At 72.3% G+C, this 54,809-nt stretch carries 57 protein-coding genes, 1 tRNA gene and 1 other RNA gene (1 of these 59 cut by a window edge); 24 read left to right on the forward strand and 35 right to left on the reverse strand.

Features of this window, described 5'->3' with window-relative positions; genetic code table 11:
• Window positions 1–478: 478 nt before the first annotated feature.
• On the forward strand, window positions 479–1,375 hold the full coding sequence (locus tag D1648_RS11340; protein ID WP_122941894.1) for an NAD(P)-dependent oxidoreductase: 897 nt from the start codon (window positions 479–481) through the stop codon (window positions 1,373–1,375).
• Window positions 1,376–1,399: 24 nt separating this feature from the next.
• Here D1648_RS11340 and D1648_RS11345 read toward each other — a convergent pair whose 3' ends face one another.
• Window positions 1,400–1,984, reverse strand: a complete 585-nt coding sequence (locus tag D1648_RS11345) for a sugar O-acetyltransferase (RefSeq protein WP_122941896.1) — start codon at window positions 1,982–1,984, stop codon at window positions 1,400–1,402.
• Window positions 1,985–2,096: 112 nt separating this feature from the next.
• A complete protein-coding gene (locus tag D1648_RS11350) occupies window positions 2,097–2,537 on the reverse strand; it encodes a GNAT family N-acetyltransferase (RefSeq protein WP_122941898.1) in 441 nt (146 codons plus the stop codon).
• A 112-nt stretch (window positions 2,538–2,649) separates the two neighbouring features.
• Between D1648_RS11350 and D1648_RS11355 the strand changes: the two genes are divergently transcribed.
• Window positions 2,650–3,069, forward strand: coding sequence for a YchJ family protein (locus tag D1648_RS11355; RefSeq protein ID WP_122941900.1), 420 nt, complete (start codon window positions 2,650–2,652; stop codon window positions 3,067–3,069).
• Between the two features lie 90 nt (window positions 3,070–3,159).
• Here the strand turns inward: D1648_RS11355 and D1648_RS11360 are convergent, their stop codons facing one another.
• Window positions 3,160–3,636, reverse strand: coding sequence for a hypothetical protein (locus tag D1648_RS11360; protein WP_122941902.1), 477 nt, complete (start codon window positions 3,634–3,636; stop codon window positions 3,160–3,162).
• Window positions 3,637–3,704: 68 nt separating this feature from the next.
• Window positions 3,705–4,460, reverse strand: a complete 756-nt coding sequence (locus D1648_RS11365; RefSeq protein WP_122941904.1) for an SDR family oxidoreductase — start codon at window positions 4,458–4,460, stop codon at window positions 3,705–3,707.
• A gap of 136 nt (window positions 4,461–4,596) precedes the next feature.
• Between D1648_RS11365 and D1648_RS11370 the strand changes: the two genes are divergently transcribed.
• From D1648_RS11370 to D1648_RS11385, 4 genes are all read left to right on the forward strand, one after another.
• Window positions 4,597–4,678, forward strand: a tRNA-Leu gene (locus D1648_RS11370).
• Between the two features lie 67 nt (window positions 4,679–4,745).
• The gene (locus D1648_RS11375; protein ID WP_122941906.1) at window positions 4,746–4,964 is read left to right on the forward strand and encodes a hypothetical protein; all 219 of its coding nucleotides are present in this window, start codon (window positions 4,746–4,748) and stop codon (window positions 4,962–4,964) included.
• A 148-nt stretch (window positions 4,965–5,112) separates the two neighbouring features.
• Window positions 5,113–5,805: a histidine phosphatase family protein gene (locus D1648_RS11380; protein WP_122941908.1), complete on the forward strand. Its 693-nt coding sequence runs from the start codon at window positions 5,113–5,115 to the stop codon at window positions 5,803–5,805.
• A complete protein-coding gene (locus tag D1648_RS11385; protein WP_122941910.1) occupies window positions 5,802–6,344 on the forward strand; it encodes a DUF4916 domain-containing protein in 543 nt (180 codons plus the stop codon). Before D1648_RS11380 ends, D1648_RS11385 begins: the two co-directional genes overlap by 4 nt.
• Before the next feature lie 45 nt (window positions 6,345–6,389).
• Here the strand turns inward: D1648_RS11385 and rdgB are convergent, their stop codons facing one another.
• From rdgB to clpS, 6 genes are all read right to left on the reverse strand, one after another.
• Window positions 6,390–7,088: an RdgB/HAM1 family non-canonical purine NTP pyrophosphatase gene (gene rdgB, locus D1648_RS11390; RefSeq protein ID WP_122941912.1), complete on the reverse strand. Its 699-nt coding sequence runs from the start codon at window positions 7,086–7,088 to the stop codon at window positions 6,390–6,392.
• Window positions 7,085–7,843, reverse strand: a complete 759-nt coding sequence (rph, locus tag D1648_RS11395; protein ID WP_122941915.1) for a ribonuclease PH — start codon at window positions 7,841–7,843, stop codon at window positions 7,085–7,087. Before rph ends, rdgB begins: the two co-directional genes overlap by 4 nt.
• A gap of 24 nt (window positions 7,844–7,867) precedes the next feature.
• Window positions 7,868–8,650, reverse strand: a complete 783-nt coding sequence (locus tag D1648_RS11400; protein WP_122941917.1) for an MBL fold metallo-hydrolase — start codon at window positions 8,648–8,650, stop codon at window positions 7,868–7,870.
• Window positions 8,647–9,459 (reverse strand): glutamate racemase, encoded by an 813-nt coding sequence (gene murI, locus D1648_RS11405; protein WP_122941919.1) that lies wholly within the window; start codon window positions 9,457–9,459, stop codon window positions 8,647–8,649. Before murI ends, D1648_RS11400 begins: the two co-directional genes overlap by 4 nt.
• 99 nt (window positions 9,460–9,558) lie before the next feature.
• Window positions 9,559–10,194, reverse strand: a complete 636-nt coding sequence (locus D1648_RS11410) for a DUF2017 domain-containing protein (RefSeq protein ID WP_122941922.1) — start codon at window positions 10,192–10,194, stop codon at window positions 9,559–9,561.
• Complete coding sequence (clpS, locus tag D1648_RS11415) at window positions 10,194–10,517, reverse strand: ATP-dependent Clp protease adapter ClpS (RefSeq protein ID WP_122941924.1); 324 nt, start codon at window positions 10,515–10,517, stop codon at window positions 10,194–10,196. Before clpS ends, D1648_RS11410 begins: the two co-directional genes overlap by 1 nt.
• A 111-nt stretch (window positions 10,518–10,628) precedes the next feature.
• On the opposite strand from clpS, the gene D1648_RS11420 reads away from it, so the two are divergent.
• Window positions 10,629–12,008, forward strand: a complete 1,380-nt coding sequence (locus tag D1648_RS11420; protein ID WP_164518693.1) for a nicotinate phosphoribosyltransferase — start codon at window positions 10,629–10,631, stop codon at window positions 12,006–12,008.
• A 193-nt stretch (window positions 12,009–12,201) separates the two neighbouring features.
• Here the strand turns inward: D1648_RS11420 and D1648_RS11425 are convergent, their stop codons facing one another.
• Together D1648_RS11425 and D1648_RS11430 are read right to left on the reverse strand one after the other, a co-directional pair.
• Window positions 12,202–14,010 (reverse strand): DEAD/DEAH box helicase, encoded by a 1,809-nt coding sequence (locus D1648_RS11425; protein ID WP_241155465.1) that lies wholly within the window; start codon window positions 14,008–14,010, stop codon window positions 12,202–12,204.
• 200 nt (window positions 14,011–14,210) lie between these two features.
• Entirely contained in the window at window positions 14,211–14,573 is a 363-nt protein-coding gene (locus tag D1648_RS11430; RefSeq protein WP_122941930.1) for a DUF3039 domain-containing protein, read from the reverse strand.
• A gap of 101 nt (window positions 14,574–14,674) precedes the next feature.
• On the opposite strand from D1648_RS11430, the gene D1648_RS11435 reads away from it, so the two are divergent.
• A complete protein-coding gene (locus tag D1648_RS11435) occupies window positions 14,675–15,139 on the forward strand; it encodes a VanZ family protein (RefSeq protein ID WP_122941933.1) in 465 nt (154 codons plus the stop codon).
• 284 nt (window positions 15,140–15,423) lie between these two features.
• On the opposite strand, the gene D1648_RS11440 is transcribed toward D1648_RS11435, so the two are convergent.
• Window positions 15,424–16,881, reverse strand: a complete 1,458-nt coding sequence (locus D1648_RS11440) for an NAD-dependent malic enzyme (RefSeq protein WP_122941935.1) — start codon at window positions 16,879–16,881, stop codon at window positions 15,424–15,426.
• 147 nt (window positions 16,882–17,028) lie between these two features.
• Between D1648_RS11440 and D1648_RS11445 the strand changes: the two genes are divergently transcribed.
• Window positions 17,029–17,217, forward strand: a complete 189-nt coding sequence (locus D1648_RS11445) for a hypothetical protein (RefSeq protein ID WP_126281991.1) — start codon at window positions 17,029–17,031, stop codon at window positions 17,215–17,217.
• Window positions 17,218–17,320: 103 nt separating this feature from the next.
• Window positions 17,321–17,635 carry a hypothetical protein gene (locus D1648_RS11450; protein ID WP_126281992.1) on the forward strand — a complete coding sequence of 105 codons (315 nt, stop codon included), beginning with the start codon at window positions 17,321–17,323 and terminating at the stop codon, window positions 17,633–17,635.
• 64 nt (window positions 17,636–17,699) lie between these two features.
• Here D1648_RS11450 and D1648_RS11455 read toward each other — a convergent pair whose 3' ends face one another.
• The 3 genes from D1648_RS11455 to hrpA all read right to left on the reverse strand — a co-directional run bounded on the left by D1648_RS11455 (window position 17,700) and on the right by hrpA (window position 23,151).
• Complete coding sequence (locus tag D1648_RS11455) at window positions 17,700–18,191, reverse strand: hypothetical protein (protein WP_122941941.1); 492 nt, start codon at window positions 18,189–18,191, stop codon at window positions 17,700–17,702.
• A gap of 83 nt (window positions 18,192–18,274) precedes the next feature.
• Entirely contained in the window at window positions 18,275–18,877 is a 603-nt protein-coding gene (locus D1648_RS11460; RefSeq protein WP_122941943.1) for a hypothetical protein, read from the reverse strand.
• A 359-nt stretch (window positions 18,878–19,236) separates the two neighbouring features.
• Window positions 19,237–23,151: an ATP-dependent RNA helicase HrpA gene (gene hrpA, locus D1648_RS11465; protein ID WP_122941946.1), complete on the reverse strand. Its 3,915-nt coding sequence runs from the start codon at window positions 23,149–23,151 to the stop codon at window positions 19,237–19,239.
• A gap of 230 nt (window positions 23,152–23,381) precedes the next feature.
• On the opposite strand from hrpA, the gene D1648_RS11470 reads away from it, so the two are divergent.
• Window positions 23,382–23,909, forward strand: a complete 528-nt coding sequence (locus D1648_RS11470; protein WP_122941948.1) for a hypothetical protein — start codon at window positions 23,382–23,384, stop codon at window positions 23,907–23,909.
• A 57-nt stretch (window positions 23,910–23,966) separates the two neighbouring features.
• Here the strand turns inward: D1648_RS11470 and D1648_RS11475 are convergent, their stop codons facing one another.
• Complete coding sequence (locus D1648_RS11475) at window positions 23,967–24,929, reverse strand: phosphotransferase (protein ID WP_122941950.1); 963 nt, start codon at window positions 24,927–24,929, stop codon at window positions 23,967–23,969.
• A gap of 195 nt (window positions 24,930–25,124) precedes the next feature.
• Between D1648_RS11475 and D1648_RS11480 the strand changes: the two genes are divergently transcribed.
• From D1648_RS11480 to D1648_RS11495, 4 genes are all read left to right on the forward strand, one after another.
• Entirely contained in the window at window positions 25,125–27,152 is a 2,028-nt protein-coding gene (locus tag D1648_RS11480) for a glycoside hydrolase family 3 N-terminal domain-containing protein (RefSeq protein ID WP_122941952.1), read from the forward strand.
• Between the two features lie 226 nt (window positions 27,153–27,378).
• Window positions 27,379–28,266, forward strand: coding sequence for an ABC transporter permease (locus tag D1648_RS11485; protein ID WP_164518694.1), 888 nt, complete (start codon window positions 27,379–27,381; stop codon window positions 28,264–28,266).
• Window positions 28,267–28,283: 17 nt separating this feature from the next.
• A complete protein-coding gene (locus D1648_RS11490) occupies window positions 28,284–29,312 on the forward strand; it encodes an ABC transporter substrate-binding protein (protein WP_122942035.1) in 1,029 nt (342 codons plus the stop codon).
• A 47-nt stretch (window positions 29,313–29,359) separates the two neighbouring features.
• Complete coding sequence (locus tag D1648_RS11495) at window positions 29,360–30,178, forward strand: ABC transporter ATP-binding protein (RefSeq protein WP_122941954.1); 819 nt, start codon at window positions 29,360–29,362, stop codon at window positions 30,176–30,178.
• Between the two features lie 82 nt (window positions 30,179–30,260).
• On the opposite strand, the gene ssrA is transcribed toward D1648_RS11495, so the two are convergent.
• Window positions 30,261–30,631, reverse strand: a transfer-messenger RNA (tmRNA) gene (gene ssrA / locus D1648_RS11500).
• A 210-nt stretch (window positions 30,632–30,841) separates the two neighbouring features.
• Here ssrA and D1648_RS11505 point away from each other — a divergent pair.
• A complete protein-coding gene (locus D1648_RS11505; RefSeq protein ID WP_164518695.1) occupies window positions 30,842–31,414 on the forward strand; it encodes a hypothetical protein in 573 nt (190 codons plus the stop codon).
• A gap of 16 nt (window positions 31,415–31,430) precedes the next feature.
• Here D1648_RS11505 and smpB read toward each other — a convergent pair whose 3' ends face one another.
• From smpB to D1648_RS11570, 13 genes are all read right to left on the reverse strand, one after another.
• Entirely contained in the window at window positions 31,431–31,937 is a 507-nt protein-coding gene (gene smpB, locus D1648_RS11510; protein WP_122941956.1) for an SsrA-binding protein SmpB, read from the reverse strand.
• Between the two features lie 131 nt (window positions 31,938–32,068).
• Window positions 32,069–33,394, reverse strand: a complete 1,326-nt coding sequence (locus D1648_RS11515) for a murein hydrolase activator EnvC (protein WP_122941958.1) — start codon at window positions 33,392–33,394, stop codon at window positions 32,069–32,071.
• 2 nt (window positions 33,395–33,396) lie between these two features.
• Window positions 33,397–34,314, reverse strand: a complete 918-nt coding sequence (gene ftsX, locus D1648_RS11520) for a permease-like cell division protein FtsX (RefSeq protein WP_122941960.1) — start codon at window positions 34,312–34,314, stop codon at window positions 33,397–33,399.
• Entirely contained in the window at window positions 34,311–35,339 is a 1,029-nt protein-coding gene (gene ftsE / locus D1648_RS11525) for a cell division ATP-binding protein FtsE (protein ID WP_122941962.1), read from the reverse strand. The genes ftsX and ftsE overlap by 4 nt, the downstream gene beginning before the upstream one ends.
• 196 nt (window positions 35,340–35,535) lie before the next feature.
• Window positions 35,536–36,651, reverse strand: a complete 1,116-nt coding sequence (prfB, locus tag D1648_RS11530; RefSeq protein ID WP_122941964.1) for a peptide chain release factor 2 — start codon at window positions 36,649–36,651, stop codon at window positions 35,536–35,538.
• 11 nt (window positions 36,652–36,662) lie between these two features.
• The gene (locus D1648_RS11535; protein WP_122941965.1) at window positions 36,663–37,814 is read right to left on the reverse strand and encodes a glycerate kinase; all 1,152 of its coding nucleotides are present in this window, start codon (window positions 37,812–37,814) and stop codon (window positions 36,663–36,665) included.
• 64 nt (window positions 37,815–37,878) lie between these two features.
• Window positions 37,879–38,286, reverse strand: coding sequence for a pilus assembly protein TadG-related protein (locus D1648_RS11540; RefSeq protein ID WP_241155466.1), 408 nt, complete (start codon window positions 38,284–38,286; stop codon window positions 37,879–37,881).
• A 143-nt stretch (window positions 38,287–38,429) separates the two neighbouring features.
• Window positions 38,430–38,909, reverse strand: coding sequence for a hypothetical protein (locus D1648_RS11545; RefSeq protein WP_241155467.1), 480 nt, complete (start codon window positions 38,907–38,909; stop codon window positions 38,430–38,432).
• Window positions 38,906–39,310, reverse strand: coding sequence for a TadE/TadG family type IV pilus assembly protein (locus D1648_RS11550; protein WP_241155468.1), 405 nt, complete (start codon window positions 39,308–39,310; stop codon window positions 38,906–38,908). Before D1648_RS11550 ends, D1648_RS11545 begins: the two co-directional genes overlap by 4 nt.
• Before the next feature lie 206 nt (window positions 39,311–39,516).
• Entirely contained in the window at window positions 39,517–39,792 is a 276-nt protein-coding gene (locus D1648_RS11555; protein WP_122941968.1) for a hypothetical protein, read from the reverse strand.
• 149 nt (window positions 39,793–39,941) lie between these two features.
• The gene (locus D1648_RS11560; protein ID WP_122941970.1) at window positions 39,942–40,880 is read right to left on the reverse strand and encodes a type II secretion system F family protein; all 939 of its coding nucleotides are present in this window, start codon (window positions 40,878–40,880) and stop codon (window positions 39,942–39,944) included.
• The gene (locus D1648_RS11565) at window positions 40,877–41,749 is read right to left on the reverse strand and encodes a type II secretion system F family protein (protein ID WP_122941972.1); all 873 of its coding nucleotides are present in this window, start codon (window positions 41,747–41,749) and stop codon (window positions 40,877–40,879) included. Before D1648_RS11565 ends, D1648_RS11560 begins: the two co-directional genes overlap by 4 nt.
• Window positions 41,746–42,972, reverse strand: coding sequence for a CpaF family protein (locus tag D1648_RS11570; RefSeq protein WP_122941974.1), 1,227 nt, complete (start codon window positions 42,970–42,972; stop codon window positions 41,746–41,748). The genes D1648_RS11565 and D1648_RS11570 overlap by 4 nt, the downstream gene beginning before the upstream one ends.
• A gap of 194 nt (window positions 42,973–43,166) precedes the next feature.
• Here D1648_RS11570 and D1648_RS11575 point away from each other — a divergent pair, with 194 nt between their 5' ends.
• The 6 genes from D1648_RS11575 to D1648_RS11600 all read left to right on the forward strand — a co-directional run bounded on the left by D1648_RS11575 (window position 43,167) and on the right by D1648_RS11600 (window position 50,770).
• A complete protein-coding gene (locus D1648_RS11575) occupies window positions 43,167–44,363 on the forward strand; it encodes a YihY/virulence factor BrkB family protein (RefSeq protein ID WP_241155469.1) in 1,197 nt (398 codons plus the stop codon).
• A 1-nt stretch (window position 44,364) separates the two neighbouring features.
• Window positions 44,365–45,111 carry an SOS response-associated peptidase gene (locus D1648_RS11580; RefSeq protein ID WP_122941976.1) on the forward strand — a complete coding sequence of 249 codons (747 nt, stop codon included), beginning with the start codon at window positions 44,365–44,367 and terminating at the stop codon, window positions 45,109–45,111.
• Window positions 45,112–45,203: 92 nt separating this feature from the next.
• The gene (locus tag D1648_RS11585; protein WP_122941978.1) at window positions 45,204–46,544 is read left to right on the forward strand and encodes a sensor histidine kinase; all 1,341 of its coding nucleotides are present in this window, start codon (window positions 45,204–45,206) and stop codon (window positions 46,542–46,544) included.
• Window positions 46,541–47,230: a response regulator transcription factor gene (locus D1648_RS11590; protein ID WP_122941981.1), complete on the forward strand. Its 690-nt coding sequence runs from the start codon at window positions 46,541–46,543 to the stop codon at window positions 47,228–47,230. The genes D1648_RS11585 and D1648_RS11590 overlap by 4 nt, the downstream gene beginning before the upstream one ends.
• Before the next feature lie 223 nt (window positions 47,231–47,453).
• Window positions 47,454–48,242 carry an ABC transporter ATP-binding protein gene (locus D1648_RS11595; RefSeq protein ID WP_122941983.1) on the forward strand — a complete coding sequence of 263 codons (789 nt, stop codon included), beginning with the start codon at window positions 47,454–47,456 and terminating at the stop codon, window positions 48,240–48,242.
• Window positions 48,242–50,770 (forward strand): ABC transporter permease, encoded by a 2,529-nt coding sequence (locus tag D1648_RS11600; RefSeq protein WP_122941986.1) that lies wholly within the window; start codon window positions 48,242–48,244, stop codon window positions 50,768–50,770. Before D1648_RS11595 ends, D1648_RS11600 begins: the two co-directional genes overlap by 1 nt.
• Window positions 50,771–50,828: 58 nt before the next feature.
• On the opposite strand, the gene D1648_RS11605 is transcribed toward D1648_RS11600, so the two are convergent.
• Window positions 50,829–51,248, reverse strand: a complete 420-nt coding sequence (locus D1648_RS11605; protein WP_122941988.1) for a hypothetical protein — start codon at window positions 51,246–51,248, stop codon at window positions 50,829–50,831.
• Window positions 51,249–51,589: 341 nt separating this feature from the next.
• Here D1648_RS11605 and D1648_RS11610 point away from each other — a divergent pair, with 341 nt between their 5' ends.
• Window positions 51,590–51,838, forward strand: a complete 249-nt coding sequence (locus D1648_RS11610; protein WP_102235098.1) for a WhiB family transcriptional regulator — start codon at window positions 51,590–51,592, stop codon at window positions 51,836–51,838.
• A gap of 37 nt (window positions 51,839–51,875) precedes the next feature.
• Here D1648_RS11610 and D1648_RS11615 read toward each other — a convergent pair whose 3' ends face one another.
• Window positions 51,876–53,387 (reverse strand): sensor histidine kinase, encoded by a 1,512-nt coding sequence (locus tag D1648_RS11615; protein ID WP_122941990.1) that lies wholly within the window; start codon window positions 53,385–53,387, stop codon window positions 51,876–51,878.
• Window positions 53,388–53,522: 135 nt separating this feature from the next.
• Here D1648_RS11615 and D1648_RS11620 point away from each other — a divergent pair, with 135 nt between their 5' ends.
• Window positions 53,523–54,029 (forward strand): DUF2505 domain-containing protein, encoded by a 507-nt coding sequence (locus tag D1648_RS11620; protein WP_122941992.1) that lies wholly within the window; start codon window positions 53,523–53,525, stop codon window positions 54,027–54,029.
• Between the two features lie 13 nt (window positions 54,030–54,042).
• Here D1648_RS11620 and D1648_RS11625 read toward each other — a convergent pair whose 3' ends face one another.
• Both D1648_RS11625 and D1648_RS11630 read right to left on the reverse strand, forming a co-directional pair.
• Window positions 54,043–54,489, reverse strand: coding sequence for a hypothetical protein (locus D1648_RS11625; RefSeq protein WP_122941994.1), 447 nt, complete (start codon window positions 54,487–54,489; stop codon window positions 54,043–54,045).
• A 12-nt stretch (window positions 54,490–54,501) separates the two neighbouring features.
• Window positions 54,502–54,809, reverse strand: partial view of a P-loop NTPase gene (locus D1648_RS11630; RefSeq protein ID WP_122941996.1) — the 3' end only. 931 nt of this gene lie beyond the right edge of the window; 308 of the gene's 1,239 nt are visible here — the last part of the coding sequence; its start codon lies off the right edge, out of view; the stop codon is at window positions 54,502–54,504.

The raw sequence follows: 54,809 nt of genomic DNA on the forward strand, positions 1-54,809 counted from the left end.
ACTGCCGGATCGAGGTCCTGCACCGCGAGAGACATACCCCGATCCTCCCCACACACACCCACAAAAGAAAGACTCGATGGCATTTTGTGGATAACTCCGAGCGGGGAGGAAACGTCACCGACGGCGCAGCGCACTCCCAGCACAGAACCTGCATCACCACAGGTCGCAACGCTTCACCGCACTACGACTCCCGGCGGATCGGAATCACCTCACCCCCCGCCGCAAGCACCCCCTCGAAAATGTGGACAACCACCCCCTGTGGAGGAAAGAACACCCTCACCGCACCCCGCGAAGGACTGCCACGATGGCGTCTCCTGGCGCCGCCGCCGGACTCTCCGCCCCCTCCGGATCTTCACGGTTCCTGCGCGTCCATCGGGACGCTCGCCGACGCGCGGACCTGCACGGGTCCCCTAGACTCGTGCCTCCCAGGGAAGTCGGTGCGAGGGTCCGGGGAGGCTGCTCGCAGGAGGAGGTCAGCGTGAGGATCGCGGTCACCGGTGCCACCGGAGTGCTCGGCCAGGAGGCTGTGGAGGCGCTCGTCGCCGCCGGGCACGAGGTCACAGGCATCACGCGCCGCGACTCCGGTGTCCCCATCGTCGAGGGCCGCGGCGGCGCCGCGATCGTCGCCGACGTCTTCGACCCGAGCGACCTGGCCCGTGCCTTCCGCGGCCACGACACCGTGATCAACACCCTCGCCCATGTGCCCGTCGGCATGGCGGGGCTGCGCCCCCTGGCCTGGCGCGAGGACGACCGCCTCCATCTCGAGGCCTCCGTCGCGATCGCGAAGGCCGCCGCCGATGCCGGGGTGCGCAAGCTGATCCAGGAGTCCTCCGTCTTCCTCTATCCGGACAACGGCACGGACTGGATCACCGAGGACCTGTCCCTGTCCGTGCGGAACCAGGCGTTCCGACCGCGGGTGCGCGAGATGCGGGCGGCCGTGGACTTCGCGACCGCCGGCCGCAGCGCCGTGGTGCTGCGGCTCGGCCAGCTGTTCGGCCGCGACCCTCAGTCCACCCATGCGCTGAAGGCCACCCGCGAGGGCGACCCGATCCTGCTGGGCAAGCCGGAGAACTACATCACCCTGCTGCACCACAGCGATGCGGGCCGCGCCTTCGTCGCCGCGCTGCGGGCGGGCAGCGGCTTCTACAACGTCGGCGGCGAGCCGATCACCCGGGGGCGTTGGGCGAAGGACCTCGCGATGGAGGCCGGAGTCGAGACGCCCGCGAAGTTCTACCCCGAGATCACCCAGGCGATCGTCGGCACCCGGCTCGAGGTGCAGCGTCGTTCGCTGCGGGTCTCCTCGGTGCGGTTCATGTCCGAGACCGGATGGCGGCCGACGGTGGGTCCGTCCACGAAGGGCTGGTCGCGCCGCTGAGCAGAGCGTGCGGAGCAGCTTCGATCAGAGCGTGCGGAGCACCTTCGCGGGGCTGCCGACGGCGAGGCTGCGCGGCGGCACGTCGCGGGTGACCACGGAGCCGGCACCGATCACGGAATCGTCCCCGATGCTCACCCCCGGCATGATGCTCGCTCCTCCGCCGATCCAGACGTTGTCCCCGATCGTGATCGGCTCCGCCGCCTCCCAGCCCTCCCGGCGAGGCCCCGGCTCGAGGGGGTGGATCGGGGTCAGCAGCTGGATGTTCGGGCCCAGCTGGCAGTCGCCGCCGATGCGGATGTCCACCACATCCAGCGCCGTCAGGGAGAAGTTCACGAAGGTGCCCGCGCCGATGTGGAGGCGGGAGCCGTAGTCCACGTGCAGCGGGGCGCGCACGTGCGCCCCCTCCCCGAAGGTTCCCAGCAGGTCGCGGAGGATCTCCTGGGCGGCGTCGGGATCCTGCGCGTACTCGCGCCCGAAGCGGTCCGTCTCGCGCAGCGCATGGCGGAAGGCGGACTGGATCTCGGGGTCGTCGGCGCGATACCAGTCCCCTGCCCGCATCCGCTCGAGCGGGCTGCGGGTATCGTCCTCGTCGAGGGTGAAGGGCTTCATCACCCCAGGGTATGGCCCCGGACGAGCGCGGGCGGCAGACGGCGCGACGGCCGCCCCGGCAAGAGCGGCGTTCATCTCCGACGCGGCATCCCGCGCCGGCGCGGGCCGACGCTCAGCGCGGCAGGCGCATCCCGAGGCTCGGTGCGGAGTCGACGAAGCCCAGCGAGCGGTAGAGCCGCTGCCCGGGCGGATCGGCGAGCAGGGTGATGTAGGGATGCGGGGGCGCGGCCCGCTCGATCCGGGCCAGGAGATCCTCCATCACGGCGCGTCCCAGACCTCGGCGCTGATGCTCCGGGTCGGTCGCGATGTCGGCGAGATGGAAGTACCAGGTGCCGTCGCCGAGGGTGCGGCCCATCGCCGCGAGGTCCCCGCTCGAGGCGCGGACGGTGGTCCAGGCCCAGCTGTTCGCGAGCGCGCCGGCTGCCTGCTCCGGGGTGCGGGGGCTGAGGCCGGCGATCGCGCGCAGGCGCACGTACTCCTGGCTCCTCGGCGCGGAGTGCTCGAGACGGTATCCGTCCGGGAGCTGGGTGTCGGCGGGGTCGTCGTCGGTCATGGGACGATCCTGCCAGGATCCGCCCACGGCCGACGCGCCGCACCTGGCGGAGCGCTCCACTCCCGACCGCGCCGCGAGCTCCCGGCCGGGTCCGGGCCGGGATACTGGGACGATGACCGCGACTCCTGCTCCCCTGCCCGACGACGCCCGCTGCCCCTGCGGCAGCGGCGATGTGCTCGGCGCCTGCTGCGGGCCCGTCCTGCGCGGCGAACGGCGCGCCCCCACGGCGGAGGCGCTCATGCGCTCGCGCTACACCGCCTTCGCGGTGCGGGACCTCGAGCACCTGCTGCGCAGCTGGCATCCCTCGACCGCGCCGACGAGGCAGGAGCTCGCCGCCTCTCTCGCCGAGGAGGTGCGCTGGCTGCGCCTGGAGATCCTCGCGACCGCCGACGGGGGGCCCTTCGACGACGTCGGCACCGTCGAGTTCCTCGCCCGCTCGACGGGGCCGCACGGCCGGTCCCGTCAGCACGAGCGGTCGCGGTTCGTGCGCGAGGGCGGGGCGTGGCTCTACGTCGACGGGGACGTCGGCTGAGCAGACGGGCGCCGTGAGCACATGACGACGCCCCGGATCCGTCGGGATCCGGGGCGTCGCACAGGGACGTCAGGAACGTCGCACGGGAGGTCAGCTGCCGGCGGAGGCGACCTTCTTCTCGGCTCGCTTCGCCGCGTCCTGGAGGATCGCGCCGAGCTCCGCGGCGTGCTTCTCCGCTTCCTTCGAGCGCGGCAGCGAGGACTTCTTCACGGACTTCGCGGCCTTCTTCGCGGAACGCTCGGTGCTGCGCCGCGCGTCCTTCATCACGGCGGCGACCTTCTGGCCGCGCGTCGGCTCCCGCCGGGACAGGGCGACCGCGGTCGCGATGCCCGCACCGATCAGGACCACGCCGATGACGCCGCCCACGACCACCGGGAGGGTCGAGGCGGACTTCCCGTCACCGGCGTCCGAAAAACCCTTCACGGACCCGACCAGCTCGTTCTTCCACCGGGTCACGGCGTTCTTCGGGTTCACGCGGTCGATCAGCTCGTCGATGTCGGACGCGAGGTTGTCCTGACGCCGATAGGCCTCGTCGCGCATGTCGTCCAGGCTCTTCTTGTCTGCCACCACTGCCTCCGGTGTGCTCTGGGTCTGCTGTGCAGATCGTATCGTGGTCGGGTCCGTGCGCGGGGCGGTCAGCCCTGGGTCCGGGCCAGGAAGTCCTCCGCGCCGCCGACGAGCTCGACGTGCCCGGTCTCCACGTCGGCCGTGGCCATCTTCGCGACCTCGGCGGCGAACTCCTCGACCGAGTACAGCTTGCCGGCCGCCTCGCGACGCTGCTCGAGCGCCCCCGGGCGGGCCCGGTTGAGCAGGGTCGCGGTGACGGTCCCCTCGATCATGTCGCCCGAGACGATCACGAAGGAGACGCCCTGCTCGCGCATCTCCGGGATCCGCTCGGTCAGCGCCGTCTCGCCCGCACGCTTGGAGCGCGCGACCTGCTCGTACTCCGGCATCGTCTCGACCTCGTCGATGAAGTGCGCCTGGTGGCTGGTCACGAAGACCACGCGGCCGCCGGTGGAGAGGTGCTCGAGCCCGGCGGTGAGCGCATCGGACTGCGCGTCGCGGTTCAGGCGCATCGCGTAGTCCTCGCCCAGATCGGTCTCCATCCCGCCCGAGGCGTTCAGGACCAGCAGGTCCAGGCCGCCGAAGGTGTCCACGGCGGTGCGCATCAGGGTGCGCACGCCCTCGGCGTCGGTGAGATCCGCGCCGACGGCGACGGCCTTGCCGCCGGCGGCCTCGATCTCGGCGACCACCTTGTTCGCGCGCGGCGCCTTCTGGCGGTAGTTGATGACGACGTTCGCGCCCTCGGCGGCGAGCAGCTTCGCGGTGGCCGCACCGACCCCGCGCGAGGATCCGGTGACGACGGCGGTCTTGCCTGCGAGGGCGCTCATGGGGAACTCCTGAGGTATCGGGGATCGAGGTCCGTGACGGTGACCGCGCGCGCCGGGCCGGGACCGGCCGGGTCGTGCACCGTCGACCGCCCGAGCCTACCGGAGCACGCAGGTGCGCCCGCTAGGCTGGTCCGGCGCGCGAGTGGCGGAATTGGCAGACGCGCTGGATTTAGGTTCCAGTGCCCTAGGGCGTGGGGGTTCGAGTCCCCTCTCGCGCACGCAGTGCCTGGGCGGTGACCAGCGGTGACGTCGAGGCGGGAGACATCCGACGTCGAAGGGCACGAGATGGTCACCGACGAGTCCGAGTTCATCGTCATGCTGCCCGACGGCGAGGTCGAGTTCGCCTCCACGGGTCCCGCGGCGAGCTTTCTCCTCGAGGAGGGGCATGCGAACGCGGAGCGGGAGCCGCACTGGCACCTGCGATGGTGCCTGGACCGGATGGCGATCGGGGAGGTCATGGACGTCGGCGAGGCACGGGTGGAGAGGATCGCGTCCCGTCGCTGATCCCGAGGCCGGGGGCCGTGCTGGGTCCAGCCCGTGCGAGCGTCTACGCTGTTGGTCGTCCTGCGGCGGGCCCCGTGCCGCACCGCACCTGGACGACCCGCCGCGACGGCGACGACCACGCACGGCTCGAGAACGAGGAGAGCGCTCCATGACCCTGTTCGGGCTCGTCCGCCATGGGCAGACGGACTACAACCTGCAGAACCTCTTCCAGGGGTCCTCGGACATCCCGCTGAACGAGACCGGGATCGCGCAGGCCCACGCCGCCTTCGACGCGCTGCCCGAGGTGGGCTGGGACGTGGTGATCACCTCCCCGCTGCAGCGCGCCGAGCAGACCGGACGGATCATCGCCGGCGACCACGCCATCCCCTTCGGCGGCACCGACGGCCGACTGGTCGAGATCGACTGGGGTGCTGCGGAGGGACAGCCGGTCGAGGAGATGGAGGCCCGCTACCCCGGCCGCTCCTTCCCGGGCCGGGAGGACCACCAGGCCGTCGCCGATCGCGGCTACGACGCGCTCGAGGATCTCGAGACCCGCTTCCCCGGGCAGAAGGTGCTGCTGGTCGCCCACGGCACCCTGATCCGCTTCCTGCTCTCGGGGATCATCGAGCGCCCGCTGGACTCGATCCCGAACGCGACGCTGTCGCTCATCGAGCTCGAGGGCACCACCTGGCGGGTGCGGATGATCGCGGGCCGGGAGGTCGACCATGCGGTCGAGGTGCCCTCGCGGGCGCAGAACCCCCGCTTCGTGGTCGACGAGGCCCAGCTCATCCCCGGCGCGCATGTCACCGGCGCCGACGATCACGTCGCCGCCTCCGCCACGATCCCGGGAGGGAACGCATGAGCAGCCGCACCGCCGTGGACTCCGAGGGCTCCTGGTTCGATCCGGAGCGCGTCGCCGACCTGCGCCGCCACCTGCCGATCACCTACGTCGACGTCGTGCCCGTGCGCACGGACGTGGACGGCGCCGTCGCCGAGGTGGGTCTGCTGCTGCGCGCCTCCGGCGCCGGGCAGATCGTGCGCGCGATCGTCTCCGGGAGGGTGCTGATCCACGAGACGCTGCGAGAGGCGATCGCCCGCCACGTCGAGAAGGACCTCGGCCCGATGGCGATGCCCCGGATCCCCGTCTCCCCCGTCCCCTTCACGGTCGCGGAGTACTTCCCCACGCCGGGCGTCTCCCCCTTCCACGACCCGCGCCAGCACGCGATCTCGCTGGCCTACGTGGTCCCGATCGACGGGGAGACCGCCCCGCAGGAGGACGCCCTGGAGCTGTCCTGGTTCGGCGTGGACGAGCTGCTCGGCGAGTCCTCCCCGCTGACGGAGATGGACGGCGGGCGGGACCTGCTGGTGCGCCGGGCGCTCGCCCACATGGGCGCGGCCTGAGGCCGGTCCGCCACCTCGCACACCGGGGGCCGGCCGGCCCGGCGCTCAGCCCAGCAGCCGCGCCACGTGCGGGGCGATGGCGCGGAAGGCCGTCCCGCGGTGGGAGATCGCGTCCTTCTCCTCGGGGGTGAGCTCCGCGGCGGAGCGGGTCTGCCCGTCGGGACGGAACAGCGGGTCGTAGCCGAATCCGCCCCCGCCGTGCCGCTCCCGCAGCAGCATCCCGGTCATCTCGCCGTGCTCGACCAGCTCCGTGCCGTCCGGGGCGACGAGCGCGGCCGCGCACACGAAGCGGGCACCGCGGTGCTGATCGGGCACGTCGGAGAGCTGGGCGAGCAGCAGGTCGTTGTTCGCCTCGTCATCGCCGTGCCGGCCCGACCAGCGGGCGGAGAAGATCCCCGGGGAGCCGCCGAGCACGTCCACGGCCAGGCCCGAGTCGTCGGCGACGGCGAGCAGGCCTGTCGCCGCCGCGGCCGAGCGGGCCTTCAGCAGGGCGTTGCCCGCGAAGCTCACCTCGTCCTCGACCACGTCCGGCAGGGCGATCCCGGCGGAGGAGATCACCTGCTCGGGATCGAGGCCGGGCACCGCCGCGGCGAGGATCCGCTGCAGCTCGCGGAGCTTCTTGACGTTGTGGGAGGCGAGGATGACCCGCGCGCCCGTCGGCACGGCGGCGGTGGCCCCGTGCTGGACGTCGCAGGACGCCCCGTCCTGATCGCCGGCCGACGGGCCGTCGGCGCCGGCGCTCATCGAGCGGCGGCCAGGACGTCGCGCTGGATCTCGGCGAGGCGGGCGCAGCCGCTGGTCGCGAGGTCCAGGAGGGTGCCGAGCTCGACGCGGTCGAAGGGGGTCCCCTCGGCGGTGCCCTGCACCTCGACGAAGCCGCCGGAGCCGGTGACCACGACGTTCATGTCGGTGTCGGCGGTGACGTCCTCGCGGTACTCGAGGTCCAGCAGCGGCCGGCCCTCGACGATGCCGACGCTGATCGCGCTCACGGTGTCGGTGAGCACCTCGGTCGCGGCGGGGAGGTCGGTGTGCTGCTTCGCCCAGCTCACCGCGTCGGCCAGTGCCACGTAGGCGCCGGTGATCGCGGCGGTGCGGGTGCCGCCGTCGGCCTGGAGCACGTCGCAGTCCAGCTGGATGGTGTTCTCGCCGAGCGCGTCCAGATCGATCACGGCACGCAGAGAGCGGCCGATGAGGCGGGAGATCTCGTGGGTGCGCCCGCCGATCTTCCCCTTCACGGACTCGCGCGGGGAACGGGTGTTCGTCGCCCGCGGCAGCATCGCGTACTCGGCGGTGACCCAGCCGGAGCCGGAGCCCTTCTTCCACCGCGGCACGCCCTCGGTGAAGGAGGCGGTGCACAGCACGCGGGTGCGGCCGAACTCGATCAGCGCGCTGCCCTCGGCCTGGTCCAGCCAGCCCCGGGTGATGCGCACCTCCCGCAGCTGCTCGGGGGTGCGGCCGTCGACGCGGTCGCCGACGAAGGTCTCGGTCTGGGGGCTCACAGGAGCTGCCTCCTCAGGGGTGGGTCAGGCGGTCACCTCGAGGATATCGGCCGGGCGGACCATCGTGATCGGCCCCGAGTGGACCTCCTGCGCCTCCGCGAGCGGGATCGCGGGGTCCGTCCAGGCCGGGATGTGGGTGAGCGCGAGATGTCCCACTCCGGCGCGGGTCGCGGCCTGGCCGGCGCGGCGGCCGGTCAGGTGCACGCCGGCGAAGCGGTCGTCGCGTCCCTCGATGTAGCCCGCCTCGCACAGGAACAGGTCCGCGCCGCGGGCCAGCTCGTCCAGCGCCTCGCACTCGTCGGTGTCGCCGGAGTAGGCGAGCGTCGCCCCGTCGGCCGCGATGCGGAAGCCGTAGGCCTCCACCGGGTGCAGCACCGCCCGGGCCTCGATCTCGAAGGGCCCGATCGTGAAGCGGGACCCGTCGGCGAGGGCGTGGTGCGCGAACGGCGAGCAGGTCACCCCGTCGGGCACGTCGCCCACGCGGCTGAGCACCGCGGAGAGCCGCTCCGGCAGCGGTGCCGGGGCGTGGATCGGCAGCTGGCCGAGGTCGGTGCGGGAGTGATACGCCCAGAACACCTCGAGCCCGGTGAGGTCGAGATAATGGTCGGGATGCAGGTGAGAGATGATCACGGCGTCGAGATCGGCGGGATCGATCACGTTCTGCAGCGGGCCGAAGGCGCCCGAGCCGAGGTCCATCAGCACCCGCCAGGTGCGGCCGCCCTCGTCCTCGTGCTCGAGGAGATAGCTGGAGGCGGCGCCCTCGGGGCCGGCGAAGCTGCCCGAGCAGCCGATCACGTGGACCCTCACGCGCTCACCACCGGCAGCGAACCGGTCATGTCCAGGGTGGGGCCGAGGAAGCGGCGCGAGAGCAGCGCGAAGTGCTCGCTGCCGATGCCGTCGGCGGTCTGGGAGAAGACGTGCCGCGGCGAGCGGACGGACTCTCGCAGCGCGTCCGCGGCGTGCAGCTGACGGAACACGTCCAGCGCCGTCTCCTCGGCGGAGGAGACGAGCGTGACGTCCGGACCCATCAAGTAGCTGATCGGCGCGGCCAGCATCGGGTAATGGGTGCAGCCGAGCACGAGGGTGTCCACCTCCGCCTCCCGCACCGGGGCGAGGTACTCCTCGGCGACGTCGAGCACCTCCCGGCCGCTGACCACGCCGTTCTCGACGAACTCCACGAAGCGCGGGCACGCCTGGGTGATCAGGTCGAGATCGGGGGCGGCCGCGAAGGCGTCCTCGTAGGCGCAGGAGGTGACGGTGCCCTGGGTGGCGATCACGCCCACCCGGCGGTTGCGGGTCGCGGCGACCGCGCGGCGCACCGCCGGCTGGATCACCTCGACGACCGGCACGTCGTAGCGCTCGCGCGCATCGCGCAGCACGGCGGCCGACGCGGTGTTGCAGGCGATCACCAGCATCTTCACCCCGTGCGCGACGAGATCGTCCATGATCTCGAGCGCCAGGGAGCGCACCTCGGCGATCGGGCGGGGCCCGTAGGGGCCGTGCGCGGTGTCGCCGATGTAGAGCAGCTCCTCCTGAGGCAGCTGATCCAGCACGGCGCGGGCGACCGTGAGGCCGCCCACCCCGGAGTCGAAGATCCCGATCGGCGCGTTGTTCATCCCGGCAAGGCTAGTGTGGACGGCCGTCCAGGACAGTGACGGCACGCTCACTGCGTGCCGTTTCACAGTTCGTCCACACTATCCGTGCCCGGCCCGAGCTCAGTCCAGGGCTCTGAGCAGGCTCTCCTGGAGCCAGCTCAGCAGCTCGTACACGGCGATGACGATGTCGGAGCCGACGTGCTCGTCGTCCCCCGAGCTCTCCGCACCCTCGACCTGCTCCCCGATCTGCTGGAGCATCCGCACGGTGTCGAAGTCGCCGTCGCGCTGCAGGCCCAGCCGGTCGGCGAGCACGATCCGCACATCGTTCAGGGCGCGCAGCACCGAGAGCGCCTCGTCCTCGTCCAGGACCACCTCGCCGTGCCCGCCCCCGGCCGCATCGAGGATCGACATCACGCGCCGCAGGTCCGCGATCTTCCCGTCGGCCAGGTCGCGCTGCCCCAGGCGCCGGTACTCCTCGGCGAGCGCGGGGTCCTCCGAGGCGGCCGGGAACAGGCGCCGGACGGCGGAGTCGGAGGGGGTGCGGGCCTCGCGCCCGGCGAACTCGGCCTCCAGCCTCCGCAGCGGGTCCTCGCTCTCGGCGGCGCGGCGCAGCGCGTCGCCGCCCGCGTCGATCCCGAGATCGGCGCGGATCAGGTCGGCGGTCTCCTGCGCGACCTGGGCGATGATCGCCTTCTCCTCACCGTCGAGCCGGCAGGCCAGGGAGCCGTCGGGGCGGCGTCGGAACGCATGCGCCATCAGCTCTCCCCCGCCTTCTCGATCGTGGACTGCAGGCCGAAGGAGTGCATGGCCTGCACGTCGGTCTCCGCCTTCTCCCGCGAGCCGCGGGAGACGATCGCGCGGCCGTCCTCGTGCACCTGCATCATCAGCTGCTCGGCCACCACCCGGGAGTACCCGAAGTAGCGGCGGAAGACGAACACGACGTAGCTCATGAGGTTCACCGGGTCGTTCCACACGACGGTGCACCAGGGGCCCTCGGTCTCGAGCGTCGTGCGCTCCTCCGGCGCGACGTCGGTGCGGGTCCGCGTCCGCGCCTCCGCCCGCGGCAGGTCCACCGGCATGCACATCCCTCCTGAGTCTCGCCGCGCCCCGGGGCGCCGGGTGGGCGGCGCACCGAGTCTACGGGGCGCGCCGTCCCGCCTGCCCGCCCGCCACGCACTACGGTGGACACCGTGACTTCCGCCCTGCTCACCGACCTCTACGAGCTGACGATGCTGGAGGCCGCCCGGGACGCGGGCACCGCCTCCCGCCGCTGCGTCTTCGAGGTGTTCACCCGCTCCCTGCCCGCCGGTCGCCGCTACGGCGTGCTCGCGGGCACCGGCCGCGTGCTCGACGCGATCAAGGACTTCCGCTTCGACGACGCGGACCTTCGCTACCTGGCCTCCACCGGCACGCTGCGGGAGGACACCCTCGACCACCTGGCGCGCTACGAGTTCACCGGCGACGTGCACGGCTACGCCGAGGGCGAGCTGTTCTTCCCGAACTCGCCGGTGCTGCGCATCGAGGGCACCTTCGAGGACGCGGTGATGCTCGAGACGGTGGTGCTCTCGATCCTGAACCACGACTCCGGCGTCGCCTCGGTCGGCTCGCGGATGGTCACGGCCGCGCGGGGCCGGCCCCTGATCGAGATGGGCGGGCGACGCGTGCACGAGGACGCCGCGATCTCCGCGGCCCGCGCCGCATATCTCGTCGGCTTCGCCTCGACCTCGAACCTCGCCGCGGGCGCCCATTACCGAGTACCCGTCGCCGGCACCTCCGCGCACGCCTTCACCCTCCTGTTCGACGGCGAGGAGGACGCCTTCCGCGCCCAGCTCACCACGCAGGGCCCGGGCACGACGGTGCTGGTGGACACCTACGACGTGGAGGCCGCGGTGCGCACCGCGGTCGAGATCGCCGGCCCCGGTCTCGGCGCGGTGCGCCTGGACTCCGGGAACCTCGCCGAACAGGCCGCGGACGTGCGGGCGCTGCTGGACTCCCTCGGGGCGACCTCGACTCGCATCACCGCCACCGGCGACCTCGACGAATACCGGGTCGAGGAGCTGAAGGACTCCCCGCTGGACGGCTACGGCATCGGCACGCGCCTGGTCACCGGCGGCGGGCACCCCGCGCCCGGCTTCGTGTACAAGCTCGTCGAGCGCGAGGGTGCCGACGGGACGATGCACCCGGTCGGAAAGCGTTCCCAGGACAAGGCGACGCTCGGCGCCGGCAAGGCCGCCTACCGCATGGTCGTCGGCGGCCGGGCACGCGCGGAGCTCGTGCTGCCGGGCGAGGCGGAGGTCGCCGAGTTCGAGCGGGAGCTGACCGCGGAGCTGATCTCGGGCACCTCGAACCCGGACTGGGCCCACACCAAGCTGCGCCCGCTGCAGGTCCCGCTGATCGGAGGCGGGGAGGACCTCGCCCCGCAGCGCGCCCCGGCCCGGCTGGAGGCGGCGCGGGAGCGTCACGCCGCCTCGCTCGCGGAGCTCGGGCTCTCGGCCGACGACGGCCCCGACGGGGACGTCGCGATCCCCACCCTCACCGACGGCGCGGAGGCCGCCCGCGTGCTGCGTTGACCGTCCGGCCCGGGTGCGCGTCGGGCGCGGAAGGGCGATGGTCGACCACTGGCGCAGGGCGTACCGGTACGGCGATATATCCGTAGTGGGACGCCAGACGCCAGCACCTGACCATCACCCGCGCCGAAGGGGTGGAGACGTGCCCGCGTCCGAGAGGGTGCTGGAGCCAGAACGGCACAGGGCCGGGGCGGGGTCAGCGACGGCCGACGAACCAGCCGCGCACGATCGCGATCCGCTCCTCGATCTGCTCGGCGCTGGCCTGCGCGACGGCGGGCCCGCCGCTGCGGGAGCGCAGCGTGTTGTGGACCGCGCCGTGCGGGGTGCCGGACTTCTTCGCCCACGCGGAGACCAGGGAGCTGAGCTCCTTGCGCAGGTCCATGAGGCGGCGATGGTCGACCACGCCGGGGGTCGTCGGCGAGGAGCCCGCGCCGCTCTTCTGACGTCGGGCCTGCTGCTGGGCCTGCTGCTGCTGGAGCACCACGCGCATCTGGTCGGCGTCCAGCAGACCGGGGATCCCGAGGAACTCCTGCTCGTCCTCGGAGCCGATCATGCCGCCGGCGCCATACTCGCCGCCGTCGAACAGGACCCGGTCGAAGGACGCCTCGGACTCGAGCGCCTCGAAGCTCATCTCGAGCTGATCGCTGGCCTGCTCGGGGCGGTTGGCCTGCTCGATCAGGGACTCGTCGAGGCCGGTCTCCTCGTCCCCGGCGGCCGGGCGCAGGTCCAGCACGTGGTCGCGCTCGGCCTCGAGCTCCGCCGCGTGGGCCATCAGGATCGGGACGGTCGGCAGGAAGACGCTCGCGGTCTCGCCGCGGGTCCGGGAGCGCACGAAGCGGCCCACGGCCTGGGCGAAGAACATCGGGGTCGCGGTCGAGGTCGCGTAGACGCCGACGGACAGCCGCGGCACGTCCACACCCTCGGACACCATGCGCACCGCGACCATCCAGCGGTCGGTCGAGGCGGAGAAGTCCTCGATGCGCTTACCGGCGCCGACGTCGTCCGAGAGCACCACCGTCGGCGCCTCCCCGCAGATGTCCTGGAGCGTCGCGGCGTAGGCCCGGGCGGCCTTCTGATCGGTCGCGATGACCAGGCCGCCGGCATCGGGGACGTGGCGGCGCACCTCGGTCAGGCGACGGTCGGCGGCCGAGAGCACCGACTGCATCCACTCGCCGCTGGGGTCCAGGGCGGTGCGCCAGGCCTGCTGGGTGATGTCCTTGGTCTCGAGCGCGCCGAGCTGGGCGGAGACCTCGTCACCGGTCTTGGTGCGCCAGTGCATCCGCCCGGAGTAGGTCATGAACAGCACGGGGCGCACCACGTGGTCGCGCAGCGCCTCGCCGTAGCCGTAGGTGTAGTCCGCCTTCGAGCGGGAGAACCCCTCGCCGTCCTCCTCGTAGGTGACGAAGGGGATCTTGGAGGAGTCCGAGCGGAACGGGGTGCCGGTCAGGGCGAGTCGGCGCGTCGCCGGGTCGAAGGCGTCGCGGACGCCGTCGCCCCAGGTGAGGGAGTCGCCGGCGTGGTGGATCTCGTCGAGGATCACGAGCGTGCGGTCGGCCTCGGTGCGGGCGCGGTGCAGCGCCGGATGCATGCCCACCTGCGCATAGGTGAGGGCGACGCCCTGGTAGTGGGAGCCGTGGGCACCCTGGGAGTTGGTGAAGTTCGGGTCCAGGGAGATGCCCACGCGCGCGGCGGCGTCGGCCCACTGGGTCTTCAGATGCTCGGTGGGGGCGACGACGGTGACCCGTCGGACCGTCCCCTCGGACAGCAGCCCGGCGGCGATCTGGAGGGCGAAGGTCGTCTTGCCCGCGCCGGGCGTCGCGACGGCCAGGAAGTCCTTCGGGGCGCGGGTGCGATACAGCTCGAGAGCCTCCGCCTGCCAGGCACGGAGCTTGGGGACCGTGCCCCAGGCTGCCCGCTCGGGATAGGCGACGGGGAGCGTCCTCGCGGCCGCCTCGGAGGGCTGGCGCGGGTCGCTCTGGGAGAAGAGGGAAGGAGTGGTGTTCACGGCGAGGACCACCGTACAACCGGGGACCGACGACCCGCCGATGCGGCCGATGTGAGGAAGTCGCCTGGTGTGTCGCGGGACGGAGCCGTGCGTGCAGCGAAGGTGGGGCCCGGCCCGGCGCGCGGGCGGGACGCGACGCAGCGGTCCTGCCCATGGCCGCGAGCGTACAGGTCAGCGCATGGCCCGCACGGGGCGAGGGCTCAGCGGCGCCCGCCGAAGAAGCCGCGGAAGCCGCCGCCGCGGCCCGAGCCTCCCTTGCCGTCGCCGCCGTCGTCCGGGTCGCGCATCCTCTCGTAGATCTCCTTGCACTCCGGGCACACCGGGTACTTGTCGGGGTCGCGGCCGGGCACCCACACCTTGCCGCACAGCGCGATCACCGGGGTGCCGCCGAGGGCGGCCTGGGTGACCTTGTCCTTGCGCACGTAGTGGGCGAACCGGTCGTGGTCGCCGTCGTCGGTGGTGCTCTCCTGCTCCTGGACCTGACGGTCCATGACAGCGGTGGGCGCCGCCCCCGGGTCGTCGCTGTAGGGATCCATCCGGGACGGGTCGGACGTGGAGGACATGGCGGCCTCCCTCGCTTTCTTCCTCGGTCGCGTGCGTGCTCGTCGAAGCCTAGCGGCCCCGCCTCCACGAGGACAGGTCCGGCACCTGGGACACTTCCCCCATGGATGCCGTCGCCGAGTACCTCCGCCGGGTCCCCGCCGAGATCACGCGGGCGGGCGGCTCGCTGCCCTGGCGCGCCGGACTGCTGGGCCTCGCGCTGCTGGTGAACATCGGCTTCTATCTGCCGCTGTCCCCGGGCGGCCTCGCCCTGCCGGGCCTGGACAAGGCCGTGCACCTGCTGGTGTTCGCGCTGACGGTCTTCGCCGCGGGGCGTCTCCTCGCGCCGCGGCGCCGGTTCCCGATCGGCTGGATCGTGCTCGTCGCGCTCGTCCACGCCGTCGTGATCGAGCTCGTGCAGCTCCTGGCGATCCCCGGCCGCTCCGGGGACGCGCTGGACGTGCTCTTCGACGTGGTCGGGATCGCGCTCGGCCTGGTGGCGTGGGCCGGGGAGCGGGTGCTGCGCCGCGCCGCGACGGAGCGCGAGGTGGAGCCGGCCGCTCCCCCGCTCGAGCAGACGCACCGCTGAGCAGGCCCGCTGCCCGCTGCCCGCTGCCCACTGCCCGCTGCCCGCTGCCTGCTGCCCGCTGCCCGCTGCCCGCTGCCCGCTGGCCGCTGGCCACTGCCCGCGAGTGTGCGATTCTGAGCCACATGCGGGCCGAATGTGGCTCAGAATCGCACACTCGCGGAGCGGGGGCCGAGGAGCGCAGGCCGAGGAGCGAGGGCCGAGGAGCGGTGGCCGAGGAGCGGGGGCCGAGGACCGCAGGCCGAGGAGCGAGGGTGCGGCGGTGGGCCCGGCCGCGAACGGCGGGCTCAGCCGTCCAGGGTGATCTCGTCGGCGTAGACCGCGGCCATCGTCCCGGTGATCGTGTCGACGGTGCCGGCGTCCTCGCGGGCGACCTGCTCGACGGCGCTCGCGACCGCCTTGGTCACCCCGTCGTGGAAGACGCTGGGGACGATGTAGGTGGGGTTCAGCTCCTCGGGCGTGACCACATCGGCCAGGGCCTTCGCCGCGGCCAGCAGCATCCTGTCGGTGACCCTCGTGGCGTGCGCGTCCAGCAGGCCGCGGAACACGCCGGGGAAGGCGAGGACGTTGTTGATCTGGTTGGCGAAGTCGCTGCGGCCGGTGGCGACGACCTCGGCGTGCTTGACCGCCTCGGCCGGGTCGATCTCCGGGGTCGGGTTCGCCATCGCGAACACGATCGAGCGCTCCGCCATCGTCGCGACGTCGTCGGCGGTGAGGATGTCCCCGGCGCTGACCCCGATGAACACGTCCGCCCCCGCGACGGCGTCCTGGAGGGTGCCGGTGAGCTGGCGGGGGTTCGTGACCTCGGCGATCCAGGGCAGGCGGCCCTCGAGCTGCTCGCGCTGCTCGTGGACGATGCCGTCGATGTCGGTGACGATGATGTCGCGGGCTCCCGCGGCGCGCAGCAGGCGCAGGATCGCCGTGCCCGCGGCGCCCGCGCCGGAGAGCACGATGCGGGCGGTGGAGATGTCCTTCTCGACCACGCGCAGGGCGTTGCGCAGCGCGGCGACGACGACGATCGCGGTGCCGTGCTGATCGTCGTGGAAGACGGGGATGTCCAGCTCGGCGCGCAGGCGGTCCTCGATCTCGAAGCAGCGCGGGGCCGAGATGTCCTCGAGGTTGATGCCGGCGAAGACGGGGGCGATCGCCTTGACGTGGGCGACGATGTCGTCGACCGAGTGGGAGTCCAGGCAGATAGGGAACGCGTCGATGTCCGCGAAGCGCTTGAAGAGAGCGGCCTTGCCCTCCATGACCGGCATCGCGGCGAGCGGCCCGAGATCGCCCAGGCCCAGGATCGCGGAGCCGTCGGTGACGACGGCGACGGTGTTGCGCTTGATGGTCAGGCGCCGCGCGTCCTCGGGGTTCTCGGCGATCGCCTTGACGACGCGGGCGACGCCCGGGGTGTAGATCATCGAGAGGTCGTCGCGATGACGGATCGGGAGCTTCGACTCGACGGTGAGCTTGCCTCCCAGGTGCGCGAGGAAGGTGCGGTCGGAGACCTTGCCGAGCTCCACTCCCTCCAGGCCCTTGAGCGCCTCGACGACCTCCATCGCGTGATCGTGCCCGCCGGTGAGGACGGTGATGTCCGCCCGCATCCGCTCGGGTCCGGAGGCGGAGACGTCCAGCGCGGTGACCGTCGCACCGTGCTCTTCGATCCGTCCCGTGATGTCGCTGACCGCGGCGCTGCGGGCGGCGAACTCCAGGCGGACGGTGATGGAGTAGCTGACGGATGGCATCGGTGACATGCGACACAGCCTAGCGAGGCACGGACCCTGCGGACGACACGACGCGGCACGGCCGGCACGTGAGCGTTCACGGCTCCGGCCGGGCGAGGGCGGTCCCTCTCCGGTCGATGGGGAGTTCTGCCGATGGCGCCCGCGAGGGAACCCTGGTTGAGTGATCCCCGGGGGGCGGACACCGCGCAGCTGCTGGAGCAGGCCCGCGCCCTGCGGACCGGCGACGAGCGCGTCACCGCGGTGCGCGAGGCGCTCGAGACGACCGTCGCCGCAGCGGCGTGGACCGGTCCGGACGCCGCCGACTTCCGCGAGACCTGGCGGGCCTGCAGCGCGCAGCCATCCTGACCAATCCGCACGGCTCGAACTCGAGCAGCGTCCAGGAGGTCAGGGTGGATCCGGAGGACCCGATGTTCGCCAACGACATCGTCATGACCGGGATCGGAGAATCATGAGCACGCACAGCACACCCGCCGACGGCCCGTCGGACGCCCACGACCGGACGGCCCCTCCCCCGGAGGAGACCATGGTGGAACAAGCCGGTCAGATCAGGATCGGCGATGCGGTGCTCGTCGTCCACCGGACGCTCGCGGACGAGCACTCGGCCTACGTCGTGCTGCGCGGACGCGATGGTGGGGACGTGTTCGACCTGGCCGCCCGTCCCGGGCAGGCGATCGAGGTGCCGGGGGCCGGAGCGGTGCTCGTGGCCGGGGTGCGCGCCTCCACGCGCGAACGACGCGGCGCGGTCCTGCTGCGGCCTCTGTGAGCGGGGGCCGGACCGCCCGAGGGCCGGACAGCGGCCGCTATGGCCCGAGTCCGACGGACCGCGCTCACCGGCCCTCGCAGGCCTCCGCGCTCACAGGCGCCCCCGCGATCCGCACGACCCCCGTCCCGCCGAGGCTCAGCTCTGCGCCGTGCTCGTCCTCGACGACCGCCATCAGCACCGCCCCCTGCCGCTCGGGCGCGTCGACGGACTCGAAGCCGTGCTCGACGAGCACGGGATCGAGGACGTCCAGGACCGCGTCCCAGTTCTCCTCCTCGGCGAGGTCCGCACCGAGCGTCTCGGCCTCGTAGCTGCCGGGGGTGTAGGCGCACACGCCGTCGACCAGCTCGAGGGACCGGGTCGCAGGAGCGTGGACCAGGTGATGACCCAGCGGCTCGAGTGCCTCCTGCACGTCGGCGACGACCTCGTCGTAGTGGGCCTCTGCGTCCTGGGCGTCGAGCTCCTGGGGCGTGCCGCAGGCGACGACGAGCAGGGAGAGGGCCAGGGCCGTGCCGACCCCCCGCACGGTGCGGGCGTGGGCTGGGGGTCGGGTCGTCATGGATCTCCGCTCGTCCGGGGCGGCGCGTCCTCGCCGCCGGCACCGAGTCTCTCAGATCAGGCCCGGCACGGCCCCTGACGGGGTCAGTCCGTGTACGGGGAGACGTCCTCGGCGTAGCGGTCCCAGAGGGTGCGGGCGGCCGGGATCTGCTCGGCGTAGCGCTCGGGGTGGGCGGAGATCTGCACGGCCTGGGCGGCCTCGCCCGGCTCCCGGTCGTGGTAGTCGGGGGCGAGGTCCAGCAGGCCCGGGGCCTCCGAGTGGTCGCCCAGGCCCAGGAAGGCGTCGATCGCGCGCTTCTTGTGGCGCACCTCGTCGTAGCTGCCCCATCCCATCGAGGGGCGCTGCTGGAACAGGCCGCCGGAGTCGTGGTCCACGGCGGGCTCGTAGTTGCGCAGCCAGGACTCCACTATCGCGGTGGCGAGCGTGATGATCGCGGCCTCCTCGTCGAGCTCGTGCCCCTTGATCACGGCGATGATGAACTTCGCGTTGTCGACCTGCCAGTCGTCCATCGCGTCCAGGAGGAATCCCTCACGGGTCTCGTCGCGGGTCATGAACTCCTCGGTCCATCCCTCCTCGGCGCGGGCCGAGGGGGCGAGGGTGCCGAGCCCGGCCAGGGCGGTGGCGCCGAACATGCCGGCGAGCAGCAGGTGGCGCCGGGAGAGGGCGGCGGTCGAGGTGGCGGGCATCAGACGTCCTTCGGTGCAGGGGGCTCCGGGCGCTTCGCTCTCCCGGGGCAGGGCGTCGACAACGTAACGACGCCCCCGGGACCGTGTGAACCCCCTCCGATCGGCGCTGACACCGCTGCGACCTGCGGTTTGATCGGGACATGACCTCGTCATGACAGTCCGTCGCGGAAGGGCCGACGGGGAGTCGCTCCCGGTCGCGGCGTCTCCTGGACGACTGTCCGGGGCTCAGGAGCGACGGCGCGGCGGGGGCGGAACATCCGCGCGGAGGGATTCGGTAAAGCTTTCGTGGGAGCGCGTGGAGGTGCCGCCAGAGGGGCGCAGGTCACGTCGAGGTCACGATGCGCTGGTCCGGGCCGGCCTCAGTCGCCGAGCGCGGCGATCGCCTTGCGGATCCTCTTGTCGGAGACGGTCTGCCTCGTGCCGAGGCTCTGGGCGAACAGGCTCACCCGCAGCTCCTCGAGCAGCCAGTCGATCTCGCGCGCCTCGGGCTCGGCCCGACGCCTCGCGGACAGCGCCGCCCTCTGCGTGGCCCAGTACTGCTCGAGATCACCGATCTGCCATGCGAGCTGCGCGTCCTTGCCCGGGTTCTCCGGGAGCTTCTCGAGCCGGTGCAGATCGGCCTGCAGGTAGCGGGTGAGGTCGCCGAGGTGGTCGATGCCGGTGCGGGAGATGAAGCCGTCGCCCAGCAGCGAGGCGGCGTGCTCGCGGATCTGGGTGAGGTGCGAGAGCACGGCGAGGGACGTGGCCCGGCCCAGCTCGCGCTGGAGCTTCGCGTTCACGGCGAGCGCAGCGGCGGCGTCCTTCACCGCGGCGGCGGCGAGCTCGTCGTGCCGGGCGCGCACCCGGTCCAGGAGCTGCTCGTACTCGGCGCGGGTGCGCACCTCGGCCCGCCCGGCCAGGTGCACCGTCGCCGCGCGGGAGGCGTCGGCCAGCAGCGCGGCGGTGGAGGCGTACTCGGAGCCCGAGACGGCGAGCTTGGTGGGGTTGGGCAGGGCGTTCAGCACGCGGGAGAGGTCCGCGTCGATCTCCCGGTCGATCAGCGCGATCACGCCCTCGCGATGGGCGAGGGCCTGCTCGTCGGCGGTGGCGAGGACGGCGAGGTCCACCCGCTCGAGCCGTCCGTCCTTCCCGCGACGGCCGACGAGCGCGGGATAGCCGGTGACCTTCAGCCCGCCGACGGTGGACTCGTGCAGCGTCGGCACGCCGTCGGCGGGGAAGGTGGGCAGGTCCCTGCGGGCGATGTCGGTGGACTGCGCGGAGACGGTGGTGTCCACGCGCTCCTTCAGCCGGGCCTTCAGCGTCTCGAGGTCGTCGCCCGCACCGACCTGGCGCCCCTTGTCGTCGACGACGCGGAAGTGCATCCGCAGGTGCGCGGGCAGCTTCGCGAGGTCGAACTCGGGGCCGTACAGCGGCAGGTCCTCGGGCACGCCGGGCAGGGCGACGAGCTCGTCGGCGACCGCCTCGACGAAGGGCTCCCCCGTCCCGGGGTCGTCGTCGTGCAGGGTCGCGGCGACGGCCTTGGCACGTTCGGGCGCGGGGACGAGGTGGCGGCGTATCGGTTTGGGCAGGGAACGGATCAGCTCCGTGACGAGCTCCTCGCGCATGCCGGGCACGAGCCAGTCGAAGCCGCGCGGCGCGAGGCGGTTCAGCACCGCGAGCGGGATGGTGGCGGTCACCCCGTCGGCCCCCTTCGCACCGACCTCCCCGAAGGAGTAGCTCAGCGGCAGGGTGATGTCCCCCTGCACCCAGGTGTCGGGGAAGTCGGCGCGGATCGCCTCGGTGACCTCCTCGTCGGCGGCGAGGAGGTCCTGCTCGGTGAGGGTGAGCAGGTCCGGGGTCTCGTGGCGGGCCTTCTTCCACCAGGAGTCGAAGTGACGCCCGGAGACGACCTCCTGCGGGATCCGCGCGTCGTAGAAGCTGAAGAGCTGCTCATCGGAGATCAGCAGGTCGCGACGGCGGGTCTTCGCCTCGAGCTCCTCGAGCCGGGCGATCAGGGCGCGGTTGTCGCGGAAGAAGTGGTGGCGGGTGCGCCAGTCCCCCTCGATCAGCGCGTTCTGGAGGAAGATGTCGCGCGCGGCCTCGGGGTCGATGCGGCCGTAGCCGACGACGCGGTCGGCGACCAGCGGCACCCCGTACAGGGTGACCTTCTCGTGCGCCATGGCGGAGGCGCGCTTGGAGGACCAGTGCGGAGCGGAGTGGGAGCGGCGGACGACGTGCGCTCCGGTCTCCTCGGCCCAGGCCGGGTCGATGCGGGCTGCGGTGCGACCCCACAGCCGGGAGGTCTCCACGAGCTCGGCGACCATCACGTAGTCGGGGCGCTTCCTCGCGAGCGCCGAGCCGGGCCAGATCGTGAAGCGGGCGCCGCGCGCGCCGGAGTACTCGCGGGTGCGCTCATCGAGCAGGCCGACGTGGCTGAGCAGCCCGGCCAGCAGCGACTGGTGGATCGCCTGCGGGGAGGCGTCGTTGTCGTTGCGGGTCAGCCCCGCGTCCTTGGCCATGTCGCGCAGCTGGGCGTGCAGGTCCCACCATTCGCGGATGCGGAGGTAGTGGAGGTGCTCGGAGCGCACCTCGCGGCGGAAGGCGCTCGAGGACAGCGCGTCCCGGCGTGCCTTCAGATGGTTCCACAGGTTGAGGAAGGCGAGGAAGTCGCTGGTCTCGTCCTCGAAGCGCCTGTGCTTCTCCTTGGCCTGCTGCTCCTGGCCGAGGGGGCGTTCGCGCGGGTCCTGGATGGACAGGGCGGCGACGATGATCAGCACCTCCCGCAGCGCGCCGAGGCGGTCGGCCTCGATGAGCATCCGTGCCATGCGCGGGTCCAGCGGGAAGCGGGCGAGGGTGCGGCCGACGCGCGTGAGACGGCGCCCGCCGGGGGCGCGGGGGTCGGACTCGAGGGCGCCGAGCTCGTCGAGCAGGCGCACGCCGTCGGTGATCGCGCGCGAGGCGGGCGGCTCGACGAAGGGGAAGGACTCCACGTCCCCCAGTCCCAGGCTCGTCATCAGCAGCACGACGGAGGCGAGGGAGGTGCGCAGGATCTCCGGCTCGGTGAACTCGGGCCGGCCCTCGAAGTCCTCCTCGGAGAACAGGCGGATCGCGATGCCGGGGGCGGTGCGGCCCGAGCGGCCGGAGCGCTGGTTCGCGCTGGCCTGGGAGATCGGCTCGATGGGCAGGCGCTGCACCTTGGTGCGCTGGGAGTAGCGGGAGATGCGCGCGAGCCCCGAGTCGATGACATAGGTGATGCCGGGGACGGTCAGGGACGTCTCGGCGACGTTGGTGGACAGGATGATGCGGCGGTAGGTGCCGGCCTTCGGCGGGGAGAAGATCTTCTGCTGATCCTGCGCGGAGAGCCGGCCGAACAGGGGCAGGACCTCGACGGGCAGAGCGGAGCGGCCGCGGGTGCCGCGGGCGAGATGTGCCTCGAGCGCGTCGGAGATCTCGCGGATCTCCCGCTCCCCGGGGAGGAAGACGAGCATGTCCCCGGGCCCCTCGGCGGCGAGCTCGTCGACCGCGTCGGTGACGGCCTGGGTGAGGTCGCGCTCGATGGAGTGGATGTCCTCCAGCTCGTCGTCCTCGTCCACCTCGGGCTCCAGCACGAGGGGCCGGTAGCGGATCTCGACGGGATAGGTGCGCCCGGAGACCTCGATGATCGGAGCGGGGCGCTTCTCGCCCGAGGGGAGAGCCTGTGCGAAGTGCTCGGCGAAGCGCTCGGGGTCGATCGTGGCGGAGGTGATGATGACCTTGAGGTCGGGGCGCTGCGGGAGGATCTGGCGGAGGTAGCCGAGGATCACGTCGATGTTCAGCGAGCGCTCGTGGGCCTCGTCGATGATGATCGCGTCGTAGCGCTCCAGCAGCCGGTCCCGGCCGATCTCGGCGAGCAGGATGCCGTCGGTCATGAGCTTCAGCCGGGTGCCGCGGGAAGTCTCCTTGGTGAAGCGGACCTGGTAGCCGACGGTCCCCTCCCCCAGCTTCTCGCCGAGCTCGGCGGCGATGCGCTGGGCGACGGAGCGTGCCGCGATGCGGCGCGGCTGGGTGTGGCCGATGATCCGGCCGTCCCGGCCGTAGCCCATCTCGAGCAGCATCTTCGGGATCTGGGTGGTCTTGCCGGAGCCGGTCGCGCCCGCGATGACGACGACCTGGTGCTCCGCGATCGCCTTCTGGATGTCCTCGCGGCGCTGGGAGACGGGCAGGTCCCCCGGGTAGGTGATCCGCGGGCCCGCTGCGGGGGTCTGCTCGGCGGGGCGCGGGGCGGCGAGTTCGGGGCGCGAGGAGGGCGTGGTCATGGCGGGGCCACTCTACGTGGCCGCTCCAAGGCCGTCGTGGGGATTCCGGCTCGGCGCGACGGGCGGCACAGAGGGCACGGCCCGGCGAGGACGCGGAGTGGGCGCGGCGGGGGCGCTGAGGGGGGCGCGGCGGGGGCGCGGCGCTGGGGAGGAACCGTCACGCCCTCCGCTGACCTCGGCGTTGTGGATGAGCGGCAGGTGCCGTCCTGCGCCGAGGCAGGATCCGTGCCATGAGATATCGGATCGGATTCTGGATCGGGCCCGCCCCCGTCGACGACGAGTCGGCCTGCGCGGACCTGCACACCCGCATGCACACCTCCGGGCAGTTCGTCGACTCGCCGGCCGCCGAGCAGCCGCCCTGCCCGCGGATCGCACGCTTCGCCGAGGCGGTGCTCGCCGAGTTCCCCGCGGACCCGCTCGACGACCGCTCGCCATGGAAGTACTCCGACACCGCCGAGGATGCGCTCGGGGAGACGTTCACGCCGGTGCTGCGCGGGCCGAACCGGCGGGTGATCGGGCGGCTCGCCCAGCTCGCCCACGAGCACGGGCTGCAGGCCTTCGACCTCGCCGCGCACCGGATCCTGCACGTGCAGGACGTGCTCGAGCACGAGGACGGGCCGCTGATGAGCGGCCCGCTGGGCGGCGGCTGGGACGAGCCGGAGAACTTCGCCTGCCGGGGTCCGGAGATCGCCCGCGAACGCCTGGGCCTCGCTCCGACCGATCACGTCCGCGCCGTGGCGGGAGCCGAGGAGGGCTGACGGCCGAGTGCGGGGGCGTCGTCGGGGTGTCCGGTGGCGGTGTCCGGGGGCGGCGGCTCAGGGTCTCGGGGCGCCGTCCTCGAGGAGGCGGCGACCGATCCGCCCCAGCTCGTGAGCGTCGGGATAGGCCAGGACGAGGGAGAGCGCCATGCGGCTCGCCCAGGCCCAGGCGCGGGCCTGCAGCGCCTCCCACGTCGCGTCGTCCTCGATCCCGATCCAGGCCGCGCGACGGCGGTAGGCCTCCAGCAGCGCGGCCGAGGGAGCATGCAGCAGCAGCGCGCCGAGATCGCTCGCGGGGTCGCCACGCGTGGTGTCGCCCCAGTCGATGAGCGTGGGCGGCTCCGCGCTCGTCGCCGGCGGGATCACCACGTTGCCGGGGTGGGGGTCCCCGTGCAGGAGCAGCTCCCGCCCCTGCCACGGCTCGGCCGCCAGTCCCGCTCGCCACCTCCGCTCGGCACGGCGGGCATCGGCCGTGAGGAGACGGGCGCGGTCCAGATCCGCCCGGAAGGCATCGGCGCGGGTCTCCAGCGGCACGCCGCGCACCGGATTCCTCCCGACCTCGGGAGCGGGGCCGGAGTGGATGGTCGCGAGCATCGCGGCGAGGTCCTCGGCGGCCTCCGCCTGCACCGCCCTGTCCGTCTCGGCGACGGTCGCGCCCTCGATCCACTCGACCACCACGGCGTCCTCCGCCGTGGCGATCACGCGGGGCAGACCCATCGGGAGGGAGGTCCCGAGCCCGCGCAGGCGGCGCAGCACCGTCACCTCGCGGCCCAGGAGCGCACGCGAGGCGCGGCGCCGGGCGACCCGGAGCACGAGCGGGCGCCCCTGGAGCGTCCCGATCGGCCACAGCACGTTGTCCCAGCCCTCCCCGAGGGGACGCTTCCCGATCGCCCAGCTGATCGCCTCGAGCTCGACCCCCTCCTCGGGGCGCAGCCGGGCGCACAGCAGCTCGATGCGACGCAGGTCCACGGGCAGGTCGGCAGGAGGGAGGGAGGGGGCGACTTCCGGCATGCCGGTCATCCCGCCACCGTACCGGGCGCCGCGGTGGCAGGAACGAGAACCGCCGGATCCGCGCACGCCCGGGCACCGGCACGGGCGGCAATCGGCGGGAAGTCCGGACAGGTCGCGCGCGGTGCTGAGTACGGTGACCGGCAGGCCGCCCGCACCCTGCCGAGGACGTCGGCGCGCCCTGCAGCCCACCACAGGAGGTCGTCGATGACACAGCAGGTCCCCCTCTCCAGCCGCATCAAGCAGATCATCGAGGTCGACGGATTGCGCTTCCGCGACCTCGACGGGGACGGCCAGCTCACCCCCTACGAGGACTGGCGCCTGAGCCCTGCCGAGCGCGCCGCGGACCTCGTGGCGCGGATGTCCCCGGACGAGAAGCTCGGGCTGATGGTCATCAGCTCCCGCCCCATGGGCATCTCGCAGCGGAACAAGGACCTCACCAGCCACGACGGTGCGCTGGACGAGCAGCACCTGCCGATCAAGCTCGACCCGCACACGAGCGCCGGCATTCCCTTCCAGGGCACCACCGAGATGATCCGCGGCATGCACATGCGGCACTTCATCATGCGCGAGGAGCCCACCGGCTCGCGGATCGCCACCTGGATCAACGCGATGAACGAGGTGGCGGAGGGGACCCGCTGGGGCATCCCGGTGATCGTCGCGGCGAACTCGAAGAACGAGACCGGCGGCTTCAAGATGGGCGGCACTCCCGAGGACCAGCCCTTCGCCCAGTGGCCGGGCACGCTGGGTCTCGCGGCGGCCGGGTCCCTGGAGGTGATCGAGTCCTTCGCCGCGCATTCGCGTCGGGAGTGGGTCGCCTCCGGCCTGCGCAAGGGCTACATGTACATGGCCGATGTGCTCACCGATCCGCGCTGGTTCCGCGGTCAGGGCACCCTCGGCGAGGACCCCGAGTTCGTCTCCCGCGCGATCGGCGCGCTCGTGCGCGGCTTCCAGGGTGCGGAGGGGCTGGAGCGGGACGGCGTCGCCCTGACCACGAAGCACTTCCCCGGCGGCGGCGCGCGCGAGAACGGCACCGACCCCCACTACGCCGAGGGTCGCTTCAACATCTACCCCACCCCCGGATCTCTCGAGGAGTACCACCTCCCGCCCTTCCAGGCCGCGATCGATGCGGGCACCTCCTCGGTGATACCCTGCTACGCGATCCCGTCGGATGAGAAGTCCTCCACCCCGCAGGGACGGGTGAGCGAGTTCGAGCAGGTCGGCTTCGCCTTCAACCGGGAGATCCTCGACCTGCTGCGACAGATGGGCCACCGCGGCTACATCAACTCCGACTCCGGCGTGCTCTCGAAGATGGCCTGGGGCGTCGAGGAGCTCACCACCGCCGAGCGCGTGGGCGCGGCCGTGATGGCCGGGACCGACATGTTCGCCGACACCAACGACGTCGACGCGGTGCGCGAGGCCTACGTCAAGGGGCTGTTCACCTCCCAGCGGCTCGACGAGGCGGCGACCCTGCTGCTCGAGGAGCTGTTCGCGCTGGGCCTGTTCGAGAACCCCTATGCGGATCCCGAGGAGGCCGACCGCGTGGTCGCGAACCCCGAGGCGACCGCCGCGGCCCTGGAGGCGCACCGCCGCTCCGTGGTGCTCGCGAAGAACCACGGCTCGGTGCTCCCGCTGCGCCCCGAGCAGCTCGCGGGCAAACGGGTCCATCTCGAGCTGTTCGCCAAGGACCTGCTGGTGAGGGACCTCGAGGCGCTGCGCCGACAGGTCGCCGCCGCGCATCCGGAGATCGACTTCACCACCGATCATCGCGGCGCGGACGTCGCGATCGTGCTGCTGGCCCCGTTCATCGGCAGCTACTTCGAGTTCGTGGGAATCGGGGACCTGGCGATCGACGACCACTCCCACGTGGACATCGCCAAGGTGCGGGAGATCCGCGCGAGCGTGGACACGATGGTCATCGCGCTGGACGCGAAGTTCCCCTGGCTGCTGGACGGCGTCGAGCCGCTCGCCGACGCGCTGCTGGTCGGCTTCGACACGGACCGCGGCGTGCTGGTCGACGCGGCGCTCGGCGAGTTCGCGCCGACGGGCCGCCTGCCGATCACCTTCCCGGCCGACGCCGCGGCGATCGCGGTCGACGAGGAGGGCCGCTGCGCCTCCCCGAACGACGTGCCCGGCTTCGCGAAGGAGCAGCACATGGACGGCCGCGCGTACGTGTACGTGGACGCCGACGGGAACCGGTACGAGCTGGGGCATGGGCTGAGCTACTCGGCCTGAGCTGCTCGGCCTGACCACCCGGCGGGGCCGTCGCACCGGCGGCGGGCCCCTTCGTCGGGTCCTCGGCATCCGACCGGGAGCGCAGGGCGACCACCGCACCGTCGGGGCCGAGCCGCGATCGTGAACCGCGATGCCGGCGGCCGCCTCCTCCCGGCCCGATTTGACCTTCGGACCACTGTGACCTAAATTGCACGGAAAGCGTTTCCCCAATGAAGTGGAGAACTCCGTGACCCAGTTGACCCGGGACTCGACGACCTCGTCCACCGATGCCTCTGCAGGCGCGTTGGCCAGGAGGTCCCCCGCCCCGAGAGCAGAGAGCGGCGTCCTGCGACTGTGGCGGAGCAGCTGGCGCGCCCTGGCCTTCCTGGCGGTCGCGGCGGTCGCCTGGTGGCTCGTGACCGCCCGGGGATGGGTCCAGCCGTACATCCTCCCCTCGCCCGGCGAGACCTTCGGCAACCTGGTCGAGTACACCCCCTACTTCCTCCAGCACACGTGGATCACCACCTACGAGACCGTCCTGGGATTCCTCATCGCCGTCGTGCTCGGGGAGCTGGTCGCGATCCTCATGGTCCGCTCGAAGAACCTCGAGCTGACGATCTACCCGATCATCCTCGTCGCGCAGGTCATCCCCAAGATCGCCATCGCTCCCCTGTTCGTGGTCTGGCTCGGATTCGGCATGGGGCCGAAGATCACCGTCGCCGTGCTGATGGCGTTCTTCCCCATCGTGATCTCCGGGCTGGCCGGACTGAGGTCGGTCGACCCCGAGATCCTGGACCTGGCCAAGACCATGGGGGCGAGCAAGATCAAGACCTTCGCCAAGATCCAGTTCCCCGCTTCGCTCCCCCAGCTGCTCTCCGGCATGAAGGTCGCTGCGACCCTCGCCGTCACCGGCGCGGTGGTCGGCGAGTTCGTCGGCGGCAACGAGGGCCTCGGATACGTGATCCTCCGGGCGAACGGCAACATGGACACCGCCACCCTGTTCGCGGCGCTCCTGATCATGTCCGCGATCGGCATCGTGCTCTTCGCGATCATCCAGCTTGCCGAGAACCTGCTCATCCCGTGGCACGCCTCGCGACGGTCCGACGGCAGCTCCGCAGTGGTGGCCCAGGCGTGAGCGAGAGGAGCATGATCATGGAACTCCACACCTCACGGCTCAGCCGGCGCCCCGCTCTCGCGGCCGCGGTGCTCGTACCGCTCGGCCTCGCCGCCTGCGGGAACCGCACGGTGACCCGAACCGATGGCAGCACGACCACCGTCCGCTTCATGCTCAACTGGTATCCCTACGGTGAGCATGCGCCGTTCTACTACGGAGCGGAACAGGGCATCTTCGAGGAGCACGGGATCGATCTGCGCATCGAACCCGGCCAGGGCGCCGCGAAGACGACCCAGGCCGTCGGAGCGGGAGAGGTGAACTTCGGCTGGGCGGACACTCCGGTGGTGCTCGGCAACATCGACAACGGGGTCGACGTGAAGAGCATCGGGGTCTTCCTCCAGACCACCCCGTCCGCCGTGCAGTTCTTCGCCGACTCGGGGATCGACTCGGCGGAGGACCTGGCCGGGCTCACCATCGCCACCTCGGCCGGGGACGCACCGACCACCACCTTCCCGCTGTTCCTCGAGGCCGCCGGCCTCGGCGCCGGCGAGGTGACCGAACAGAACATCGACCCAGCAGGGAAGAACTCGGCGCTGATCACCGGACAGGTGGACGCCCTCATCGGCTTCGCCCACGACCAGAGCCCGATCATCGCTGAGGCCAGCGGAAAGACGCTGGACTCGATCAGCTACGCGGACGTCGGGCTGAACTTCTTCAGCAACGGCCTGATCACGTCCGGCGCGCAGATCGCCGCCGATCGTGACATCGTCCAGGCGATGCTCGACGCCACGTCGAGGTCCTTCGCCGCCGCCCGTGAGGACCCGGAGGCCGCGGTCGCCGCGATGCGCGGCAAGGACCCGCAGATCGCGGAGCCGCACGTTCTGCTGGAGCAGTGGAACGGAACCATCGACCTGCTCACCACCGAGAACAGCACGAGCGACGTGCCCGGCACGAACACCGAACAGGACTGGGAGACCACCATCTCGATCCTCGCCGACGCGGAGATGATCGGCGCCGACGGGTCCCTCGAGGACTACGTGGACACCGGCTTCACACCGGCCACCTGAGCTCTCCGCTCCCCACCCCGCGCATCTGCCACAGACAAGGACACCCCATGAGCACCGGAACACTCTCACCAGGAACGCACGAGACCACCACCTCGACGCCCGCCGTCTCCGTCCGCGACGCCTCGGTCACCTTCAGCTCCCGCCGGAACACGGTCACGGCCCTGTCGAACGCGAACCTCGAGGTGACCCAGGGGGAGTTCATCTCCATCGTCGGCCCCTCCGGCTGCGGGAAGTCCACCCTCCTGAAGGTCGTCTCCGGCCTCAGCAGCTACTCCTCGGGCGAGGTGGAGATCAACGGCAGCCCGATCGACGGGCCGCGTCCGGACATCGGCTACGTGTTCCAGCGGCCCGCGCTGCTCGAATGGCGCAACGTGCGCCAGAACATCATGCTGCAGGCCGAGATGCGCGGACTCGACATGCAGGCGGCGAACGCACGGTGCGACGAGCTCATCGAGATGGTGGGACTGCAGGACTTCGAGAAATCGCTCCCCCACGAGCTGTCCGGGGGCATGCAGCAGCGCGTCGCCGTGTGCCGCGCGCTCCTGCACGATCCGGCGATCCTCCTGATGGACGAGCCGCTCGGCGCGCTCGACGCGCTGACCCGGGAGAAGATGAACGTCGAGCTGAACCGGATCTGGCGCGCGACGGGCACCACCGTCCTGTTCGTCACCCACTCGGTCGCGGAGGCCGTCTATCTCGCCAACCGCGTCGTGATCATGAGCCCACGTCCCGGACGCATCGTGGAGATCCAAGAGGTGGACCTCCCGGCGGAGCGAGAGTACGGCGCGACGATGGCCGATCCCGAGTTCAACCGAGTGGCGAACAGGGTCCGGGACCTGCTCGGCGCCCGCGGTACCCAGGAGTAGCAGAGGGCGCTGTCCACGCATGCGAAAAGCCCCCTCCCCCGCGCGTCAGCGCAGGTGAGGGGGCCTTTCTCGGTGAGTGCAATCGTGGAGCCGGCGGGAATCGAACCCGCGTCCGATAGTGCGGAGCGAGGACTTCTCCGGGCGCAGTTCGCAATGGCGTTTTCTCAGTCCCGACGCTCGTGCGAACGCGTCGTCGACGGACTCAGTCACTCTGAGGTGTTCACCCTTCCCCGGTGACCAGGGTCGGCAGCAGTGGCTCCTTTGATGATGGAACGATCCGGGTCAGGAGCACCCCCGGGGTTCCAGACTGCTAACGCTGATCAGGCAGCGAGAGCGAAGTCAGTGCGCTTGGGTTCGGCACTTATTGGTTTCCAGAGGACATTAACGAGATGACTCTGGGTTCTCGGCCCGCTTCCCCTCGCTGGACAGCTACCGTCGAAACCGATCGGCCCCTGGCGTGGGTACAGCACAGATATCGGCGACCTCGCAGGTCGCCCTTGCACTCACTCTTCTGTTCTCAAACACCCACTCGGCGCGGGTCTCCCCGCTCCGTGCCCCATCAGTCTAGCGCGCACGCCGCAGGATCTGAAGCGGATATCGCTCAGCCCACGGCGAAGCCGGCAGGGCTGGACCGTGCCCCCGCCCGCCGGGAGGATGGAGGGCATGTCCAGCTTCGACGCCCCAGGCGTCACGATCCACCTCGACGAGGAGACCCAGCGGGAGGTCGTCTCGGACCCCGAGGCGCTGCTGGCCTGGTGCCGGTCGCATCCTGCCGATCCGCGCACCGTCGCCTACCTGCGGATGCTGGGCCGGCTCGACGAGGCGGCGATCGCGGGCCGACAGGCGCTCGCCCAGGAGGTCAGCTCCCCGCTGATGCGAGCCGTGCGCCGCGCCCGCTACGCCCACGTGCTGCAGTGGCAGGGCGCCTTCGTCGCCGCGGAGGAGCAGCTGGACCTCGCCGCCGAGGAGAGCGGTCTCGAGGATCCCACCTCCCCCTCCTCGCTCAGCATCCTCGCCACCGTCTTCCAACACCGTGCGAAGTGCCGCTTCGAGCATGCTCTTGCCGAGCAGCGCGATCAGCGTCCGCTGGCCGCGGGGAGGCTGTGGGAGGCCGCGCTCGAGGACGCGCAGCGGGCGCTGTACATGCGGGAGCGGCTCGGGGTCGCCGAGGAGGACGTGATCGACTCGAGCCGACGGCTGGTGAGGCGTCTGGAGCGGCGCGACCTGGAGCGCTGAGCGCCTGAGCCGCGGCTCAGGCGAGCTCGCGGTGGCGGATGGCGCGCTGCGCCTCGCGCAGATCCTGCTTCTCCCGCAGCGTCTGGCGCTTGTCCCATTCCTTCTTGCCGCGGGCCAGGCCGATCTTGACCTTCGCGTGCGAGCCGAGGAAGTACATCTCCAGCGGCACGATCGTGAAGCCCTTCTCGCGGGACTTGCTGGCGAGCTTCACGATCTCCTGCTTGTGCATGAGCAGCTTGCGCTTGCGTCGCGCGGCGTGGTTCGTCCAGGTGCCCTTCACGTAAGGGGCGATGTGGGCGTTGTCCATCCACACCTCGCCGCCCTCGACGTAGCAGTAGCCGTCGATCAGGGAGGCGCCGCGGTCGCGCAGCGACTTGACCTCGGTGCCGGTCAGGACGATGCCCGCCTCCCAGGTCTGGTCGATGAAGTAGTCGTGCAGCGCCCGCTTGTTCGAGGCGATGAGCTTCTTCTGGGGTCCCTCGTTCGCGGCGGCCTTCTTCTTGTCGGCCTTCTTCGCGGACATGGGTCCTCCTTCTCTCCGTCACCGGATGCTGCACCGGGCGGCCGCGGTCGCGGCCGGACGCCCCAGCGTACGACGTGGCTGCCCAGGATGGCGACTGGTTTCTCCCCCGGCGCACATGCCGGGCTGCGGACTCAGAGGAACTTCGCGGGGTTGACGGCGTTGCCGTCCTCGTGGGTCTCGAAGTGCAGGTGGCAGCCGGTCGAGGAGCCGGTGGTGCCCACATAGCCGATCTTGTCGCCCGCCGAGACCTGATCGCCGACGGACTTCGCGAAGCCCTGCAGGTGGTGGTACGAGGTGGTGACCAGGTGGCCGTTCATCACGCCGTGGCTGAGGATGAGCTTGTTGCCCGCCCCGCTGTTGTGGGTGGTGGCGATCACGCGACCGGAGTGAGCGGCGCCGACGGGGACTCCGCAGGCGACGGGGAAGTCCACGCCGGCGTGCAGCTTCCGGGTGCCGTAGATCGGGTGCACGCGCCAGCCGAAGTTCGAGTTCAGCCGGGCGTCGACGGGATGGACCCAGCCGCCGCCGGTGTTCGCGGAGCCGGCGACGGGTGCGTTGCCGCCGCCGCTGCTCTTGTTCTGCTCGGCCTTCGCCTTGGCCTTCTCCTCGCGCTCGCGCTCCTGGCGGGCGAGCTCCTCGATCTCCTCGTCCAGGGTGGAGCTGCGCGTCTCGAGGGTCTTCTGATCGCCCTCGTACTTGGTCTTCTTCGTCTCGAGGGCGTCGCGCTGGGTCTTCTGCGTCTCGTAGAGGGAGTCGAGCTCCTCCTTGGCCTCGGTCGCCTTCTGCTCGGCGACGCGGGTGCGCTCGAGCGCCTCCTCCGCGTCGATCTTGAGCTGCTTGATCTCCTCGCGCACGGCCGTGAGGCGCTCGGCAGAGTTCTCGGTGACGGACTGGTCGGTGCGCAGGCTGTCCAGGCGGGTGCCCTGGGAGGCCATGGTCAGGCGGTAGTTCATGGAGCGGTCCACCGCGTCCTGCGGGGACCGGTTGCCGACGTAGACCGCCGCAGGGCTGGGCAGGCCGCCGCCCTTGTAGGCGGACAGCGCGACCGTGGCGAGCTCGTCGTCGCTGCGGTCCACCTCCTGCTGGCCCTCCTCGACCTCGCCGGAGAGGCGGCGCTCCTCGTCCTCCGCATCCGTGAGGCGCTCGCCGATCGCGCGGTCCTCCTCCTGCGCCTCCTCGAGCGCTGCCTGCGCGTCCTCGAGGTCCTGCTGTGCCTCCGGGATGAGCAGCTCGGTCTCGGCGAGCGCGAGATAGGTGTCGGCGAGCTCCTCGTTGACGTCGTCGAGCTGGATGCGCAGGTCCTCGAGCTGCTGTTCGACCTCGGCGCGCTCGGCGATCTTGTCGTCCTTGCTGCCCTCGGCGGAGGCCGGGGAGACGGGCCCGGCGAGCATCGGCGCGATCGCCATCGCGGCGGCGGCGATCAGGCACAGGGAGCGGCGGAGGCTTCTGACGGTCATGCTCACACCTTCAGGTAGCGGTTCAGGGAGACCACCGAGGAGGCGATCGAGAGGGCGGCGCCGAGGGCGACCAGCAGGGGCGCGGCCCACAGCAGGTCCGCGGTGGAGACGGTGATCAGCTGCTCGCCGAGGGTGGGGGCGAGCCATCCCTGGACGAGATAGTGCAGCCCCAGCCAGAGCATGCCCGAGGCGATGAGGCCGCCGATGATCGCGGCGACCGCCCCCTCGAGCAGGAACGGCAGGCGGATGAAGAGGTTCGAGGCGCCCACCAGGCGCATGATCGCGATCTCGCGGCGTCGCCCCGCGACCGACATGCGGATCGTGGTCGCCACCAGCAGCACGGCGGCGATGAGCATCAGCACCGCCAGCCCGAGCGCGAAGAGGGTGGACTGGTTGAGCACGTCGATGAAGGGGGCGAAGGCGCTGAGCAGGTCGGTGACCTCGTCCACCCCGTCGCGGCCCTGGAAGAACTCGACCACGGCCGCGGAGTCGTCCGCGTCGGCGAGGGTGATGTGGAAGGAGACCGGCATGTCCTCGGCGGTGAAGTTCGAGACGAAGGACTCCCCCGCGAACTGCTCCTGGTAGATCGCGAGTGCCTCCTCCTGGTCGCGCTCCTCGTAGGAGGCGATGTACGGGGAGAGCACGTCCCCGTCGAGCGCCTCGCGCACCGAGTCGATCTGCGCGTCGGTCGCGGCGCCGCCGGCGCAGGAGGCGGTGGTGGAGTGCGGGGAGCACAGGAAGATCGTCACCTGGGACTGCTCGACCAGGGTCGACTTCATGTCCATGATCTGCTTCTGCATGAGCGCGCCGGCGCCCACGAAGGTCAGGGACACGGCGGTGACGATCACGACGGAGATGACCATGGCGATGTTGCGCCACAGGCCGGTGAGGATCTCCCCGAGGATGTAGCGGGCCCTCATCGACGGCCCTCCCCGTCCAGGTCGACGTCGTCGGAGAACGGATCGCCGAAGTCGTCGGCCTCCCTGGCGCGCAGCGCCTCGCGCTCGTCGATCAGCTCCTCCTGGAGCACGTCGCGGGGGGCGGGCTCGGCCGGGTCGTGGTGCGGGGCGGGATCCTCGGACGACGCGGCCTGGCGGCCGGTGGGCGACTCCTCCGGGGCGGCGTCGGCGCCCTCGGCGGCGGGCCCGGCCGGCTCGGGGGCGCCGTCCCAGTCGGCGACGAGCTGCTCGTCGTCCAGGGGGTGCTCCTCGCGGTGGGCGGAGTCGTCGGGCAGGTTCCCGGAGATCACGCTGACAGGCGCGGCGGACTCGTAGCCGCCCTGCTCCTCGTCGCGCACGACCTTCCCGCCGACCATCTCGACGACGCGGCGGCGCATGCGGTCCACGGCCGCGCTGTCATGGGTGGCCATGACCACGGTGGTGCCGCGCTCGTTGATCTCTGCGAGCAGGTCGAGGATGCCCTCGGCGGTCGCCGGGTCGAGGTTGCCGGTGGGCTCGTCGGCCAGCAGGATCGAGGGGCGGTTGACGTAGGCGCGGGCGATCGCGACGCGCTGCTGCTCACCGCCGGAGAGCTCGTGCGGGAGCCGCTTGCCCTTGTCCTCCAGACCCACCATCTCGAGCATCTCCGGCACGAGGCGGCGCACCACCTTGCGGGGCGTGCCGATCACCGCGAGCGCGAACTCGATGTTCTGGTAGGCGGTCTTCGAGGGCAGCAGGCGGAAGTCCTGGAACACCATCCCGATGTCGCGCCGCAGCGAGGGCACCTTCCACGACGGGATCCGGGAGAGGTCCTTCCCGGCGACGTAGACGGTGCCGCGGGTCGGGGCGACCTCCTTGAGCACCATCCGCATCAGGGTCGACTTGCCCGAGCCGGACGCGCCGACCAGGAACACGAACTCGCCGCGGGCGAACTCGATGTCGAGGTTCTCCACCGCGGGGTGCTGGCCACGCATGTACGTCTTGGTGACGTCGTCGAAACGGATCACTGCTGCCTGTCACATCGGGGAACTGTGGTGTTCCCTCAGCGTAGGTGCGCAGGAGGGGGATTCCACGGCGCTGTGGACAGGGGTCTGGTCAAAACCTGGTCAAGCCCGCGTGGGGCCGATCACCACGACGAGGCGGGGTCACGCACGCAGGTCGGCCGGGACGAACCGCGGCGCGGGGCACCCCGTGCAGGATCAGTCAGTCGTCGGACTTGCCCTGCTCGGCGCGCCAGCGGATGCCCGCGTCGATGAACGCGTCGATCTCGCCGTCGAACACGGAGGAGGGGTTGCCCTCCTGGTACTCGGTGCGCAGGTCCTTGACCATCTGGTACGGGTTCAGCACGTAGGAGCGCATCTGGTCGCCCCAGGAGGCCTTGACGTCTCCGGCGAGCTCCTTGCGCTCGGCGGCCTCCTCGGCCTTCTTCAGCAGCAGCAGGCGCGACTGCATGACGCGCAGCGCCGCGGCGCGGTTCTGGATCTGGGACTTCTCGTCCTGCATCGACACGACGGTGCCGGTGGGCAGGTGGGTCATGCGCACCGCCGAGTCGGTGGTGTTCACGGACTGGCCGCCCGGGCCGGAGGAGCGGAACACGTCGATCTTCAGGTCGTTCTCGGGGATCTCGATGTGGTCTGTCGACTCGATCAGCGGGATCACCTCGACCGCGGCGAAGGAGGTCTGGCGACGGCCCTGGTTGTCGAAGGGGCTGATGCGCACCAGGCGGTGGGTGCCGCCCTCGACGGAGAGGGTGCCGTAGGCGAAGGGCCCGGCGATCTCGAAGGTCACCGACTTCAGCCCCGCCTCCTCCGCGTAGGAGGTGTCCATGACCTTCGTGGAGTAGCCGTTGTTCTCGGCCCAGCGCAGGTACATGCGCATGAGCATCTCGGCGAAGTCCGCGGCATCCACGCCGCCGGCGCCGGCGCGGATGGTGATCACGGCGTCGCGCTCGTCGTACTCGCCCGAGAGCAGGGTGCGCACCTCGAGCTCGTCGAGGGTCTTGTGGATGCTGGTCAGCTCGGCCTCGGCCTCGGCGAGGGTGTCGGCGTCGTCCTCCTCGGCGGCGAGCTCGACCATCACCTCGAGATCCTCGATGCGGGAGGCGAGCTCGGAGATGCGGCGCCGCTCGGACTGCGCATGGGACAGGGCGGCGGAGACCTTCTGGGCGTTCTCGACGTCGTCCCAGAGGTCCTGGGCAGAGGCCTGCTGCTCCAGGTCGGCGATCTTCGCATCGAGGGCGTCGACGTCCGTCACCTGCTCGATCGAGGACAGGGTGGAGCGGAGCCGGGGGATCTCTTCGGAGAAGTCGATGGAAGCCACGATCAGGAAGTCTACGGCAGAGGAGCCTCGGCCCCCGGGGCATCGGCGAGCAGGGCGGGCAGCGAGCGTCCGATCTCACGGCCCACCTCCTCCAGCAGCCCCTGGCCGCGGGCGATCGCCTCGTCGACGTCCGCGGCGCGCGAGAGGAGGTCGAAGGCGGCGGTGATCCCGGCGCCCGCGAGCTCCTCGTCAGTGAGGGTGACGGCCCCGGCGACGGCGAGGACGGGCAGGCCGGCGGCCGCGGCGCGGCGGGCGACCTCGGCAGGTCCCTTCCCCTGAAGGGTCTGGGCATCGAGCTTCCCCTCCCCCGTCACCACGAGGTCCGCGCCGGCCAGGCGCGCATCGAAGCCGGCGAGCTCGAGCACGACGTCGGCGCCCGAGCGCTGGATCGCACCGAGCAGCAGCAGGGCGAAGCCGACGCCGCCTGCGGCTCCGGCGCCCTCGGACGGGGCCGCCGCACCGCTCGCATCCAGCAGGGTCGCGGCGGCGGCGAGGGCCTGGTCGGCTGCGGTGACGGCCTCCGGGTCCAGGCCCTTCTGCGGGCCGTAGACCGCGGCCGCCCCGTCCTTACCGAGCAGGGGGTTCGCGACGTCGTTCGCGGCGATCAGCCTGATGCCGTCCAGCAGCTCATGGGCGGGGGTGAGGTCGGCGCTCGCCAGCGTCTCCAGGCCCGCGAGGCCAGGGGCGATGTCCTCGCCGTCGGCGGTGAGCAGGCGTGCGCCGAGGGCCTGGAGCAGCCCGGCGCCGGCGTCGGTGGAGGCGCTGCCGCCGAGGCCGACGACGATCTCGCGGGCGCCTGCGCGGACCGCGTTTCGGATCAGCTCGCCGAGCCCGTACGAGGACGCGGACCGCGGAGCGAGCTCCTCGCCGGGCAGCGCCTTCAGGCCGACGGCGTCGGCGAGCTCGAGCACGGCCGTGGTGCCCTCGAGCGCCCAGACCGTCTCGCGCACCTCGCCGGTCGGGCCGGTGATCGTGGCGGGCTGCGCCGTGGCACCGGCGGCGAGGGCCGCATCGACGGTGCCGTCGCCGCCGTCGGCGATGGGGCAGGCGGTGATCTCGATGTCCGGGGCGGTGGCGGCGAGCCCGCGGGAGAGGGCGGCGACGACGTCCGCGGCGGTGAGGGAGCCCTTGAACTTGTCCGGGGCGAGGAGGAGGCGGGTCATGGAGAAGTCCTTCTGGTAGGTCGGGTGGGCGGGTCCGGGAGTGTGGGGTCAGGAAGAGTCTTCCTCAGCGCGCGCGAGCGTCGCCGGTCACGGTCAGCGGGATCGAGGTGCCGGTGCCGCGGGTGAACCAGCCGACCAGCGGAGGGTTCGTGCGGGCTCCGAGGGTCACGTGCACGGTCCCGTCGGCGTCGACCGTGACGCCCTGCAGGTGGATGTCCTCGGTGCTGGTCGTGTCGTGGGGGTAGCTGCGCAGGTGCTCCGCGGCCGCTTCCCTCGCGGAGCGGGCGTGGATCGCGGGGCCGTCCCCGAGGTCGTAGATGCGGGCGGGGTCCACGGCCTGGGAGGCGGCGAGCGCGGCGCTGTCGGCCGCGTGCTGGAGACCGTTGCGCTCGAGCTGGACGCCGGTGATGGCGGTGCCGACGGCGATCACCATGAGGATCACGACGAGCACCCCGGTGGTCAGGATGGTCATCGACCCACGGGTCTCGGCCCATCGCTCGCGCAGGGCGGCGAGCCTGCTGTGCCGCGTGGTGGGATCCGCGGGCCGGACGCCCGGCGACATTCCGCCGTCGCTCGGAGCCGTGACGGCGGGTCGGAGATGCTCGCGGTCGGGGGTCACAGGTCCGCCCGGTACTGGTCGACGGGCACGGCGTGGGAGGAGCCGACGGCGACGGGGCCGGTGTTGCCCAGGACAGGCCCGAGCCCCGGCACGGGCACGGATATGCGCACGCGCGCGGTGACGATCCCGCCGGCGGTCGCGCACGGGTCCTCGCTGCAGCTGAGGTCCACGACGTCCGAGACGGGCAGGCCATGGTCCTCGAGGACCAGCTCCATGTGCCGGCTCGCGCGGGCGTCGGCGCGGTCCGGGTCGGTCTCTGTCGCGTGGATCCGGGCGGTGTCACGGGCGATGGTGTCAGCGGCGAACGCGGCGGCCTGGACGCTGCCGAGCGTGAGCACGAGGTAGAGGGTCGGGATCAGCAGCGCCGCAGAGAGCACCACGAACTCGACCAGGGCGTTGCCCTGCTCGTCCTGGAGCCGGTGGCGCAGCGGACCGGCGTGACGGAGGGAGCGGGGCGGGGTCTGCGGGCGGGTCACCAGACCTCCTCGTCCACGGCGCGGCCGTCGACGCTCAGCGCCCCTGCGGGACCGAGCAGGCCGACGAGCGGCAGTGTCGCGTCGACCTGCACGCGGATCGTGCCGTCGGCCTCCTCGACGGCAGTGGCCTCCGCGTCCAGGCCGCGGCCGAGACGCTCGTCGATCAGCCGCTGCGCCCGCTCAGCGCCGTCCTGCGGGGTGGATCCGGCGAGCGCGGCGTGATGAGCGCCCTGCACCGCGGCGTCGACGAGGGTGTTGCGGGTGTGGACGATCAGCGCCGCCTGGATGGCCAGCAGCGCGATCATCACGATCAGCACGGCGACCATCGGGAACTCGGCGACGGCCGCCCCGTCGTCCTCGCGCAGTCGTGCGGCGAGGGATCGAGCGCCACCACGTCGCACCCCGGACGTGTCGCGGTCACGTCGCCGCAGGTCGCGTCGCCGTCGGTCGTGTCGTCGTCGGTCAGGTACGCGCCTCCGGTGCGCCGGTGCCGCGACTGCCCCGCGTCCGGTCAGGTCGAGCTCCCGCATCGCCGCGGGGACGCGGGCGCGGGAGCGGGTCGGGGCAGCGCGGAGCATCGGGAGCTCGCTGAGACCGGCGGCCGCGGTCAGAGGCTGCCGCCGAGGAACGGCGCCATCGCATTCTCGAAGATCTGGACGATCTGGTCGGAGGCGACGGCCCAAAGCGCCACGACGATTCCGGCGGTCATGAGCGTGATCAGCACCCAGCCGGGCACGTCCCCGTCCTCGGCGGCGAGGCGGGCGAGCAGCCGTCGGCCGAGACCCCGGCCGGAGGGGGACGGTGCGGACCTCTCAGTGTGCGAGCTGTGGATCCCTCGGCGACGGAGTCGGTCACGGTGGAGTCGGGGGCGGTGGACGGTCATGTCGGCCTCCTCGGCGGACGGCTCCGGGCGGGTGCCCGGTCGGGGTCGGGACGGGGTGGTGCAGTACTTTTCGGCATGCGGCGGAGCGCAGCGGGTGGGGCGGTCGGGGCCCGGTCGCGCGGGCGAGCGGGGGCGGGGACGGGGCGGGCTCACAGCGAGATCTCCAGGACGGCGAGGCCGGGGAAGATCGCGAACACGATCACGAGCGGCAGCACGAAGAACACCACGGGGACGAGCATCGCGATCTCGCGCTTCCCGGCCATCTCCATGAGTTCGCGCTTCGCGTTCTCGCGGGCGTCCTGCGCCTGGGCCCGCAGCACCTCGGCGAGCGGCGTTCCGCGCTCGATCGCGATCGAGACTCCCTCCCCGAAGCGGCTGAGGGATTCCAGCGGTGTGCGCGTCCCGAGGGAGGCCAGGGCCTGGGCGACGCTCGCGCCCGAGCGGATGTCGGCGATGGTCGCGGCGAACTCGTCCGGGAGCGCTCCCGTGGAGGTGCGCGCCACCCGCTCCATGGCCGCGATGGGGCTCTCGCCCGCGGCGACGGCCAGGGCGAGCAGGTCCGCGACGGTCGGGAACTCGCGCGCCATCCGCGCGGCGCGTCGTGAGATCTCCACGCCCAGCAGGTAGTCCCGCAGCAGCACGCCCAGCAGCGCGCCCAGCACCACGATGAACAGCCCCAGCATCGCGCTCGCATCCCGCAGCACGATCGCCGCGACCGCGATGGCGATCCCGAGCACCAGGCCGACCGCGCCGAAGACCACCTGCTCGATGCGGAACGAGTCGGTGGAGGTGCGCCGTCCCGCCAGGCGCAGGCGACGCTCGAGCTGGTCCGCTCCCCCGGTGAGCCTTTCGAGCAGCCCCAGTCCGCGCACGGCCACCGGCCCCAACAGGTTCTCCACCACCGTGCGCGTCCGGCTCGTCGTCGCGGGTGCCGCGAAGAGGGAGGCGCTCCGGGAGCGTCTCAGGTACGGATCGATGCGCCTGCCCAGATCACGGTGGCGCAGCCAGGGCAGCTGGGAGGCGAGGAGGAAGAGCCCAGTGCCGAGCATGAGGCCCAGCAGCACCCCGGCGAGCAGCGTGACGCTCATCGCAGCACCCTCTCGTCCTGCGGGAGCCGGGCGATCGTCAGCATCACGCGATAGGCGATCAGCGAGAGCACCCCGCCGACCACGACGAGGACCATGCCGGCCGCGGAGTCGTAGGCCTGGGCGGCCTGGGGCCGCGTCGACATCAGCGCCAGGACGATCCACGGCGCGACGAGGGCGAGGCGGGCGGCGTTGACGGTCCAGGACTGTCGGGCCTCGAGCTCGGCCCGTGTGCGGGAGTCCTCGCGCAGGAAGGCGGAGAGGGTGCGCAGCAGGGCCCCGAGATCCGTGCCGCCCACGTCCCGCGTGATCCGCAGCGCCTCGACGATCCGGTCCCCGACGGGATCGGCCAGTCGCACCTTGAGCCGGTCCAGACAGGCGGCGAAGTCGCCGCTGGCCTGGTAGTCCAGGGCGAACTCGGAGAAGGCGGGCCGCAGCCCCTCCGGACCCTTCCGGCTGAGCTGGACGAGCGCCTCGGGAAGGGAGAGCCCTGCGCGGATCGCGGAGTTGATGTGGTCCACGGCCTCCGGCCACACCTCGCGCATCGCCGTGGTGCGCCGCCGTGCTGCCGAACGCAGCAGAAGCACGGGCAGGACGGTGGAGATCGCTCCGATCGTGAGCGCCGGGACCAGCGCGTGCGAGACCGCCCAGAGCGTCGCGGTGACCACGAGCCCCAGCCCGGCGCTGAGCGCGGGCACCGCAGCGGGCGGCACGGTGCCCAGCCCCACCGTGATCAGGTCGTCTCGCAGGCGCTCCATCCACCGCGAGAGACGGCCCGGCCGTTGCACCGCCCCCTCCTGCTCCCACAGCGACCACCAGATCGCGAGGAGTCCGAGCCCGGCGACCAGGCCGAGGAAGGCGCCGTCGGTCATGCTGCGCTCCTGCCGCCGAGCAGGGCGGCGAGGTCGTGGCCCGCCCGGGCGAAGCGCTCGGCATGCGGGGGATGTCCGTCACCGCGCACGAGCCGGTCGCCCTGGAGCGAGAAGACATCGGTCACCTCGATGACCTCCTCCTCGACCCGCCCGCTGAGGCCGACGATCTCCCGGACCCGGCGGCGCCCGTCGGCGAGGATGTCGAGGTGGACGACCAGGTCGATGGAGCTCGCGACCGTCGGCACCACGAAGCGGCTCGAGACGTTCTCCCCGGCCAGCAGCGGCAGCGTGCACAGCTTCGTCACGGCGTCCCGCGCCGAGTTCGCATGGATGCTCGCAAGGCCCGGCAGGCCGCTGTTCAGGGCGATCAGCATGTCGAGGGACTCGGCCTCGCGCACCTCGCCGACGATGATGCGGCTGGGCCGCATCCGCAGCGCCTCCCGCACCAGGCGCCGCAGCGTGATCTCGCCGGTCCCCTCGAGGTTCGCCTGGCGGGTCTGCATCGCGACCACGTCCCGCAGGGCGAGGTTCAGCTCGAAGACCTCTTCAATGGTCACGATCCGTTCCCGTGCCCCCATCGACTGGGCGAGGCAGCGCAGGAAGGTCGTCTTCCCGGCCCCGGTCGCCCCGCTGGTGATGACGTTCAGCCCGGAGGCGATCGCGGCGTCGAGGAAGTCCGCGGCCTGCTGGGTGAGGGAACCGAGGGCGACCATGCCCTGGAGGTCGTGGGCGCCGGCGACGAACTTGCGGATGTTGATCGCCCAGTGGGTGCGGGTCACCGAGGGGATCACCACGTGGAGCCGGGACCCGTCCGGCAGCAGCGCGTCGACGAAGGGGCTGGACATGTCCAGGCGGCGCCCGCTGGAGACGAGCATCCGCTCGACGATCCCGCGCACCTCGTCATCGGTCAGCACGACGGTGGTCAGCTCGCTGCGCCCGTTCCTCGCCACGAACACCTGGGAGGGCGAGTTCAGCCAGATCTCCTCGATGCTCGGGTCGTCCAGCATCTCCTGCAGCGGGCCGAAGCCGCCGATCCGGGCCGCGACCTGCGCGACCATGGTGTCGTCGTCGTGCAGCACCGGCACCTCGCCCGAGGAGGAGCGACGGTCGTAGTCGGCGAGGACCTCGCGGATCAGCGGCTCGAGCTGATCGGCGTGCACGTCCAGGCCGCGGCGCCTGATCAGCTCCCGCGACTCGCTCTCGATGATGGTGGCGGCGTCCAACGTCTCCCCTCCCGGCCTACCGCCCGGTCCCACCACCGAGCGGTGCTGTGACGCAGATCGCGGCACGCGAGCTACTCTAGGGCGAAACTCCGTCGCTCGCCGCACGTCTCCAGGGAATGTGGACAACTCTCCCCGGCCCCTCCCATGGCAGGATGACAGCAGTCCACGAGCCGTCTTCCATCGAGGAGCTTCCCATGGCCGAGACCACCAGCGCGGGCGAGGACGCCCCGAAGCTGTCCCGTCCCACCCTGAAGTACATGGCCAAGCGCGTCATCGCCGAGTTCCTCCGCGACGGCGGCACCGATCAGGCCGCGAAGCTCACCTACTTCATGGTCCTCTCCATCGCGCCGACGCTGCTGGCGGTGTTCTCGCTGGCGACCCTGCTGCTGGCCGGGATCCAGGACCAGATCGCGGATCTGCTGGTGGACGTCGTCGAGCAGGCCGCCGGCGGCAGCGAGCTCGGCGCCGAGGACGCCGTCCGGGACACCGTCAGGTCCCTCATGGGCTCCGCGACCGGCGGTACGATCGCGCTGATCATCGGTATCGGTACGGCCCTGTGGTCGGCCTCGGCCTATGTGAAGGCGTACGGGCGGGTGGCCAATCAGGTCTACGAGGTCCCCGAGGGCCGCGGCCCGGTGCGCATGAACGGCACGATGCTGCTGCTGACCCTCGCGATGATCCTCGGGATCCTGCTGGTGATGGTCTCGCTGCTGCTGAGCGCCTCGCTGGTCGAGGGGCTGCTGGGGCCGATCGCCTCCTCCATCGGCGCCGAGGGCGTGCTCGCCTTCCTGCTGGACTCCTTCCTGCCGATCTGGGCCTGGGTGAAGTGGCCGGTGATCCTGGTGATCGCCTTCGCGCTGATCTCGCTGCTGTACTGGGGCGCGCCGAACATCGACAAGCCCTTCCGTTTCATCTCCCCCGGCGGGGTCTTCGCGATCCTCGGCATCGCGGTGGCCGGGGTGGCGCTGTCGATCTACATGGGCACCGTCGCCGGTTACTCCAGCTACGGCGCGATCGGCGGCATCATGGCCGTGCTCTTCGCGCTGTGGGTCATCAACATCGTGATCATCCTCGGCGCCGAGGTCGACGCCGAGTACGAACGCGCCCGCGAGCTCGAGGCCGGCAAGCCCGCCGAGGACTCCCTCGCCCTGCCGATGCGGGAGTCCTCCGGGGCGGAGAAGGCCGATCAGAAGCGCGAAGCGATCGTGGACGAGGGCCGCGACATCCGCCTGCGCAACCTCCACCACGATGCAGACGCCTACACCGGCGAGGACGCCCGCCTCACCCCGCGCCACGGCGTGCCGACCGTCTCCCCGGACACCGACCCCACCGCGTCGGACGGCGCGACGGACGCCCCGGGCGCTGGCGGCACGGATACCAAGGACTCCTGAGATGTGCGGGCGCTTCGCGTTCTTCCAGGAGATCGAGCCGCTGCTGGACGACCTCGGCGCGGTCGACCTCGAGGATCCGCGCCTGCGCTCGCGCTGGAACATCCCGCCGACCGCCCCGATCCACGTGGTCACCGAGTCGATCGACAAGGAGACCGGGCAGGTGCTGCGGGCGCTGCGCGCGGCGCGCTGGGGGCTGCTGCCGCCGTTCGCGAAGGACGAGTCCTTCTCCTCGCGCACCTTCAACGCCCGCCGCGAGACCCTCGGCGAGAAGCCCAGCTTCCGCGGCAGCCTCTCCCGCTATCGCGCGATCGTCCCGATGGACGGCTACTACGAATGGGTGCGCGACGACAAGGGCACGCGCAAGCAGCCGTGCTTCATCGCCCCGGCCGACGGCTCGCCCCTGCACATGGCGGCGCTGGTGTCCTGGTGGAAGGGCCCCGGCGGCCACGAGGGACCGGCCGCGAGCGAGGACGGCGCCTTCCTGCTCTCGGCCACGATCATCACCCGCGCCGCGACCGGCGAGCTCGCCGACATCCACGACCGCACCCCCGTGATGCTGCGCCGCGAGGCGGTCGATGCCTGGCTCGACACCGCGATGGACGACCGCCGCGCCGCCGCCGAGTGGATCCTCGAGGACTCCCACCTGATCGAGGACTCGAGCCTCGAGGTGCGCGAGGTCGACCCGGCCGTGGGGAAGGTCGGCAACGACGGCCCCGAGCTGCTCGAAGGACCGCAGCGGCTGCTGTGACGCAGCAGCTGTGAGGCGGCTCCCGCTCTCGCGGGCCCCGGGTCCGCCCCGGGTCTGACGCCTTCCCCGGCCCCCGCCCGTACCCTCGTGCCATGACCGACGGCCCCTCGCACGCCGCCCCCTCGCGGCCCGCCTCCCCCGACCGCGCACCGGCGTCGGAGGCCGAAGCGCGCTCCGGCCGGCACGACCCCTTCCGCTGGATCATCGAGAACCCCGGCACCGTCGACCTCATCGGCTTCGGCGCCGCGGCCCTGCTCGTCCTGCTCTTCGCCGTGGGCACCGGCTCCTTCGGCTGGTGGACGCTGTTCTCCGTGCCGATGGTGCTCGCCGGCGCGGTGTGCCGGGTGCGGCCGCTGCTGGGCGTGATCGTCATCGGCGGCCTCGCCGTGACCCACCTGCTGCTGAACATGCCCGTCGTCCTCGGCGATGCGATGACCTTCTACGCCATGTTCTGCGCCGTCGCCTACGGCACGCCCCTGGTCCACGGGATCGGGGCAGGTGCCGGCGTGCTCGGCACCCTCTCCCAGTCCGGGTACTGGGGCGTGCTCGCCCTGCGGGACGAGTACGGCGGGCCGATGCAGGCGGCGGTGACCTTCCTGGGCCTGAACGTCGTCGGCACCATCACGATCGTCGCGATCTGGGCGCTGGCGAACCTGCAGCGCGCCCGGGTGCGCCAGCTCGCCCTCACCCGGGACCGGGCCGAGCAGGCGGTGCGCGAGCGGGAGCAGCGCACCGCGCTCGCCGTCGCCGACGAACGGGCCCGCATCGCCCGGGAGATGCACGACGTGGTCGCCCACTCCCTCTCGGTGATCATCGCGCAGGCCGACGGGGGCCGCTTCGTCGCCGCGCAGAAGCCGGAGAAGGCGGTCGAGGTACTCGGCACCATCGGCGAGACCGGTCGCGCGGCGCTCGCCGACATGCGCTCCCTGCTGGGCGTGCTGCGCCAGGAGGACGAGACCAGCTTCGGCCCGCAGCCCGGCCCGGAGCAGCTGCCCGACCTCCTCGAGCGCGTCCGCGCCGCAGGGCTCGAGGTGTCCCTCGAGGTCGACGGCGCGCTCGAGGGGATCCCCCAGGCCGTCGGCATGTCCGTGTTCCGCCTCGTGCAGGAAGCGCTGACCAACGTGCTCAAGCACGCCGGACCGGGAGCGACCGCCTCCGTGCGCCTGCACCGCACCGCCGCCGATCTCACGCTCGAGGTGATCGACGACGGCCGCGGCACCGACCCCGACTCCGACGGGCTCGGCCACGGACTGACGGGCATGCGGGAGCGGATGAGCGTCTTCGGCGGCACGCTGCAGTCCGGGCCGCTGCCCTCGCGCGGCTATCGTGTCCGTGCGACGGTGCCGCTCGTCCCCGCCTCCGACCCGGCCGCGCCCCGGGCACCGTCCGACATCCCGCCCGCCGCCGCGCATCCTCCAGGAGAGACCCGATGACCGAGACCGACTCCCGCCCCCTGCGCGTCGCCCTCGTCGACGACCAGCCGCTCGTGCGCACGGGCTTCGCGATGGTCATCGACTCGCAGGACGACATGGAGGTCGTGCTCCAGGCGACCGACGGGTCCGAGGCGGTGCGCGAGCTGTCCGCCCGCAGCGTCGACGTGGTGCTGATGGACGTGCGGATGCCCAGGATGGACGGCATCGAGGCGACCTCGACCCTGCTGGAGCGCCTGCCCGCCGAGCGGGCCCCGAAGATCATCGTGCTGACCACCTTCGACCTCGACGAGTACGTCGTCGCGGCGATCCGCGCCGGCGCCAGCGGGTTCCTGCTCAAGGACGCCCAGCCCGAGGACCTCCTCGGCGCGATCCGCACCGTCCACCGCGGCGACGCGGTGATCGCCCCCTCGGCCACTCGCCGGCTCCTCGCCCGGGTCGTCTCCACGCCCGAGCCCGCCGAGCAGGACACCTCCGTCCTCGACGAGCTCACCGAGCGGGAGCGCGAGGTGCTGACCCTGATGGGGCGCGGCTTCTCGAACCGGGAGATCGGGGCGGAGCTGTTCGTCGCCGAGGCTACGGTGAAGACCCATGTGGGACGGGTCCTGGCGAAGCTCGGCGCCCGCGACCGGGTCCAGGCCGTCATCATCGCCTTCGAGACGGGCCTGGTCTCCCCCGGCGAGCACTGAGCGGCAGGGCCTCCGCAGCGCAGGGCGGGCGTCGCCGGCGCCCGACGGGCCGCCGGCGGGCCAGGACTCCGCGCGCCGCGCCCGGGTCATCCCCCGGTATGACCCCTCCCCCTCCCGGGGGCCCTCTCCCGGCGCGAGCGCACGACCGTGGGCTGACGACGGCCGGGGCCCTGCTCGGGAAGCATCGGAGTCGACACCCCGACCCCGTCACGAAGGAGTCCCGATGACGACCGCCGCCCAGGCCGCACCCCCGCCCTCCGCCGGCACCGCAGGCGATCCCGTCGCGCTGCGTGCCCGCGCCGTCACCCGCACCTACGGCACCGGCGCCGGGACGGTCACCGCGCTGGACGCCGTGGACCTCGACATCGCCCGCGGCGCGTTCACCGCGATCATGGGCCCTTCGGGCTCCGGCAAGTCGACGCTGCTGCACGTCCTGGCCGGCCTCGACGAGGTCAGCTCAGGTTCGATCGAGCTCGAGGGCACCGAGCTGACCACGCTGCGCGACGACGCCCTGACCCGGCTGCGCCGCGAACGGATCGGCTTCGTGTTCCAATCCTTCAACCTCCTGCCGATGCTGACCGCCGAGCAGAACATCCTGCTGCCGCTCGAGCTCGCCGGCACCCGGGTGGACCGGGCCTGGCTCGAGACCCTCACCAGTGCCTTCGGCATCGCGGACCGGCTGGACCACCTGCCCTCCCAGCTCTCCGGCGGACAGATCCAGCGCGTGGCGATCTCCCGCGCCCTGGTCACCTCCCCCGCCGTGGTCTTCGCCGACGAGCCCACCGGCAACCTCGACTCCCGCACCACCGAGGAGGTGCTGGACTTCCTGCGCCTCTCCGTCGACGAGTTCGGGCAGACCGTCGTGATGGTCACCCACGAGCGCGACGCCGCCGAGCGCGCCGACCGGATCCTCACCCTGGCCGACGGCCGGATCGCCGCCGACGAGGACCTCCGCTCCCGGCGGGGCGCCCCGGCCGACCTCGCCGCGCGCGCCCAGGAAGGGCAGCGCTGATGGCCCGCTCCACCGTCAAGCTCACGCCCCTGCGACGCCATCTCGCCGCCGTCATCACCATCGCCCTGTCCTGCGCCTTCGTCGCGGTGATGGTGCTGGCCGGGAACCTGATGCAGGCCTCCCTGCGCTCCCAGGCCTCCCAGATCTACGAGGGAGCGGACCTCGCGGTCACCCGCGAGCTCAGCGACGAGGACTGGGCCGCCGAGGAGCCGCTGGAGGCTCCCGAGGTCGAGGGCGCCGAGGCCGTGTGGCCCGCCCCCCAGAGCTACCTCGAGGCGAGCTCCACCTCCGGCAGCGGCTTCTTCGAGGCGACGATGCTCCCGCCCGGCCAGGAGGACGACCTGGAGGAGGGCCGCGCCGCCGGCTCCGAGTCCGAGATCGTGCTCAGCCGCTCCGCGGCCGACACGCTCGACGTCCGCGTCGGCGACCCGATCGCCGTGGACGTCGCCGGCGCCACCGATCCCGAGGCCGCGGGCGAGGACGCGGAGACCACCCTCGAGGTGGTCGGGATCGCCGCGGACCCGGCCGGCGCCGTCTTCGGCGGGACACCCCGCCTGGTGGTCCAGGACGTCAACGCCGCGACCGTGCTCGGGCCGAGCGCCGGGACGCTCACCGACACCTGGCTCGCCACCGTCCCCGACGGGACCGACCCCGCCGAGGCGGCCGAGACCGCCCAGGACGCCGCCGGGCCCGGGATCGCCGTGCACAGCGTCGAGGAGGCCGAGGAGGAGGCCGCCGGGCAGTTCCTGCAGGGCTTCGCCGCCTTGGGCCTGGTGCTGGCCGTGTTCGTCGTGATCGCCCTGTTCACCAGCGCCGTCGTCATCGCGAACACCTTCGCGGTCACCCTCGCCCAGCGCACCCGCTCCCTCGCCCTGCTGCGCACCCTCGGCGCGACCCGCTCCCAGGTCCGTTCCGTCGTGCTGCGGGAGTCGCTCGTCGTGGGCGCGCTCGGCGCCGTGCTCGGCGTGGTCGCCGGCCACCTCCTGGTCCAGGCCGCCCTCGCGGGCGCCGCGGCCGTCGGCTGGCTGCACGGCGTCGCGCCCGTCCCGGTGAGCCTGTGGTCGGTGCTGCTGCCGCTGCTCGCCGGCATCGCGATCACGGTCCTGGCGAGCCTCGCCCCGATCCGCTCCGCCACCCGGGTCGCGCCGCTGCAGGCGCTGCGCCCGGCACCGCCCGCCGCCACGCGCGGGCTCGGGGCGCGGGGCGTGCTCGGCCTGCTCGCCGTGGTGGCCGGCGTCGCCGCGCTCGTGGCCGGCACGGTGCTGTCCGTGCGCGGCAGCGCCGGTCCCGGCATCCTCGCGGCGATCGCGGGCGGGATCGTGAGCTTCACCGGCCTGATGCTCGTGCTCGTGGTGCTCACTCGTCCTCTCGCAGCGCTCGCGGCCCGGGTCGGGGCGCTGCTGGGCGGGCTGCCCGCCCGGATCGCGGGCGCGAACGTGGCCCGCAATCCCCGCCGCAGCGCGGCGACGATCGCGGCGCTGCTGATCGGCACCACCCTCATGACGATGATGACCGTCGGGGCCCGCACGGCCGAGGCGACGCTCACCTCGGAGCTGGACTCGCGTCGCCCGATCGACCTGGTCCTCTCCGCCGACGAGATGCCCGCGGACGCCGCCGAGCAGATCGCCGCGATCGACGGGATGGACTCCGCCCTCGCCGGTGCGCGCGGGGACGTGGAGGTCGGCGCCGACGAGCCGATGACCCTGTACTCCGCGAGCCCGGAGACGGTCCGGGAGATCTCCCACCGGCCCGAGATGGCGGACGAGCTCGCCGACGGGACCGTGCTGCTGGGGCAGGAGCGCGCCGAGCGGTTCGGGCTCCACGACGGGCAGGTGCTCTCCCTGGAGGGAGCCGACGGGCAGAACCACGACCTGCGCGTGCACGTCGATGCGAACCTGCAGATGTCCCTGGTGACCCCCGGCACTCTCGAGGAGCTCCTCGGGGAGGGCACCACCCCGACCGTGCTCGCCGACTTCGCCGACCCCGGCACCGCCGAGCGCGAGGGCGTGGACGTGCACGAGCTGATCACCTCCGTCGAGACGGTCACCTCGGGCGACGGCTTCGAGGGGGCGAGCAGCGACGCCGGCGGTGCCGAGCGGGAGTCCTACGCGCAGATCCTCGACGTGCTGCTGGGCATCACGGTCGGCCTGCTCGCGGTCGCGGTGCTCGTCGCACTGGTCGGCGTGGCGAACACGCTCAGCCTGGGCGTGGTCGAGCGGACCGGCGAGAACGCGCTGCTGCGGGCGCTGGGCACCACGCGCCGGCAGATGCGGGCGATGCTCGGCTGGGAGGGGCTGCTCCTCGCGGCCGTCGGCGCCGTGCTGGGCCTGCTGATCGGCAGCCTCTACGGCGTGCTCGGCATCATCGCGATCCTGGGCTCGACCTATCCGGTCTCGATCACGATCCCCTGGGACCGGCTCGCGATCGTGCTCGTGCTGGCCCTGGCCGCCGGGGCGCTCGCCTCGGTGCTGCCGGGACGGTCCGCCGCGCGCACCGCGCCCGCTGCCGCCCTCGCCTCGGGCGACTGAGGGCCGGACCGGTCGCGGCCGGGCCCCGTCGGACATGCGCTGTCCGGCGGGGCCCGGGTCAGTCCAGCCGCGAGGGCAGCGGGGTCGAGCGCACCAGGCGGGCGAGCTGCACGAACGCCACGATCGCGAGCAGGATCGCGAGCCCGCCCTGCCAGACCATCCCGGAACTGAGCATGCTGGCCCCCACGAGGGCCTGGAACAGCTGCCAGGTGATCCCGAAGCCTGTCCCGAACCGGCCCCTGACGAGCACCGAGCGGGCGGCGACCGCGACGCCGACGGCGAACAGCAGCAGGAACAGGCCCAGCCCGATCCCGAGCCTGCCCGCGACCCCGCCGCCCGCGGCGGCGAGGAGGAAGTAGCTCGCCGTCACCACCAGCAGCAGGGCCTCCAGGCCCAGCAGGACGGCGGCGACGGGCCGCGAGCGCGGCGAGGGATCCTCGGCGTCGACGGGCCGGGAGGGACGTGCGGCGGTGGGCATGGGGGCACTGTATCGGTCGTCACCGGTCGCCGGAGGCCCGCTCCTGAAGCACCTCCGCTCACTGCTGGCAACGGCTTCGTGCCCGGCATCACCCCCTCCGCGCTCCCGGAGGTCCCCGTGTGGGAAGTGCCACCAGGCCCGGTGGTCCAGACCCTTGTCGACGTCACGAGATGCCGCCGAGAATGGACAGCGGCTCGTCCCGCCGAGGCCGACGGATGCGCATCGCATCCGGCCGGGCGACGGCGAGCGGAGAACCCGAGAACGCCCCGCAGGGAGCGACCCTCGCCGCGCCTCGCCCCGCTCCGGGGCCGGGCGCGACGTCCTGGAAAGAGAGAGTGACGATGGACTGGCGCCACCGTGCCGAGTGCCTCAACCATGATCCCGAGCTGTTCTTCCCGATCGGGAACACCGGACCGGCGATCACGCAGATCCAGGAGGCGAAGGCGGTGTGCCAGAAGTGCGACGTCATGACGGCGTGCCTCAAGTTCGCGCTCGAGACCGGTCAGGACTCCGGCGTCTGGGGCGGTCTGTCGGAGGACGAGCGCCGCTCCCTCAAGCGCCGCAACGCGCGCGCCCGCCGCGCGAGCTGACCTCCCGGAGGACGGCTCGGACCGCCCGGCGGCCGTCTCAGATGGTCAGCGGGTCCAGGTAGACGTCGACGACCGCGCGGGTACCTCCCTCGGGACGATCCTCCCAGGTCAGCGTGCCGCCGAGCTGCCCCTGCACGAGCGTCAGGGCGATATTCGTGCCGAGCCCGGTCGGCTTCGCGGCGCCCATCCCGTTGCCGTCGTCCTCGATGCAGATCACGAGGTGGGATCCCGTCCGCTCGCTGCGGATCGTGAGCGTCCCGCCGGTCTCGGAGAGCCCGTGCTCGACCGCGTTGGTCGCCAGCTCCGTGACCACGAGCGCGAGCGGCGTCGCCTCCTCGGCGCGGATCGTGCCGACCCGCCCGATCTTCTCCGTGCGCACCTCGACCTGCGCATCCGCGATCTGCGGCGTGCCCACGCGGTGCACGGTCGCGCTGGCGGCGTCGACCGCGAGCCGCAGGCACCGGTCGATCACCTCGTCGAAGTGGACCGCCTCCTCGGAGCCCTGCAGCAGCGACTCGTGCACGAGGGCGATCGTGGAGACGCGGCGCATCGCCTCGGCGAGCGCCTCGCGGGCCTCGTCGGTCTTCATCCGCCGCGACTGCATCCGCAGCAGCGCCGCGACGGTCTGGAGGTTGTTCTTCACCCGGTGGTGGACCTCGCGGATCGTCGCGTCCTTGGTGATCAGCTCGCGCTCCCGCCGCCGCAGCTCGGTCACGTCGCGCACGAGGATCACGGCGCCGGTGCGCCGGCCGTCCTCGGTCAGCGGCACGGCGCGCAGGGAGAGGGTCCCGCCGCGGGCCTGCATGTCCGAGCGCCAGGCGGCCCGGCCCATCAGCACCAGCGGCAGCGACTCGTCCACGGGGCTGCGGGACTGCAGCACCTCCGTGGACAGCTCGGCGAGGGTGGCGCCGGTCATGTCCCCGTCGATGCCGAAGCGGTGGAAGGCCGAGCGGGCGTTCGGGGAGGTCCACTTCACGACACCGGCCTCGTCGAGCTCGACCACGCCGTCGCCCACCCGGGGCGCGCCGCGGCGAGGCGGGATCGGGGCGCCCTCGATGGGGAACGCCCCGTTCTGCAGCATGTCCAGCAGACGCGCGCCGAGGAGGCGCTGATGGATCTCGTTGTCGCTCGGGGCGCCCTCGGGCTCCGGCGACTCGGCGGCGAGGACGGCGAGAGTGCGTCCGTCCTTGCGGACCGGGACGAGCACGCCGGTCGCGCTGCGGCCCTCCCGCTGGATCGGGGTGGGCTCCGCGGCGGGATCGCCGCCGGCGAGGAGGCGGGAGATCTCCGCGCCCTCCGGGTCCGGCGCGGATCCGTCGTCGGCCCGGTGCTCGGTGCCGACGGGGTCCTCGTAGTACACGGTCGAGCCCGTCGCCGGGCGGCAGTGCGCCACGGCCAGCGGCCCCTCGTTCTCGGCCAGCCACAGCACGAGGTCGGAGCGCAGCAGGTCGGAGAGCAGGTTCCAGTCCCCGACGAGGTGCTGCAGCCAGTCCGCCTCCTTCTCGGTGAGATCGCGGTTGTCGGCGAGGAACTTGGACAGAGACGGCATGGGCCAAGGATAGGGGTCCCGACCCCGTCGTCCGCGAATCGCCCACCCAGCCCCCGGCCCGGGTCCGCGACGGGTCCGGCGGACGGCTCCCGCTGTTCTAGGCTGGCGCGGAATCGTCCCGAAGGAAGGACCCCGATGAAGCTCCGCGAGACCCTGCACCTGCCCCTGCCTGCCCGCGCCGCCGCCGTGATGTACGCCGATGCGCAGTACACGGCGATCCGGCGGGACACCCTCGGCGCCACCGACGCGTCCTCGCACGTCGACGGCGACCCCTCCGGCGCGTTCACGGTCACCTCCGAGCTGTCCCTGCCCACCGACCGAGTGCCGGACATCGTCAGGCCCTTCGTCGGCTCCTCGGTGACGGTGCGGGAGGTGCAGACCTGGTCCGCGCCGGGCGAGGACGGCTCCCGCACGGGCACGATGCGGCTGGACGTCGTGGGCACCCCGGCCGGTCTCACGGCCACGCTGCGGCTGCGGACGGCGGATCAGGAGCGCAGCGAGGTCGAGATCGACGGCGACCTGGTGGCGAAGGTGCCGCTGCTGGGGCCGCGCATCGAGAAGGCCGCCGTGCCCTACGTCTCCACGGTGCTGCGCGCGGAGGAGCGTTCCGCGGCGACCTATCGGGACCGGCAGGGCGCCTGAGGCCGACGGCCGTTCAGCCCTCGGTCGTGGCTCCGTCCAGATAGGCGAGCGCATCCGCGGCCTCCGTGGCGTCGAACCACAGCAGAGCGGGGTCGGTGTCGTCGGCCTCCGCCGCGGCGGCGTCGAGCTCGGTGACGTGGAAGCTCGCGATCCTCGCCGAGGCGGAGGAGACGAGCACCGTGCCGAAAGCCCCGCCGTCGGCGGCCTCGCCGAGCGCGGCATCGGGGACGTCGGCCGCGACGACGAGCGCGCGCTGGTTCGCGGAGCCGGTCCCGTAGGCGACGTGGACGGCGTCCTGCAGCGCCTCGTACTCGAGGTCCTCGAGGTCCTCCCCCGGGAAGCCGCGCTGCGCCGCGGCGGTCACGGCCCAGGCCGGGCGGCCCTCCGCGAGCTCGAGCCGGGTGCTCGCGAGCTCGAGCGCGGCACGGTCCGGTGCGGTCAGCGGAAGGTAGATCCTCATGGCGTCATCCTCTCACCCGCCCGCCGTGACGTCGGCCTTCTCCTCCGCCGCGGTCGAGCTCTCCTGCGCGGGGTCCGGGACGAGCAGGGAGGAGGCGATCTCGCGCAGCCCTCGGCGCAGCGCGGAGCGTGCGGCGGCCTCGGACAGCAGCGCCCCGTCCCAGGCGGCGGTGCGGCAGGAGACCGGGTCGTCCGGCAGCAGGTGCAGGGAGTCGACCGGCATCCGGGAGGCGATCAGCTCACGGATCCGGTCTCCGGGCACGGGTGATCCCGCACGGTTGACGATGACGTGCAGCTCCTCCACCCCGAGCTCCTGCAGCC

Origin of the sequence: Brachybacterium sp. EE-P12, from assembly GCF_003711805.1 — a bacterium.
In the GTDB taxonomy this organism is placed as follows: Bacteria; Actinomycetota; Actinomycetes; order Actinomycetales; family Dermabacteraceae; genus Brachybacterium.

Bases quoted from the DNA above. Each gene is read 5' to 3' on its own strand.
- D1648_RS11345 (WP_122941896.1), bottom strand. From the start codon at position 1,984: ATGAAGCCCTTCACCCTCGACGAGGACGATACCCGCAGCCCGCTCGAG.
- D1648_RS11350 (WP_122941898.1), bottom strand. From the start codon at position 2,537: ATGACCGACGACGACCCCGCCGACACCCAGCTCCCGGACGGATACCGT.
- D1648_RS11355 (WP_122941900.1), top strand. From the start codon at position 2,650: ATGACCGCGACTCCTGCTCCCCTGCCCGACGACGCCCGCTGCCCCTGC.
- D1648_RS11365 (WP_122941904.1), bottom strand. From the start codon at position 4,460: ATGAGCGCCCTCGCAGGCAAGACCGCCGTCGTCACCGGATCCTCGCGC.
- D1648_RS11375 (WP_122941906.1), top strand. From the start codon at position 4,746: ATGGTCACCGACGAGTCCGAGTTCATCGTCATGCTGCCCGACGGCGAG.
- D1648_RS11380 (WP_122941908.1), top strand. From the start codon at position 5,113: ATGACCCTGTTCGGGCTCGTCCGCCATGGGCAGACGGACTACAACCTG.
- D1648_RS11385 (WP_122941910.1), top strand. From the start codon at position 5,802: ATGAGCAGCCGCACCGCCGTGGACTCCGAGGGCTCCTGGTTCGATCCG.
- rdgB (WP_122941912.1), bottom strand. From the start codon at position 7,088: ATGAGCGCCGGCGCCGACGGCCCGTCGGCCGGCGATCAGGACGGGGCG.
- murI (WP_122941919.1), bottom strand. From the start codon at position 9,459: ATGAACAACGCGCCGATCGGGATCTTCGACTCCGGGGTGGGCGGCCTC.
- D1648_RS11410 (WP_122941922.1), bottom strand. From the start codon at position 10,194: ATGGCGCATGCGTTCCGACGCCGCCCCGACGGCTCCCTGGCCTGCCGG.
- clpS (WP_122941924.1), bottom strand. From the start codon at position 10,517: ATGCCGGTGGACCTGCCGCGGGCGGAGGCGCGGACGCGGACCCGCACC.
- D1648_RS11430 (WP_122941930.1), bottom strand. From the start codon at position 14,573: ATGTCCTCCACGTCCGACCCGTCCCGGATGGATCCCTACAGCGACGAC.
- D1648_RS11435 (WP_122941933.1), top strand. From the start codon at position 14,675: ATGGATGCCGTCGCCGAGTACCTCCGCCGGGTCCCCGCCGAGATCACG.
- D1648_RS11440 (WP_122941935.1), bottom strand. From the start codon at position 16,881: ATGTCACCGATGCCATCCGTCAGCTACTCCATCACCGTCCGCCTGGAG.
- D1648_RS11450 (WP_126281992.1), top strand. From the start codon at position 17,321: ATGAGCACGCACAGCACACCCGCCGACGGCCCGTCGGACGCCCACGAC.
- D1648_RS11455 (WP_122941941.1), bottom strand. From the start codon at position 18,191: ATGACGACCCGACCCCCAGCCCACGCCCGCACCGTGCGGGGGGTCGGC.
- D1648_RS11460 (WP_122941943.1), bottom strand. From the start codon at position 18,877: ATGCCCGCCACCTCGACCGCCGCCCTCTCCCGGCGCCACCTGCTGCTC.
- hrpA (WP_122941946.1), bottom strand. From the start codon at position 23,151: ATGACCACGCCCTCCTCGCGCCCCGAACTCGCCGCCCCGCGCCCCGCC.
- D1648_RS11470 (WP_122941948.1), top strand. From the start codon at position 23,382: ATGAGATATCGGATCGGATTCTGGATCGGGCCCGCCCCCGTCGACGAC.
- D1648_RS11475 (WP_122941950.1), bottom strand. From the start codon at position 24,929: ATGACCGGCATGCCGGAAGTCGCCCCCTCCCTCCCTCCTGCCGACCTG.
- D1648_RS11480 (WP_122941952.1), top strand. From the start codon at position 25,125: ATGACACAGCAGGTCCCCCTCTCCAGCCGCATCAAGCAGATCATCGAG.
- D1648_RS11490 (WP_122942035.1), top strand. From the start codon at position 28,284: ATGGAACTCCACACCTCACGGCTCAGCCGGCGCCCCGCTCTCGCGGCC.
- D1648_RS11495 (WP_122941954.1), top strand. From the start codon at position 29,360: ATGAGCACCGGAACACTCTCACCAGGAACGCACGAGACCACCACCTCG.
- D1648_RS11505 (WP_164518695.1), top strand. From the start codon at position 30,842: ATGTCCAGCTTCGACGCCCCAGGCGTCACGATCCACCTCGACGAGGAG.
- smpB (WP_122941956.1), bottom strand. From the start codon at position 31,937: ATGTCCGCGAAGAAGGCCGACAAGAAGAAGGCCGCCGCGAACGAGGGA.
- D1648_RS11515 (WP_122941958.1), bottom strand. From the start codon at position 33,394: ATGACCGTCAGAAGCCTCCGCCGCTCCCTGTGCCTGATCGCCGCCGCC.
- ftsX (WP_122941960.1), bottom strand. From the start codon at position 34,314: ATGAGGGCCCGCTACATCCTCGGGGAGATCCTCACCGGCCTGTGGCGC.
- D1648_RS11535 (WP_122941965.1), bottom strand. From the start codon at position 37,814: ATGACCCGCCTCCTCCTCGCCCCGGACAAGTTCAAGGGCTCCCTCACC.
- D1648_RS11540 (WP_241155466.1), bottom strand. From the start codon at position 38,286: ATGACCATCCTGACCACCGGGGTGCTCGTCGTGATCCTCATGGTGATC.
- D1648_RS11555 (WP_122941968.1), bottom strand. From the start codon at position 39,792: ATGACCGTCCACCGCCCCCGACTCCACCGTGACCGACTCCGTCGCCGA.
- D1648_RS11560 (WP_122941970.1), bottom strand. From the start codon at position 40,880: ATGAGCGTCACGCTGCTCGCCGGGGTGCTGCTGGGCCTCATGCTCGGC.
- D1648_RS11565 (WP_122941972.1), bottom strand. From the start codon at position 41,749: ATGACCGACGGCGCCTTCCTCGGCCTGGTCGCCGGGCTCGGACTCCTC.
- D1648_RS11575 (WP_241155469.1), top strand. From the start codon at position 43,167: ATGGCCGAGACCACCAGCGCGGGCGAGGACGCCCCGAAGCTGTCCCGT.
- D1648_RS11580 (WP_122941976.1), top strand. From the start codon at position 44,365: ATGTGCGGGCGCTTCGCGTTCTTCCAGGAGATCGAGCCGCTGCTGGAC.
- D1648_RS11585 (WP_122941978.1), top strand. From the start codon at position 45,204: ATGACCGACGGCCCCTCGCACGCCGCCCCCTCGCGGCCCGCCTCCCCC.
- D1648_RS11590 (WP_122941981.1), top strand. From the start codon at position 46,541: ATGACCGAGACCGACTCCCGCCCCCTGCGCGTCGCCCTCGTCGACGAC.
- D1648_RS11595 (WP_122941983.1), top strand. From the start codon at position 47,454: ATGACGACCGCCGCCCAGGCCGCACCCCCGCCCTCCGCCGGCACCGCA.
- D1648_RS11600 (WP_122941986.1), top strand. From the start codon at position 48,242: ATGGCCCGCTCCACCGTCAAGCTCACGCCCCTGCGACGCCATCTCGCC.
- D1648_RS11605 (WP_122941988.1), bottom strand. From the start codon at position 51,248: ATGCCCACCGCCGCACGTCCCTCCCGGCCCGTCGACGCCGAGGATCCC.
- D1648_RS11610 (WP_102235098.1), top strand. From the start codon at position 51,590: ATGGACTGGCGCCACCGTGCCGAGTGCCTCAACCATGATCCCGAGCTG.
- D1648_RS11615 (WP_122941990.1), bottom strand. From the start codon at position 53,387: ATGCCGTCTCTGTCCAAGTTCCTCGCCGACAACCGCGATCTCACCGAG.
- D1648_RS11620 (WP_122941992.1), top strand. From the start codon at position 53,523: ATGAAGCTCCGCGAGACCCTGCACCTGCCCCTGCCTGCCCGCGCCGCC.
- D1648_RS11625 (WP_122941994.1), bottom strand. From the start codon at position 54,489: ATGAGGATCTACCTTCCGCTGACCGCACCGGACCGTGCCGCGCTCGAG.